The organism is Chitinivorax tropicus (assembly GCF_014202905.1).
Lineage (GTDB): Bacteria > Pseudomonadota > Gammaproteobacteria > Burkholderiales > SCOH01 > Chitinivorax > Chitinivorax tropicus.
On the sequence record NZ_JACHHY010000023.1, the window covers coordinates 1 to 57,671 of the forward strand.

A 57,671-nucleotide genomic window follows, 5' to 3' on the forward strand; every position below is an offset into this window, starting at 1 on the left:
CAACTGCAGCCCTGGGCGGAGGAATCCTTGCCGATTTTGAAGCACCTGCAGATTTCGCCGTTTATTGAAGAAGCGTTCCGGCTGATACCCAAGATCGAGACAGCTTCAAGCGTAGAAATAAAAGCCAGGAATCAACTTAAGCATCTGATGGCCATCGCCAAGCATGAGCAGGGCGTGGTGCTACAGCCCCTGATTTACGAGCAGGCGGATTTCAAGCGGGCTCTGGCCACCATGCGCAGCTGGCCGATCCGCTGGATCTCGCCCAAGCAACAGATTGTGTTCACCAATCATTGTGAAACGGATGACCCTAGGCTGAAGTCAGAAGCGCCAGAGGATATGATTGTGGAGGATTACAGAAGTCGCATGTATTGGATCGGCGAGGCGGCAAAACAATTTCATGGGCTGATGCAAAGGAGAACTGCTTTCATGGAAATCCAGTTGAGCGCCATTGCCGACTGGGCCTTGGCCAAAGCCCGAGAGGATCTCGAATGAAAGCCGTGAGTTACCAGGCGCTGATAGCCTGCCTGCTGCTGACCTTAACGCTGATTGGCTGTACCGACCCGAGTCAAACTGAACCTGCCCATAAAGACAAACAGCCTATGAACACCTCAACCAATGCAAATACGCCTGTTTCAATATCCCTGTTTGAACCTGTCACCAGCTGGCAGGCTAAATTTCCCAAAATGCAGATAAATAAACAGCCTGCCGGGTTGAATTTTTATTCTGCTGATTTTGAGACCATGCTGAAGCACCCTGTTACGCTGCGTTTTGAATTCGGCAGGCACAGTTTCTCGATTCCTGCAGTGCTGGGTGTAATGGGGACGGAAGATATAGACTTTCCGACAGAGCATATCGCTGACTTACTGATCAGCAGCGGCTTGACCGAGGGTAAAGAAGAAATGCACGACCAAGCCCGGCAGGCATTCTTCAAGCTGCTGGATGACATCGTGAAAGCAGGGTGGAAGCCTTATTTATATACTACCTACCCCAGGCTTACGGCCAAAGAAATTCTGCGGCGGGTGATCAAAAAGGACCTTGATGCCGCGCTTAACCTTCGTCCTGAGTACAAACCTACACTGGAAGAGTGGATGCAGTTACCAGATGATATTTCTTGGAACTTTCATGCCAACCACATCAGGCTTGAAATTGCCTTGTCCCACGACATTACCAAGCGCGACCCACAAAAGCCGGGTGCCTATTTCATGTCCATCACTATCCGACCGATGACCCACGCCATGCAAGATGGCATGAAGCCGGAGGAGCGCCGCGACTGGCGGGCGGTGCAAGCAAAATTGCAGCCAAAATATCAAGCCATACGTGCCGAAGCTGAGGCCAAAGAAAAAGCCGCAGGTCACCAGATCGACACTGATTACCAAGACCCACCCATGCCCCCTGAGCACTGAAGCCCCGCATGTGGCATGGCAGCGGCTGAGCACAGCAGCCCCTGCCTGTCTGCACCGCCCAATGGGCTGGATCGGCAAAGCAGCTGATCAATTGCATGGTTTGATAAGAGGAAACCGCCTTCATGGAAGTCCAGCTTAGTGCCATTGCCGACTGGGCCTTGGCGAAGGCTTGAGAGGGTAATCATGTACGCAAAAGATCGCCAGCCAGAAGGAGCGGCTAGCTACGCTGAGGCAGACAATCAAGCGAAGCCCAACAGCTAAAGTTGCTCGAAAAGCCGACGTGAGTCGGCTTTTTTCATCCCTTGACTGCCGGGGCTGGCGGGAGCGATTTGGCTTGCAGATCCCGCACATGGGGAATCATCTTGTTCACCGCATCCAGAAAGGCGGCGGATATCACTTTCCCTTCGTTGGTGTGATTCCAGCCGGCACCGCCAGCGCCGCCTGCGGCACCGATCATCAAACCGCCCGCGCCCAGATCGGTTGCACGGGCTGAGCCCTCTGCAATGACGACTTGCTCAGTGGTTTGGGTATCCGTCAGCGACAGCACAACTTGCGCTTCTTTGAATTTGACATGCTCTGCAGCCCCCGCAAATTTGGCCAGTACGGGGATCTGCGCCAAAACGCCGCCGACGCTGCCCCCAGCATTTTTTTCCGAGAAGACCAGTGTCGGGGTCATGATGTATTGCGCCTCCAACACATGCTTGCGAGGGTTGACGGTGGTGTTGTCCCGGGTCAGCCCCTCATCCTTCAGATCCAGCTCCTGCCGCGTGCCTTTCAACCCCTGGCTGCGATCAACCACCCGGAAGCACCCACTTTGCTGCAACATCATTCTGACCAAGGGCAGTGGCGACTCTGGGATATTGCCCCGGCTGGCGGTGTAGGTGTAGCCATTGGGGTTCTCCATTACACCGATGGTGGCAATGGGTTGCGCACATTTCTCGATTCGGCGCGTTTCGCCGCTACTGCCTTTCTGCCCGGCAGCGCCAGTCACCAAGCCACCAGCGTTGCCGGTTTCGATGGCCGGTTTGTCACAGGCGCTGATGAGGCTAGTGATGAAAAGACAGGCTAACGAGATTCGTACATTCATGTCGATGGCGTCCTGTAGGTCAGTGGAAGCCGATCATGCTACCTCATGACATCTGGTTATGCGATAGAAAGCGTTAAACGGATACCCAGTAATGAATCGATACCGACTATAACTAATACATCGACTTGAATTGGGCGGACAAAGAATTGCCCTGGCAAACAAGGATACGACATGGCTGATATGGGCATGCCCGTCAAGGTGGGCCGCTATCAATTGATCCGTCTGCTGGGCAAAGGGGGGCAGGGCGCGGTCTATTTCGCACATGATCCACAGCTGCAGCGCCCCGTTGCCATCAAAACCCTGCACATGAACAAGCGAACCCCGCAAGCGATGCAGGCGCTGGTGGACGAGGCACGGATCGTCAGCCAATTACAGCATCCTCATATCGTCTGGCTGTATGACATCATCGAGCAGGACGGCCTATGGTATCTGGTCTTCGAATATGTCGAAGGGCAGACCCTGGCCCAGCTGCTCAAGACTCGCCGTCATCTCCCGCCTGAGGAGGCCGTTGCCATCGCGGTACAGATACTGGATGGCTTGGCCTTTGCCCACGGCAAAGACATCGTCCATTGCGACATCAAACCTGCCAATATCATGCTGGACACCCAACAAGTCGCGCGATTGATGGATTTTGGCATTGCCCGCGCTGCCGGCCAGGTAGCGGCCATGCCGACGGGCACGGCCAATTACATGGCACCAGAGATCATTGCCGGCCAAGCCCAGGGTAAGGCGGCAGATGTGTTTTCGATGGCCATGGTCATGTACGAAATGCTGACCGGGCGCCCCGCCGTGACTGGAGACAATATCTTCAGGATCATGCACGCCATTGGCAGCGAGCCTTTCGAGGCCCCTTCCCGGCTGGTGACAGGCATACCGGAGGCCCTGGACAACATTGTCATGCGTGGTTTGTTGAAAGACCCGACCGATCGTTTCAACAGCGCCGAGGCCATGCGCACAGCCCTGCAGGCCTATCAGAAGCCGGCCACCGCCGACGCGGTGGAAGGGGGAGGGGGGCAGGCGGGCACATTGGAATTCCTGCTCCGGCGGATTCGTCTCAAAAGTGACTTCCCTGCGTTGTCGCAAGCTATCTCAGCCATCAACAAAATCAGCAATGCAGACGAGGAAAGCCTGCATGCGTTGTCAACGGTCATCCTGAAAGACTTCTCACTCACCAACAAATTACTCCGCTTGGTGAATTCGGCAAGCTACGGCCATTTCGGCGGTACCATCAGCACCATTTCCCGTGCGGTGATCATCCTGGGCTTTGAAGTCGTCCGCAACCTGGCGATCACATTGATACTGTTCGAGCATCTGCAAAATCGCAGCCAAGCCATCCAGCTGCGGGACGAAGTGATCCGGACATTTTTCAGCGGATTAATGGCCAGAATGATTGAGCACAAGCTGGGGTCACGCCGCCATGAGGAAAGCTTCATTGGTGCCATGTTTCAGAACCTGGGGCGCCTGTTGGCAACGTTCTACCTGTTTGACGAAGCGATGGAGATCAATCGGCTGGTGAAACATGAAGGCCAGGCTGCGGAGCGCGCAGAAATGGACGTACTCGGCTTGACCTTGTCAGCGCTTGGCATGGGCATTGCACAGGCGTGGAATTTTCCGGACAAGATCATCGAATCCATGGCTACCCCACCAGACAAGCTGAAGGCACCGAAAACCGCCACCGAGCGCATGCGCGCCGTGTCTGGCCTGGCGAATCAACTGACCCTGATGGCAACGGGCGACCTGCCCGCCAATGAACGTAGTAAAGCATTGGCGGGTTTGGCAGATCGATTCTCGGCAGCGGTGCCACTGAGCAGTGGGGACATGACGCGCCTGGTGGATGAAACCATCAAGGAATTCCTACGAGAAGCCTCCATGTTCGGCATCAGCACCAATCAGAGCGAATCGCTGCGGCGGGCCAAGCAGTGGGTGGGCGGCGCAGCAGACCGGTCGGCGGAGCCGTCAGGCGCCGATGCTTTGGATGACCCGTTTGCCAGTGCAGATGTCATGGCAGATGCTGATGCTGACGACACGCAGGTGCATGATGCCAAAGCCGTCTTGTCGGCAGGGATTCAAGACATCACCAACTCACTGGTCGAGCAGTACCAATTGAATGACCTGCTGCGCATCATTCTGGAAACCATGTACCGTGGCATGGGTTTTGACCGAGTCCTGCTATGTACACGAGATGTCCGCAGCAATTCACTACCCGCCCGCATCGGCTTTGGCCAAGGGGTGGATGAGCTGCTGAAACGCTTTGTGGTTCCCATAGCCAAAACCCACGATGTGTTTCAAGTGGCATTGGAAAAACAGGCAGATATCTTTCTGGCTGATATCGAGGCCGAAAACATCCGCGACAAGATCCCCGACTGGTACCGCGCCCTGGTGCCAGCCCAAACCTTCATCCTGCTGCCGTTGGTGATCGAAAAAAAGATCCTGGGCTTGTTCTATGGCGACAAAGCCATGGCCAATCAGCTCAAGATCGCACCCCAAGAGCTGAATCTCCTCAAAACGCTACGCAACCAGGCAGTGTTGGCCATTCGACAGAAGCAGCTAGGGTGAGATCTGCTACGCTGCGCTGCACCATATTTATATGATGATCCGAATGTCGTTGTGTAATCATTGAGTGCATCGGCTGTCAAATTTCAATTTTCTTTCATGGATTTGTCACGTCTTTATGCGAATCTTTGTGGGATTCGAGGCATCGATTCTTCTTGTTGTGCGGTGCACAAAAGTGCTTGACAGCTGCTGTCGGCCACTTAGAATAGGCAATGATGCAGTGCAAAAATTTGAAGTCTTCGATTAACGAAAACAGGAAGAGGTGTAATCATGTTCATTACCCCTGAAAAGTTGGCAGAGTTACAGGAAATCAATTTCAGCAAGGCGATTCGTGTGTCCAACATCGCATTGGGCGGCATCGAGCGTCTCGTCAATCTGCAGCTTGAAGTGACCAAAAGCCTGATCGCTGAATCCAGCGAGCAAGCCAAAAGCCTGAGCAAGGTGAAAGATCTGCAAGGTCTGTCCTCACTGCATCAAGAAGCCACCAAACCATCGCTGGACAAAGCGCTGGATGTTGCAAAAAGCTTCTATGAAGCGGCGTCCGCAACACAGGCTGAGTTTGCCAAGGTCATCGAGGAAGAAGTCGTTCACACCAACAAAAGCGTTGCAGAGCTGATCGACAACCTGCAAAAGTACGCCCCCGCTGGTTCTGAAGTGGCCATCAACGCCATCAAGACCGCAGTGGCCGCTGCAGCAGCCACCTACGACAATGTCACCAAGGCCGCCCAGCGCGTCAGCAGCGATTTGACCGAAGCGGGCGTGGCTGCTGCCACATCGTCAGCCAAAGCCGTTTCTGCAGTATCTCGCAAGAAGACACCCGCGACTGCAGAAGCCTGATTGATCAGGTTGTAGCCGGTTAAGACAGCCAAGCGATCTGCTTGGCTGTTTTTATTTGAAACGTCAAATGTAATGTTTTTGCTTTCAAGCGCTTATTGATGATATTGCCATAATTGGGTGGGTCAAACGTATCAAGCGAAGCATGGGGCAAATCTGGCATAATGCAGGCCATGGTTTCCGTTACCCGCCCCATCACACCTTCAAAAGATGTCCAGCCTGATCGCCAGGCCTTTTTATCGCAGCTGTCCGCACAATATGCACCAGCCGATCTGGTGCGCATGGATCAGGCGCTCGAATTGCTGACGCCACTCTTCCAGGGCATGTGTATTGCAGAGACTGGCGAGGCGCTGTTGCCTCATACACTGGGAACGGCGGCCATCACGGCCCAGCTGAAACTGGATGCAGATGCAGTCGTGGCCTCGCTGCTGTTTGCCTGGCCCGATGTGGACAGCAATTGGCGGGTGGCTTGCGAAGCGCGGTTTGGTGAAACGGTGACCAAGCTGATCGATGGCATTGGCCGGGTACGTAAGATCCAGGAGCTACAGCGTCTGGATTCCCCGGCGCTCAAGGCCGATGAGCGGCATGCCCAGGCCGAGGCGCTACGCAAGATGCTGCTGGCCATGGTGGAGGACATCCGCGCGGTGCTGATCAAATTGGCATGGCGCACGCAGACTATGCATTACCTGTCTGAGGTGGATGCCGACACGGCTCGCATGGTCGCCCGCGAAACGCTGGACGTGTTTGCACCGTTGGCGAATCGGCTGGGTGTGTGGCAGATCAAGTGGGAGCTGGAAGACCTCGCATTTCGCTACCTTGAGCCGCAGCTATACAAAAAGATTGCCAAGCTGCTGGATGAAAAGCGGCTGGATCGTGAGCAATTCATTGCCGATGTGCTGGCCACATTGCGCATTGAGCTTTCCAAGGCAGAGATCCAAGGTGAGGTGACTGGGCGGCCCAAGCATATCTACAGCATCTATAAAAAGATGCAGAAGAAACATCTCGATTTTTCAGAGGTCTATGATGTCCGCGCCGTCCGGGTGCTGGTTGAGGACATCAAGGATTGCTACACCGTGCTGGGCATCGTCCATAACCTGTGGCAGCCGATTCCAGGTGAATTCGACGACTATATTGCCCAGCCCAAGGGTAATTTCTATCGATCGCTGCATACCGCTGTTGTCGGTCCCAATGACAAGGCTGTCGAGGTGCAGATCCGCACCTACGACATGCACCGGCATGCCGAGCTGGGCGTGGCAGCGCATTGGCGCTACAAAGAAGGTGGCAAGCAAGATCCCAAGTACGAAGAGAAGATAGCCTGGCTGCGGCAGATTCTGGAATGGCGAGATGATGTCAGTGACGTGAGTGACCTGGCCCATCAATTCCGCACCGAGCTGTTTCAGGACAGCGTCTATGTCTTGACGCCACAGGGCAAAGTGGTGGCCTTGCCCAAAGGATCGACACCGGTTGATTTTGCCTACCATGTCCACACCGACCTGGGGCACCGCTGCCGTGGGGCCAAGGTCGATGGCAAGATCGTACCGCTGGATACCTCACTGGACAACGGGCAGCGCATCGAGATCCTGGCGGCCAAGCAAGGTGGCCCGAGTGTGGACTGGTTGCATCGCGGCTTTTTGAAAAGCCCACGGGCCATGCAGAAGGTGCGTGCTTGGATTCGCGCCCAGCATACTGACATTGCCATCCACGAAGGCCGCCTGGTATTCGAGCGCGAGGTCGCCCGGCAGGGCATCACCCAGCCCAAGCTGGAGCAGATCGCTGAGAAGCTGGGCTATGCGTCGGTTGACGAGTTCTATAAGGCATTGGGCCATGACGAAATCACGCTGCGCCAGCTGGCAGCGGCGTTGCACCAGGCAGAGTCGCCCGTTGTGGCGGAGCCTGAGCCCGCGCAGTTGGTGCGGCAATCACGCGCTTCCCGCCATAGCCAGGGGGTGTTGATTGTCGGTGTGGACAAGTTGATGACGCAGCTGTCCAAGTGCTGTAAACCTGTGCCGCCCGACGATATCGTCGGATTCGTCACGCGTGGCCGTGGGATCAGCATCCATCGCAGCCAATGCCTGACGCTGAAACGGCTGTCGGCCCACGCGCCCGAGCGGCTGATCGAGGCCAGCTGGGGGCATCGTCAGGACACAGTGTTCCCAGTTGAAATCGAGGTGGAAGCACACGACCGGCAGAGCCTGTTGCGCGATATTTCAGATGCCATCATGCGTGACAAAGTGAATATCACTGCTGCCAATACCTTGTCCAAGGATCATCGCGCCTTCATGCGTTTTACCGTTGAAATCCGCGATGGCGAGCAGCTACGGCGGATCACCACCTTGATCCGTGATGTGCCGGGTGTCATCGAAGTGACCCGCCGCTGACAGTGCCGTAGCTGACTGGGTCGAAGGCTTAGCCTTGATCGCCTGGGCTCCTATGTCCACTATCTACGGGATGTCACGCGGCATGCGGTGCTGTGCCGATATGATCCGATACAGGTGAGGACGCGGCGTGGATCGAACCTTCCGATGGGTTGGCCATTTCCAGCAAGATGCGCTATACCGAAAGTGGGAAGTGGATTTCTTGGCTGTAGCCTGAGCTGACAAGCAATGGTGGTGCCGCGAGCGTCTGATTGGCCATCCCCAAGATGAGGAGGGTGTTGCATGAATATCAATGGTTTGAAGAGCTTCAATGCGTCGATGTCACAGACTTTGACGCAAGTGACCAGCCAGATCTTCAGTGATGTGCGAAGCGGTGCGGACCGCGTAGACAGCAAAAAGCAGCAAATTGCCGATGCAAGCCTGCAACGCCTGCAAGATCAGGCTGCACGTGCCGAGCAGCGCGCCAGGATCGACATATACGTTTGAATTTGTTTCAGCTGAACGCATCTTGCCCGACGGGCAAGATGCGTTTTTCATTGCATGGCTGGATTGGCGGGCACGCCACCCCGACTGGGGTGTGAGATGGTTGGGCCGTTGCCTGCCACCCAGCGTAGGGCCTTTCAAGTGGCCTGCAGGTGGCTGAAGGGAACGAAGCTGACCAGCTCGCCAGCCTTGATGGCCCGCCCAGCGGGAACGTCCACCAGCCCATCTGCCCACGCACATGAGGTCAATACCCCAGAGCCCTGATGCGCAAACAGGGTGGCCTCGGGTGCGCCGGTCATCGAGGCTGTCAGTCGGGCGCGCAAGAACTCGCGGCGCTTATCTGGCTTGGGCCAGTCAAAGCCTGCTGTGACCTTGAGCGGCGCGGGTAGAACTTGGCTGGCGCCCTGGCAGGTCAGGATGAAAGGCCGCACGAACAGCAGAAAGGTGACGAAGGCCGACACGGGATTGCCGGGCAGCCCAATGAACGGAGTGGTGCCGACTTTGCCCATGGCCAATGGCTTGCCAGGCTTCATGGCGATACGCCACAGATTCAGGCTGCCTGTCGCCTCGATGGCGGCTTTGACGTGATCTTCCTCACCGACCGATACGCCACCGCAGCTCAATATCAGATCGGCTTCGGTAGCTGCACGTTGCAGGGCATCCTGGGTGGCGCGCAGGTTGTCGGGAATATTGCCTTGGTCCAATACCTCGCAACCCAGATTGGCCAGCAGGCTGGTCAAGACATAGCGGTTGGAGTTATAGATCTGGCCAGGGCCGAGCGGGCTGCCTGGATCGACCAGCTCGTCGCCGGTTGACAGGATGGCGACTTTCAGCGCACGCCTGATTGGCAGTGTAGCCAGCCCGACCGATGCCGCCAGGCCTAGCTGGGCGGCACCCAGCCGGCTGCCAGCAGGCAGGATCACGCTGCCCTGGGCAATGTCTTCCCCTTTGCGGCGAATATGTTGCCCCAGTTTGACGGGCTGCGTGACGCGGATCATTTCGCCATCACTGATGGTGTCTTCCTGCATTACCACTGCATCGCAACCGGGAGGAATGGGCGCACCGGTGAAGATGCGTGCAACGGTGCCGCTCTGCAGCGGCTGCCCGACAGTGCCGGCAGGAATGCGTTGGCTGACCGGTAGCGCACTTTGTGGGTCCGCCGCCAGATCGGTCACGTTGACGGCATAGCCATCCATGGCACTGTTGTCATGAGGGGGGACATCCAGCGGCGAGATCTGATCGATGGCCAGGATGTGTTGATGGGCCTGGGTCAGTGGCACATCGACGATCTGGGTGGTGATGGTGGCCTGGGCCAGCACCTGGGCCAGCGCCTCATCGACGGTCAGCGGGGTGGGGTGAGTCATGTTTGAATCCAATCCAAAATAAATTGTGCGATCTCGTCGGCGCGGTTCAGGTCAAGCCTTGGCAGCGGGGCGTCAATCCATTGATCACAGGCAATGGCAACGATATCAGGGTCATCTGGGTGCAGCATGGCTTTGCCCAGCGCGGGTCGATGCACCTCCAGCTTGGGTATCGGCTCACGCTTGAAACCCTCGACCAGGACCAGATCGCAAGGGGAGAGGCGGGCGAGCAGATCGGTCAGCGAAGGGGAGGGCTGATCACGCAGCTCATGCAACAAAGCCCATCGTTGGCCGCCTGCCAGCAGCACCTCGTGTGCGCCAGCCTGGCGATGGCGCCAGCTGTCTTTCCCTGGTTGATCCAGCTCAAAATCGTGGTGAGTATGTTTGATCAGCGAAACCCGCAGCCCTTTTGTGGTCAAGTGGGGCAGGACTTGCTCGATCAGCGTGGTTTTACCGCTGCCAGACCAGCCTGCAAAGCCAAAGGTCTTCATTATTCCTGGCCTTGCCTTTCGAGCATCTGCTGAATGGCATCGCACAGATCTTCGTATTCATCATGGGACAGGTGCAGGTGATCCAGCACGGCCCGGCCTATGGTGGGCCATTCCTGGTCGCGTGGCAGGTGCAGGAAGCCGTGCGAGATCTGCTCGCCCAGCTTGGCCAATGCAACCAGCGTCCGCACTTCATCGGTGATCTCGCTGCTGGGTTCGGTGAAGACCGTGCCGTCGTGGTGCGTCAGAATGGCTTGACCAATGGATTCCGGTAAAAACCAGCAGCGCGCGACCAGATAACCGATCACTGCGTGGTGGGTGCCATGGCGATCCATTTCGATGGTGGTGAAGGGCTTGTTGCGCGAGGCATAGGCCAGATCCAGGGTGTCCTGATAGTCCTTGAAACGGGCCAGCAACAGGGGGATGCCGCAGTTCTGGAACAGGCCGAAGGTATAGGCTTGGTCACGAACTGGCAGGTTCAATTGCACGGCCAGGAATGCGGTGACTTGTGCATCGAGGGTTGCCATGTCCCAGAACCGCTCGACATGGTAATGGCCATCGCACTTGAGCGCATTGCGCAAAGCCAGATCGGAGGCCAGGCGGATGGCATTGCGCACACCCAGCAGGATCACCGCGTGCGGAACCGATGAGACGCGCTGCGGCAGGCCGAAGAAAGGTGAATTGACGGTTTTCAGCATGGCGGCGGACAAGCTGACGTCCTGGCTGATGAGTGCCGCGATGTCGCTGGGCTCCGGATCCCCTCCCTGCTGGGCTTCTTGCAATGCCAGCATGATGGTTGGGCGGGGGGGAATGACGATGCCGCGCAGTAATTGATCAGAATCTTGTGTGGTGATTTGCATGACAGGCTCAACAAACGTGCTCATATGAATTTTAACTCATAAATCCCGTCTGAACCTTGAAGACGGCGCAATCCGTATTGCGCCGCATCAACTGCAATGCCGTCACTTGTCGGCGGGTGCCTTGGCGGGTTTCAGGCGGATGACGCCTATGATGATCAGCCCCATACCAGCCATCTGCCACCAGGATAGCGATTCCCCAAGCCACCACCAGGCAAACAGAATCGTCAAGGCCGGGCCGAGTGCGCCAATGGCAGCCGCGTCGGACGTGCCCATGCGGCGGATGGCCTGGGCGAGCGCCCAGATCGGCAGTACGGTCGAGAACATCGCCATGGCTGTCGCATAGCCCCAGATCTGGATCGGCAAGGCAGCTGGCTGCGTATTGGCATCGGTAATGGCCCAATGGGCCAAGACCATCAGGCAGGATGCCGTGCCCGACAACCCGGTCAACTGCATCGGGCCCAACACGCCAACGACTTTGCCGGTGCCAACGTAATAAATCGCGTAGGTCACGGCACTGGCAAAAACCCATGCGCCCCCTAGCCAGACTGATTCCTGCGAGCCCAGTTGCAGGTCGTGCCCGAATGCAATGGCCAACCCCAGATAACACAAGCCAATGGCTTGCCAGGCGCGGTTGCTGGGGGGCTTGCGCATCAGCACGGCCTGGATCAACAGCACCATGGTCGGGTAGAGGTAAAGGATCAGGCGTTCCAGCCCGGCGGTGATATGGCGCAAGCCCTCGAAATCGAACAGACTGGACAAGTAATAACCCAAGCAGCCCAAGGCCACCACCTGCCCAAGCCGCGAGGCGGTCAGCGGCACGGGTTTTTGTTGTGCACCCAGGCGGGCCATCCACGCGAAGAAGGGCAGGGCGATGGCCATGCGCATGGCGAGCAGGGTCGTGGCACTCACTGGCGCAGTCTGGTAGGCGAGCTTGACGAAGATGGCTTTCATCGAAAAGCCAAATGCAGCCAAAATGGCCCAGCTATAACCATCAATCTTTTTTAACATGGCAAGGGGTTTGTGTTCATATTGAGTGGTGGAGCTGCCATTTCTGTGGCAGGTATGCATTGCATAGAAATGCATATAGCTATGTGCAAACCCAAGAGACTAGTCGAAAAAAAGAGGGGATTCAATGGCAAGCCTCGGGTGGCCACCGATCTGGCAACGACCCGAGAGCGTGCGCCCCGGCTGGTCAGGGGCTTATTTGGCCAGCTTGGTCTTGAGTTGGCCGGAGAGTTTGTCCAGCACATCGGGCACCAGGGTTTCGGTGAATCCAAACAGAAATGACCAGACACCCAGGCGAGCCAGTTGATTGCCGCCCTTGCACGCAGCGGTGGATTGCCCATCTGGCAGGCCACTGCAGGATAGGAGATCGATGCAGGGTAGCAGCGAGTCGATGACTTTCTGACCGAGCAGCGTGTTCAGCAGCCCGCTATTCAAAAACAGCATGCCGATCAGGGAAAATATGCCGCCCAATACGACGCTGGTGAAGACGGAATCACGTGCATAGGCCAGCTCGGCCATTTCCCCGATGTGCAAGGGGCTGGTTGCATCGGCGGCCAGCTTGCCTTGTTGCGCTCGGCGCAACACACTGGCGTAGGCGCCGACCATGCCCAGCGCCACTACCCAGCAGGTCATGACTGTGCCGACGCAGCCCCAGGCGTGTTGGACAATTGTGCCCAGTGTCAATAATACCGACAGGCTGCATGCCAGTCGGGCACCCAGGCTGATACGGACGGCCCGTATCCAGCGTTGCTGCATCAGGCTTTTCGATAGCCGCCATTGTCGCTCGCGGGTCATCTCCCGCGACCATGCCAGCAATTTCACCTTATAGCCGGCCATGACTTGTTCACGTTGTGCTGGTGTGACCTCTGCGCTGAAGCTGGGCCGGGCGGGGATTGCCAGTTGATTCACGCCCAGGCCCGACAGCATCTGTGCCCGCAATTCGAGTTGATCCAAGGTCAGGGCGCTGAGCAGGTTCTGTTCCATCTGAAAAATCTGCCGCCAGCGAAGATCCTGTTTGTCATGTACCGCATGGGTAAATGCCTCACAATCCTCTAGAACGCGGGCATCGGTATCGCGGGGCAGGTTGCCAATCTCAGCAATCAGCAAATCAATGCATAACTGTTTGATGGTGGCAGAGCGCATGATCGGTTTTGAGTTGAACATCATTCATCTCCCGCTGGCGGTGCGGTTGCCCTGTTGATCAGGGGCGGTTGACCGGCGCGTAGGCTGTTGCTGTAGTTCCAGGTTCACTGATTACCAGTGATGCCTGCATCCTGTCTGTAACGGAGGGGTGGACATCGATGTGCTTGGGAAAGCACCGTGGCATACGAGGCTTGATCGACCAAGGTGCATGAATCCAAGGTTGGTGTGCAACGCCCGTCTGCGCTGCAGTTGGTGTCTGTGGCACAGCACGGGCAAGGTGTAAGCCACATGGCAGAAGCGCCTGTTGCATCCAGTCCAGCGCAATGTCTGACAGCTCACTTTCGTGATCGCTGGTCGGGTAGCCACCCCCCACGTCGGCATGGGCACCGGGGAACAGCATCTGGGTGATGCCGGTACGCTGATCCCACAGCGTGGGGGAGAAATCGGGCCGCATCTCATCCAGCGAAATGGCGTGCAAACCCATGACCACCTTGGGGTTGAGCGCCGTATCCGCAAAGCGGAACATATCCAACCGTTGCTGGGTCTCGTCATCATAGGTTGGGATACCCAACGACCCGACCGTATCCCAGACGGCAACGGCCTGAATATGATCCACCGGCGTGTAATCGCGGTCGGATGGCGGCTTGGTGAAGTTGAGTGGAATCTCACGGATCAAATCCGACAGCTTGCTGAGCAGGTTGCCATCTGCATCTTGCCGGCCTTGGCGATAGTCACGCCAAGTCTGAATGCCCAACTGATAAACCCGCTTTTTGTCAGGGTCGCATGCCAGGGGCTGGCTCAGCAGGCCCTTGCTGCAGATCAGTCCCGCCAGGGCGCGGGCCGTGTAAGCCCCTCTGCTGAACCCGGTGATGTAGATGTGATCACCCGGCTCATAATGCCTTGAGATGAAGGTATAGCCACGCACAATGCGGCAGATGGTGCCTACTCCCAACCCGCCGCCAAATATCTGGATGAACAGGTTGCTGGAATCCCCCACGCCATGTAGATACTTGGCCACTTGGAGGGGGTGCCCATCCTGCATGGCATATTTCTCCTGCTCGTCTGCACTGCATGCTGATTGAGCAACCTCCCCCGCCAGGTTGTTGAACAGCTTATAGACATTGGTGGGGTCTGCGATCTGATCATTGTTTTCATCTTGCTGCGGGCCATTCCAGGTTCCGTCGGCACAAAAAACAATATTCTTGGACATGTCAATGACTCCTTTTTGCCATGTAAAACGCTGATCAGCGGGACGATGAAGTGGAAAAGCGCAGAGGGGATTCCAGTTTGCTGCTCAGGGTGTTTTGGCGGATTGATCTAACCGGATATGCAGAGATTGGGTGGTCAGGAAGCTGTATCAGCAGAGCTGAGTTCGGCAAATGGCCTGTCATCATCTATAAGCAAAATGTAGGCCGGAAGGGGCGATTCGCGCGCGGAGCTGGGATGGATGGGCTGGCGGGGTGCGCCAGGAAATATTTTTATGTTATTTGTATATTTTAATTTATTGTATATTTGGATATAAGTAATTAATTATTTATTCATTTTATGTAAAATTTCTCGACATTGAGCCGGTTGAAAACATTAGCAGCCACACCGCTGCGATCGCCCTGGCGTCAATGCACCGGTCACCAGCTGGATCAATCAAGTGGGTTCCCATGCCAGGTTGCCGGGCTGACAAGCAGTTGCCCTAAGCCAGCGCCCGCAGCATGCCCAGCCAATGGGTTCGTTTCTGTTCATAAGGCAACCTGAATGCAGGGCTGGAGGAAGGCAGCGTCAGCATGTCGATACCCAATGTGGCAATCGCTTGGGCTTGCTTGGCGGCGGTTTTGCCATTGAAGGCAATCAACCGTAGCGCTGGGAGCTGGCGGATCAGTGAGGTGAGATCGTTGTGTCGCTCAGCACGGATCTGGCTGTCCAGACTGCCATCTCGATGTGCATCAGCGATTACGTCCCATAAGGCGATGCGATGCTTGATCAGCAGATCCAGACGTTGTGGATAACTCAATTCCACCAGCGGTTGCTGTAGGAGATCACCCAGCAAGCGCCAGAATTGATTGCGCGGGTGTGCATAGTACTGGGCCGCATCCAGCGAGGCATCACCAGGCAGGCTGCCCAGGATCAGTAACCGGGCATCAGCCTGAAAAATGGGCGGGAAGCTGGGCTTGCGTTGCATGCAATCAGTTACGACGCGCTTTGACCATGGAAATCAATCGCTCGAACAGATTGACATCCTGTTCGTTCTTCAGCAGCGCACCGGCAAGCGGTGGAACAACAAGGCTGGCATCCTGGCTTTTCAACGCATCGGGGGGAATGTCCTCTGCCATCAACAGTTTCAGCCAATCCAGCAGCTCTGATGTGGAAGGTTTCTTCTTGATGCCTGGCAGCTCGCGGATAGCAAAGAACAGCTCCAGTGCTTCTTTCAGCAGATCTTGTTTCAGGTGGGGGTAATGCACCGAAACAATCTGTTGCATGGTGGGTTTGTCGGGAAAGCGGATGTAGTGGAAGAAACAGCGACGCAAAAAGGCATCGGGCAGCTCTTTTTCATTGTTTGAGGTGATGATGATGATCGGGCGGGTTCTGGCTGATACCGTCTGGCGGGTTTCGTAGACGTAGAATTCCATGCGATCCAGCTCGCGCAGCAGGTCGTTGGGAAATTCAATGTCCGCTTTGTCGATCTCATCGATCAGCAGCACGGCTTGCTGGTCATGTTCAAAGGCTTCCCACAACTTGCCTTTGACGATGTAGTTGCCAATGTCCTTGACCCGCTCATCACCCAGTTGTGAGTCGCGCAGGCGGGATACCGCGTCATACTCATAAAGCCCTTGCTGGGCTTTGGTGGTGGATTTGATATGCCACTGGATCAGCGGCAGCCCCAGTGCTGCTGCGACTTCTTCCGCCAGCATGGTCTTGCCGGTACCCGGTTCGCCTTTGATCAACAACGGGCGTTGTAGTGTCATGGCGGCATTGACGGCCATCATCAGGTCTGGCGTTGCCACATAGGAGTTGGTGCCGGTAAATCGAGTCATGGTCAGTGAGTCTGGAGAGGTCAAACAAGCGCTCGATTGTAGCGCACGTGGTTGGCTGCTCAAAGCAATGTGATTGGCTTGCAAGCAGATGCGATGCCGGGTTGGGGGAGCGAGGAAATAGATCGCTATTTCCCCGTGGGTTGGGTGCGGCTTGGCCGGTGTGGGTGTGTTATTCGCCCGCAAAGGCGGTTTCGAGGTCTTCCAGCGTCAGATGCCAATGATCCAGCATGTGGGTGAAAATGGCCATTTCCACCTCGCTGAAGTCCGCATCGGCCTTGGAGAGATCCAGCACCATGGCGCAAAGCAACAGGCGTTTCTTGGGCTCGTCAATGGTATCCAGCAGCTCGTCGATACGCGCCCGGTCAACCAGATGGATGGTGCCATCTTGTTCTGCAGATGCCTCCAGCTCGTCACAGTATTGGTGTAGCACCTCAATGAACTGCTTGCGCGACAGACCGATGATGTCGTAAAGCTTCAGTTTTTCAAGGAGCTCAAGTTCACGATCATCCATATTGCCATCGGCCATCATCAGCATCGCGAGGATGCGAGCCATTGCTTCCGGGCTGTTTTGGGGTAAAGGGGTCATGCTGTTTCGCCTCTGGATTGGGAAAGTCTACTCAGGAATGCAGCCGGGATATCCACAGGTCTGCGTGCCGCATAATCAAAAAATACTACGTTGGTCTTGGCTTTTGCGACTTCCTTGCCTGATTTGAGTTCAGTCAGGCCATAAAAGAAATCGCAGCCATATCGATTGAAATCATCCAGCGCCAGCTTGATCGCCAGTTCGTCTCCATAAAAGGCTTCGGCCCGGTAGACCACGGCGGCATCTGCCAGAATGATGCCATGGCCTTCCACATTCAGTTCGGTATAGCCCAAATGAGCCAGGAACTGTACGCGCGCTTCGTGGATCAAGCTGAGCACGGCATCATTGCCTAGATGGCCACCGTAGTTGATATCGCCGATGCGAAGTCGGATACGGGTTTCGAAATCGACATGTGCCGGTAGTTCAAGTTTGATACGAGCCATGAAACGGGTGATGAAACGAACGGATGAGCCCAGTGTATTAGTTGCCCTTCCATTTTTCAACCGGCAACGCCCGATATGATGAGGTTTGATCGGCATCAGGGAAAGCAATCCGGCAATTGCATCCGGGTTCGCTTCGCAGGTATGCTGACTTGATAGGCAGGGTGAGGTGCGCGACCTGTCCTCCACAGACATGCAAGGAGGTGACATGTATCAACGTATTCTGGTTCCGGTGGATGATAGTGAAACGTCACATCGTGCCTTGGATGAGGCCATCAAGTTCGCCCAGGACCAGCGCGCGAAGGTGCGCTTGATCAGCGTGGTGGATCTGGCCCAGTTCAGCTGGGGTGGAACAGAGTTTCTGGATACGGCTGATCTCCAGGCCTCATTGCGAGATGCGGGGCGTAAAACGCTGCAGGAGGCACAGGCCCGCCTCAAGGCCTTGGCGGTCGAGGCGGAGACACAACTTGTCGAGACCTGGGGGGGGAGGGTGGCCAACCTGATCGTGCAGGAGGCGGCCAGCTGGCAGGCTGATATTATTGTCATGGGCACCCATGGCTGGAGCGGCTTGGATCACCTGATTCTCGGCAGTGTAGCAGAGGGTGTGGTGCGCATCAGCGATGTACCGATTCTGATGATCCGATCGCGGCGATAGTGGTTTTGAAACATCTGAACAATTAGAAAAGAAATCTGTGAGTCAGCAGCCTGTGGTTTTGAGCATCACCCGCCATGATCGTGACGTGGCCGGGTTGACCTATGTGTATCCCGTGGTGTCCCGTCGTGCCGGTGGCGTGTCGATAGGGATCAACCTGAATCCGAACAACGCCTGCAACTGGCGTTGCCTGTATTGCCAAGTGCCCGATTTGAAGCGAGGCGGGGCGCCGGACATTGATCTGGTCTTGCTGGAGCACGAGCTGAGAGCATTCATCGAATATGTGATGAACGGCGATTTCATGGCCACCCAAGTCCCGCCCGAGGCGCGCCGGCTGAATGATATTGCGTTGTCCGGAAATGGTGAGCCGACAAGCGCCAGTTGTTTCCATGAGGTGATTCAGTTGATTGGCCGTGTGATGCGGGATTTTGATCTGCTCGGCAAAATCAAGGTGGTGCTGATCACAAATGGCAGCTTGATGAATCGAACGCTGGTGCGGGAGGGATTGGCCAATATGCGGGCATTGGGCGGGGAGGTGTGGTTCAAGGTGGATCGTGGGACGGCTGCGCAGATGAGCCTGATCAATCAAGTGAATGCCATGCCAGAGCGCGTGCTTCGTCATCTGCGCCAGGCGGCGTTGTCCTGTCCGACATGGGTGCAGACCTGCATGTTTAAACTGGATGGATTGCCACCAGATGATCAGGAGATCGAAGCCTATCTGGCACTGTTGAGGCAGGCGCGGGATGGCGGGGTGGCGCTAGGTGGTGTGCTGCTGTATGGCATTGCTCGCCAATCCACCCAGCCCGAGGCAGCTCGGCTGTCGCCATGTGATGCGGACTGGATGCAGATGCTGGCGGATAAAATTGCAGAGTTGGGGTTGCAGGTCAAACTCAGCATCTAGATGCTGGCATCTTTCGGCTGGGTTGATATCGCATGGCTTGATCCGGTCGTATTATTCTCCGTTTGGAGATATACCTGCCGAATAGCAGAAGATCACATTCTTTCATGCGAAAATTCGAAATAGATCATAAATGACGCTTAAAACAAAATAGCCGACTCTCGTCGGCTATTTTGTTTCATGGTTGCGCAAAGAAAGATCAGTTGTTTTCTTCTGCGGCAACGGGCTGCTGATTTTCGCGCGCTTTCACAGCTTTTTTCAGGCTCTTGTACAGATCTGGATGTGTTTCGCGCAGATAATCGATGATATCGAAATCTTCTTTTCTGACCTTGGTCAGATCCAGTTGCTCAACATGCACCAAGCGCAGCAATTCACGTACGGGTTTCGGCATGTTGCGGCCACTCTCATAACGAGAGCCACCGCTCTGTGTGACGCCGATCTTCGTCCAGAATTCTTGTTGATTCAGCCCGAGTTTGCGGCGTATTTCACGCGGGTTGACGATTTTTTCAAAGAGTTTCATGGTTAGGCCCAATCCTGTTGATCCAAGTATGAGGAAAACTAGCCACAGCTTCCCAAAAATTGCCAGATCGGTTTGTTTTGGGTGACATCCAGCAGCTGCCAATGCGGGCAAGCACTCCGATCTGCCATGTGCCTGCCTGAATGTCCCTTTATTGTCATATGATAATATGGCATGCTAGTTGATTCAAGCACTTCTATGCAGATTCCATAAACCAATGGCCATGCCGTAACCAACTGTTACGTATTCTAAATAAAGCCGGGGAATGCGGCAATTTCAATATGAAAAGTTAATTGTCTGCCAGAAAAGACAGGCGCGCAAAATATGCGGTTGGGCTATGCCATTTTTCGAATGCTATTGTTTACAGGGGGTTAATGTGGCCTGTTCAACACGCATCCCTGTGCTATCTGTTGTATTTTTACAACGCATGCTGCCTCGGTTAGCACGGCGAGCAATATGAGGGAGGGTGGCGAGCCTGACCCCCGGCACTTGCAATGAATGGCTGTGGCTGCTTCCTTCCGGACCTGACCAGATTCACCACTTTGCAATGCGGGGAGGCCCGCCATTGAAAATTCGCTGAGGGTGATGCGTCGCACAACGAGGGGCGGATTATGCCAGAGCCCATGTCTTGGCACAATAGCTTTCCCGTAACTTCATATGTTTTTGGTTCGGAATGGGGGATGGCCTAGTGTGGGTGCGATTGGGCTTCATGTGTGTTCAGTGGAAAATAAAAAGGCGAATCGTATGATTCGCCTTTTGCCAGGATTCAACGCTGTCCGATATCAGGGAAGCAGGTGTTGAATGCCGTCGCGTTCTTCAAGCAGCTCAGCCAGTGTGAAGTCCATGCGCTCGCGGGAGAATGCATCGACTTCCAAGCCTTCTACGCGCTTGTATTCGCCGTTTTCGCAAATGACGGGCACGCCGTACATGATGCCTTCAGGGATGCCATAGGAGCCATCCGACGGAATGCCCATGGTCACCCACTTGCCGTTGGAGCCGAGTACCCAGTCGCGAATGTGGTCAATCGCTGCATTGGCTGCGGATGCGGCTGAGGACAGGCCGCGTGCCTCGATGATGGCCGCGCCGCGCTTGCCCACCTTGGGGATGAATGTATCCTTGTTCCAGGCGGCATCATTGATCTTGGCTTGCAGGGATTCGCCCTTGACTGTGGCAAAGCGATAGTCGGGATACATGGTAGGGCTGTGGTTGCCCCAGACGATCAGATTTTCGATGTCAGCAACGGCAACATTGGCTTTTGCCGCGAGTTGCGACAATGCGCGGTTGTGGTCGAGACGCAGCATGGCGGTGAAATTCTTGGCCGGCAGATCGGGTGCGCTCTTCATGGCGATATAGGCGTTGGTGTTGGCGGGGTTGCCTACAACCAGTACCTTGACATCGCGACTGGCAACGTCATTCAGCGCCTTGCCTTGCTCGGTGAAGATCTTGGCGTTTTCCTGCAGCAGATCTTTGCGTTCCATGCCGGGGCCGCGCGGGCGGGCGCCAACGAGCAGGGCGATGTCCACGTCTTTGAAGCCGGCGCGTGGGTTGTCGAATGCTTCCATGCCGACGAGCAGCGGGAATGCGCAGTCCTCCAGCTCCATCATGACGCCCTTCAGGGCTTGTTGGGCTTTTTCAACGGGCACTTCAACGAGTTGCAGAATCACCGGCTGATCTTTGCCCAGCATTTCGCCGCTGGCGATACGGAACAACAGGCTGTAGCCGATCTGGCCGGCGGCGCCGGTGACGGCAACACGGATTGGACGCTTCATGTTCACTCCTGAAATAACGAGATGACAACGTGAGGTTGTGCGGTAGTCCTGCGCGGCAGTCTTGGCTGGATCGGCGCAAGCATGTTCGATGGATAGCACGAAATGCTCTGATCGGCCAGCTGCCATTGCGGAGATCTGCGTCGCAAAGCGGCGAGCTTTGCGGTGCTGAATCGGGCAAAGTCTAACATAAAGGAAAACCCGCACACACTCAAAATGTTGCGTTGCGGTGTGTTGTTTGTCTTGTATCTTATATAAGACTTGTGTAGACGTTAAATATGGGTAATGGTAAAAAGCATACGATATGAAATCGAGCATGCCACGGCGGTTGCCACTCTATCAGCAGATCAAGGGTTTATTGATTGAGGCCTTGGAGTCCGGAGAGTGGCTGCATGATGATGTGTTGCCAAGTGAGTTTGAACTGGCGGATCGCTTCGGCGTCAGTCAGGGAACAGTCAGAAAAGCATTGGATGCGCTGGTTGGCGAGCGGGTTCTGTACCGTCGGCAGGGTAAGGGCACCTTTGTATCGCCTTACCAGGATGAGTGGGAGCGCACGGGCTTTGTCGTGCCTGGTTTTGGTGGCCGGGTGTTGATCGAGCCAGTATTGCCTGAATTGCTGACCTGTATGCGTGCCAATGCCAGTGAAGAGGTGGCGGCGGCGCTGAGATTGCGTCGTGGTGCATCGGTGATCTTTGTGAAGCGGCTGATGCGACTGAATGGCCAGGTCATGGCGATGGATGATGTGGTGCTGCCTGCTGAGCTGTTCGATGGTTTGGATAGCCGGAAGATCCGCCAGGTGGGTGGGGCGCTGTATGAACTTTATCATCGCGTGTTCGGTGTGCGGGTTGTGCGTACCACTGAGCAGATCCGGGCTGAGCCTGCTGCTGCGGATGAGGCGCGCTTGATGGGGGTGGAGCGTGGCACGCCGTTGCTGTGTGTCACCCGGGTGGCGTATGCGGCGGAGCAGCGCCCGGTCGAGTGGCGGCGCAGCTGGATGTGTACGGATAAATATGCTTATGGAAGCGAGAGTTAGTGGCTTTCGTTGATGCGACGCATCAAATATTGGCACGCTTCGGGTGAATGGGGATGGTGTTTTTTGCTAAACTTGCATAGTTTGGCCCTCATGCAAGCTGTGTTGTCAGAATGCCCACAAGGAATATCGGGCGATGTGGTTCGTGTCAGGGTTGGCGACGACGCGGTGCTGTTGCGGCGCCGTCGTTACTTAAAAAGCGGGAAGCTCGGTTCGCATCTTGCGTGCCGTTGAAAAGGGAATCAACGATGCAAAAACAAAGACCCAAGCACCTCGATCTGCCGAAGATCAGGCTGCCCATCCCGGGGATCGTGTCGATTTTGCACCGCATCAGTGGTGCCGCGATGTTCCTCGCCATTCCATTCATCATCTGTCTGCTGCAGGGCTCGCTCAGCTCTGCAGCGCAATTTGAAGCTTACAAGGCTGTGGTCGCACATCCTTTGATCAAGATCATATTGCTTGGCTTGTTGTGGGCCTTCATGCATCACGCCTGTGCTGGCGTGCGTTTCCTGATGCTGGATATGCACAAGGGGACAGAATTGCACACGGCACGGAATACCGCCAAGGCAGTCATCGTCGTCAGCCTGCTGCTGACGGTCATTGTGGGAGGCCTGCTATGGTAAATCGAGTGGTCGTCGGGGCGCATTATGGCCTGAAAGATTGGTTGGCGCAGCGCATCACCGCTGCATTGATGTTGGCTTACGTGGTGGTGCTGGTTGCGTTGTTGTTCTGCGCCAGCGGCCAGGGCTATGAGGGCTGGAAGGCCTTGTTCCAGCAGACCTGGGTGCGTGTGTTCAGCACCGTCACCATGATTGCGCTGCTCTACCATGCCTGGGTGGGCGTGCGTGACATCTGGATGGACTATGTCAAGCCCGTCTCCGTCCGCCTGACACTGCATGTGTTGACGATTTTGTGGCTGGTAGGCTGTTTCGTGTATTCCGTTAAAGTTCTGTGGGGTGTGTAATGACCGTCGCTATTCGTCAATTTGATGCTGTCATCGTTGGCGGTGGTGGTGCGGGTCTGCGTGCCGCACTGCAGCTGTCGGAAGCCGGTCTGAAGACCGTTGTTCTTTCCAAGGTGTTTCCAACCCGTTCCCACACCGTTGCCGCGCAAGGTGGTATTTCTGCAGCGCTTGGTAATGTGCAGGAGGATAAGTGGGAATGGCATATGTACGACACCGTCAAGGGTTCGGACTGGCTGGGCGACCAGGATGCCATCGAGTTCATGACGCGCAATGCCATTGATGCGGTCATCGAGCTGGAGCATTTCGGCATGCCGTTTGACCGCGTTGATTCGGGCCGTATCTACCAGCGCCCGTTTGGCGGTCATACGGCCAATTTCGGCAAAACCCCTGTGCAACGCGCCTGTGCGGCGGCTGACCGGACGGGGCATGCCATGCTGCACACCTTGTACCAGCGCAACGTGCGTGCGAAGACGCAGTTCTTTGTCGAGTGGATGGCGCTGGACCTGATCCGAGACAGCGAAGGCGATGTGGTTGGGGTGACTGCGCTCGAAATGGAAACCGGCGAGATCATGATTCTCCACGCCAAGGCCGTGCTGTTCGCAACCGGTGGTGCGGGCCGGATCTTTGCGGCGTCCACCAATGCATTCATCAACACCGGCGATGGCCTGGGCATGTGCGCACGCGCGGGCATCCCGCTGGAAGACATGGAGTTCTGGCAATTCCACCCGACCGGCGTGGCAGGTGCGGGGGTGTTGATCACCGAGGGCGTGCGTGGTGAGGGCGGTATTTTGCTGAACTCGAATGGCGAACGTTTCATGGAGCGCTATGCGCCCAATCTGAAGGATCTGGCGCCGCGTGACTTCGTTTCACGTTGCATGCAGCTGGAAGTGCTGGAAGGCCGTGGTTGTGGCAAGGAAAAAGATCACGTACTGCTGAAACTGGATCACCTGGGTCCGGACATCATCAAACAGCGCCTGCCATCGATTCGCGAGATCGCCATCAAATTTGCTGGTGTCGATCCGATCAAAGAGCCGATTCCAGTCATTCCGACCTGCCACTACCAGATGGGCGGCATCCCCACCAATTACCTGGGCGAGGTCATCGTGCCCAAGGACGGCGACCCTGAAGTCCGTGTCAATGGTTTCTACGCGGCTGGCGAGTGCGCATGTGCATCGGTTCACGGTGCAAACCGACTGGGTACCAACTCGTTGCTCGATCTGGTGGTGTTCGGTAAATCGGCGGGTAACAGCATGGTCGATTTCATCCGCAAGGAACGCACCGTGCACAAGCCGTTGCCTGCCAACGCAGCTGATTTCAGCTTGTCTCGCGTGGCTCGGGTGGACTCCCAGACCGGCGGCGAAGAAGTCTCAGTCGTGCGTACCGAGATGCAGAAGGTGGTGCAGGCGCGTGCTGGGGTGTTCCGCACCGACCAGAACCTGGCGCTGGGTGTGACCGAGATCAAGCAGGTTGCCGAGCGTGCCAAGCGCACTCAGATCAAGGACAAGAGCAAGGTATTCAACACGGCTCGTGTCGAAGCGCTGGAGCTGGAAAACCTGATCGAAGTGGCCGTGGCGACGCTGGTATCCGCTGAGGCACGTAAGGAATCGCGCGGTGCGCATGCGCATGACGATTACCCGGATCGTGATGATGCCAACTGGACCAAGCACACGCTGTATTACGCCGCAGATCGCAGCCTGACTTACAAGCCGGTTCATAACCAGCCGCTGACGGTGGAGCACATTCCGCCCATCAAACGTACGTTCTAATCGGGTCGGAAGGATAGCAAGATGAAAGTCAAATTCAGCATTTATCGTTACAACCCAGATGTCGATGCCAAGCCCTATATGCAGGACTATGACGTCGAGCTGGAGCCTTCCGACAAGAAGCTGCTGGACGCGTTGATGCGTCTCAAGAACGTGGACGATACCCTGAGCTTCCGCCGTTCATGTCGTGAGGGCGTGTGCGGTTCGGACGCCATGAACATCAATGGCAAAAATGGCCTGGCTTGTATCACCGATGTGGCGACCCTCAAGCAGCCCATCGAGTTGCGCCCGCTGCCTGGGATGCCGGTCGTCCGCGATCTGATCGTGGATATGACCCAGTTCTTCAATCAATACCATTCGATCAAACCTTACGTTCAGAATGATGAGCCAGCGCCGCAGCGCGAGCGTCTGCAGTCGCCGCAAGACCGCAAGGAGCTGGATGGCCTGTACGAGTGTATTCTGTGTGCATGCTGTTCGACCTCGTGCCCATCGTTCTGGTGGAATCCTGACAAATTCGTCGGCCCTGCCGGGTTGCTGGCGGCCTATCGCTTCATTGCCGATACGCGCGACCGTGCAACCAGTGAGCGGCTGGACAATCTGGAAGATCCATATCGTCTGTTCCGTTGCCATACCATCATGAACTGCGTGGACGTCTGCCCGAAAGAGCTGAACCCGACACGTGCGATCGGCAAGATCAAAGAGCTGATGGTCAAACGTGCAGTGTAGACAGGCCAACCGATGAGTGATCTCGATCGTATCCGTTGGCGTTCGCGGCGGGGCCTGCTTGAGCTGGATCTGATGCTGGAGAAATTCCTCGCCCAGTGGCTGGACAAGCTGTCCCCAGAGGAACTGGAATCCTATAAGGATCTCTTATTCCTGCCGGACAACGATTTATTGGATCTGGCAAATGGTATTGCCGACCACCCGGACGAACATATCCAGGCGATTCTTCAGAAGATCCGGGATTGCTGACGTCGAACAGTCAGGTGCCGGCTGCAGACCGGCACTATAACTAACCATACACCCCGACTATCGGGCCGAATGGCCCGGATGACAGGACTCTCTCTTAGGAGCTTTCCAGATGGAAAACCGTAAAATCACGCTGAGCTACAACGACGGCCAAGGCAATCAGGAATTCCCGGTGCTGCCAGGCACACTGGGGCCAGATGTTGTGGATATCCGCACTTTCTCCAAGACTGGGATGTTCACTTTTGACCCTGGTTTCCTGGCGACCGCTGCTTGCGAATCCAAGATCACTTTCATCGATGGTGATCTGGGTCAGCTGTACTACCGTGGTTACCCGATCGAGCAGCTGGCTGAGCACAGCGACTACCTGGAATCATGCTATCTTTTGTTGAATGGCGAGCTGCCGACAGCCCAGCAGAAGAGTGATTTTGATTACATGGTGTTGCGCCACACCATGCTGCATGACCAGATCCACAACTTCTTCCGTGGTTTCCGCCGCGATGCCCACCCGATGGCTGTGATGGTAGGGGTCGTGGGTGCCTTGTCCGCGTTCTATCATGATTCGCTGGACATCAACGACCCGCATCACCGCGAAGTATCAGCTTTCCGCTTGATCGCCAAGGTGCCGACCATTGCAGCTCAAGCTTACCGTTACAGCAAAGGCTTGCCGTTCTCCTATCCGAAGGCCGGCCTGAGCTACGCGGAAAACTTCCTGCACATGATGTTCTCGACACCGGTTGCCGAGTACAAGGTCAACCCAGTGTTGGCCAAGGCATTGGATCGCATCTTCATCCTGCACGCTGATCACGAGCAAAACGCCTCCACCTCGACCGTGCGTCTGGCTGGCTCGTCTGGCGCCAACCCATTTGCATGTATCGCAGCGGGCATTGCCTGCCTGTGGGGCCCGTCACACGGTGGCGCGAACGAAGCCGTGTTGAAGATGTTGGACGAAATCGGTTCGGTCGAGAACGTGCCAGCCTTCATGGAAGGCGTGAAGAACAAGACCCATAAGCTGATGGGCTTTGGTCACCGTGTATACAAGAACATGGACCCACGCGCCAAGATCATGAAGCAGACTTGCGACGAGGTGCTGAACGAGTTGGGCCTGCACAACGATCCGAAATTCAAGCTGGCCATGGAGCTGGAAAAGATCGCGCTGGAAGACCCGTACTTCATCGAGCGCAAGCTGTACCCGAACGTCGATTTCTACTCCGGCATCGTCCTGTCCGCCATCGGCATCCCGGTTGCGATGTTCACGCCGATCTTTGCATTGGCTCGCACGGTAGGCTGGATTGCACACTGGACCGAGATGATTGCCGACCCTGGCATGAAGATTGGCCGTCCTCGCCAGCTCTACACCGGTGCACAGCGCCGCGATTACGTGCAGGTTGACGCACGCCGATAATACCTGTTGTGGGGGTGGCCAAGGCCACCCCCAGCAGCATATGTCGTGAAGAGATGTCTTGTTTCAGATGAAGACGGGGCAGGCATCTCGGCCTCAGCATCAACGTGGATCGTTGGAGGAGGACATGTCGCTGTTTGTCGAAATAACCACTGATAAGCCTGTAAGGGGGCACACCGCCATGATGAAAACCATGATGAGCAATTCCTACCTGTTCGGGGGGAATGCACCATTTGTCGAAGAGCTGTATGAGTTATATCTGGCAGACCCTGGGGCCGTCACACCGGAATGGCGTGATTATTTCGACAAGCTGCAACAACTGCCCGGCGCTACCGATCGCGATATTCCACACCTGCCGATCCAGCAGTCTTTTGTCCAGCTGACCAAGACCCCGCGTTTTGCGTCCCAGCAAAGCGTAGCCTCGCAACAGGCAGCCACGCAGAAGCAGCTGCAAGTGTTGCGCCTGATCAGTGCCTACCGGATACTGGGTAACCGCCACGCCACACTCGATCCGCTCCGTCGCTCCGACACTGCTGCGATTCCTGAGCTGGACCCGGCCACCCACGGCCTGACTGCAGAAGACATGGCAGTGACCTTCGCCAGTGGCACGCTGCATGGTATTGCCAAGCAGGCGCCGCTGTCCGAGATCGTCAATGCATTGAAACAGACCTACTGCGGTAGCATTGGCCTGGAATACATGCACATCATCAATTCCGAGCAGAAGTACTGGATACAGGAACGCTTCGAGAGCGTCCGTTCCCGCCCGGAATTCGCACCCAGCAAGAAAAAGCGCGTGTTGAACAAGATCACTGCGGCTGAAACGCTGGAAAAATACCTGCACACCAAATACGTCGGCCAGAAGCGTTTCTCGCTGGAGGGCGGCGAGAGCATGATCGCTGCGATGGATGAGCTGATCCAGCGCTCAGGGGAGAAGGGTGTACAGGAGATGGTGGTCGGCATGGCCCACCGTGGCCGCCTGAACGTGCTGGTCAACACGCTGGGCAAGCTGCCGCGTGATCTGTTCTCCGAATTCGAAGGCAAATACAACGATGAGCTGGCCTCGGGCGATGTGAAATACCACATGGGCTTCTCCAGCGACATCCCGACACCGGGCGGCCCGATTCACGTCTCGCTGGCATTCAACCCCTCACACCTGGAGATCGTCAATCCTGTGGTGGAAGGCTCCGTGCGTGCGCGCCAGCAACGGCGTGGTGATCGCACGGGTGACCAGGTTCTGCCGGTGTTGTTGCATGGTGATGCAGCGTTTGCCGGTCAGGGCGTGGTCATGGAGACCCTGGCGTTGTCGCAGACCCGGGGCTATGGCACCGGTGGTACCGTTCACTTCATCATCAACAACCAGATCGGTTTCACGACCTCTGATCCGCGTGACAGCCGCTCTACGCTTTACTGTACCGACATCGCGAAGATGGTCGATGCACCGATCTTCCATGTGAATGGCGACGACCCGGAAGCCGTGGTATTCGTGGTGCAGGCTGCGCTCGATTTCCGCCAGCAATTCCACAAGGATGTCGTAATCGACATGGTGTGCTTCCGTAAGCTGGGCCATAACGAAGCGGATGATCCATTCGTGACCCAGCCGATGATGTACAAGAAAATCCAGAAGCACCCTGGTACCCGCAAGCTGTACGCGGACAAGCTGGTCAATGAGGGCATCATCAAGAGTGATGAGCCCGATAACATGATCAAGGCCTATCGCGATGCATTGGACCGTGGTGAACATGTTGAGCAGACCACCCTGTCTGACTATCAGCGCAGTTTCGCCATCGACTTCAGCGCCTTCAAGGGCACGCACTGGGCGCACCCGGTTGATACCACCGTGCCTGCGGCAGATCTGAAGCGTTTGGCTGAAAAGGTCACCTCCATCCCTGAGGGGTTCAAATTACACCCCGGCGTGGAAAAGAATGTCATCGAGGCGCGTCGTAAGATGGGCCGTGGCGAGGCGCAGCTGGACTTCGGCATGGCCGAGACCCTGGCCTATGCGTCCTTGCTGGAGAGCGGCTATGGCGTGCGTCTGTCCGGTCAGGATTGTGGCCGTGGCACCTTCACGCACCGTCATGCGGTATTGCATGACCAGAATCGCGAGCGCTGGGACCAAGGCGTCTATGTGCCATTGCGCAATCTGTCCGACAAGCAAGCCAATTTCCTGGTCATCGACTCCATTTTGTCCGAAGAGGCAGTGTTGGGCTTTGAATACGGTTATGCCTCTGCCGAGCCGAACGAATTGGTGATCTGGGAAGCGCAATTTGGCGATTTTGCCAACGGTGCCCAGGTGGTCATCGACCAGTTCATCAGCTCTGGCGAAACCAAGTGGGGCCGTTACTGTGGCCTGGTGATGAGCCTGCCGCACGGTTACGATGGCCAAGGGCCCGAGCACTCATCCTGCCGCGTCGAGCGTTACCTGCAGCTGTGTGCTGAGCACAATATGCAGGTGGTGATGCCGACGACTGCAGCACAGTGGTTCCACGTATTGCGCCGTCAGATGATGCGCGCTTATCGTAAGCCGCTGATCGTGCCGTTGTCCAAGCGTCTGCTGAAAGCCAAGGAAGCGATGTCCGACCTGTCCGAGCTGAGCGGTGGCGCATTCCGCCCTGTGATCGGTGAAGTCGATGCCGCCATCGATGCCAAGAAGGTCAAGCGCGTCGTGGTGTGCTCCGGTCAGGTCTATTACGATCTGGTCAATGCCCGCAAGGAGCGCAAGGTCAGTGATGTGGCTATCGTCCGTCTGGAGCAGCTGTACCCCTTCCCGACCGAGATTTTTGCAGAGGAATTGGCCAAATTCACCGCTGCCAAGGAAGTGGTGTGGGTTCAGGAAGAGCCACGCAATCAAGGTGCTTGGCTGTCGATCCGTCACCGCCTGGAAGCGGCGCTGGGCTCGAAACAGACTCTGACTTTCGCGGGTCGTCCTTCCAGCGCGTCGCCTGCCGTGGGTTACATGAGCAAGCACGTCGCCCAGCTGAAGGCCTTCCTCGAAGAAGCGATTGTCATCAAGAAGTGATCCACCAAGTGTTGAGGCGGGCAGCCTGCCAGGGCTGCCTGCGACAAGAAACAAGAATCGGAGAAAACGATGCTGATTGAAGTGAAAGTTCCGCAATTGCCGGAGTCCGTCGCTGAGGCTGTGCTGGTCGCTTGGCACAAAAAGGAAGGCGAATATGTTGAGCGTGATGAAAACCTGATCGATCTGGAAACCGACAAGGTCGTGCTCGAATTGCCGGCTCCGCAAGCGGGTGTGTTGGTGAAGATCATCAAACAAGGTGGTGACACCGCAATCAGCAATGAAATCATTGCGCAGATCGACACCGAAGCCAAGGCTGGCGCCGTTGCCCCAGCGGCAGCGCCCAAGGCGGCAGAAGCGCCGGCAGCCGGCGCGGCAGTGATGCCTGCGGCCCGTAAGCTGGCTGACGAAAACAACGTTGACACCGGCAAGGTGGAAGGCACAGGCCGTGGTGGCCGCGTGACCAAGGAAGATGTCTCCGCCGCCATCAGCGCGCCCAAGGCTGCACCACAAGCCGCAGCCAAGGCCGCTGCTGCGCCGTTGCCCGCCGCGCCTGCGGTGGCCATGGCACTGGGCGACCGCCCTGAGCAACGCGTGCCGATGTCACGCCTGCGTGCACGCGTGGCTGAGCGCCTGGTTCAGTCGCAACAGACCAACGCCATCCTGACCACGTTCAATGAAGTGAACATGGCACCGGTCATGGAGCTGCGTGGCAGGTACAAAGACCGCTTCGAAAAAGAGCATGGCATCAAGCTCGGCTTCATGGGCTTCTTTGTCAAGGCAGCGGTGCATGCCTTGAAGAAGTATCCGATCGTCAATGCATCGGTTGATGGCAACGACATCGTTTACCACGGCTATTTCGATATCGGCGTGGCTGTGGGCAGCCCGCGTGGTCTGGTAGTGCCCATCATCCGTAACGCGGACCAGCTGAGCCTGGCTGAAATCGAAAAACAGATCGCGGATTTCGGCAAGCGTGCGCAAGAAGGCAAGCTGGGGATTGAAGAGCTGACTGGTGGCACCTACACCATCTCCAATGGCGGCACCTTTGGTTCGATGATGTCCACCCCGATCATCAACCCCCCGCAATCGGCCATTCTGGGTATGCATGCAACCAAGGAACGTGCCGTGGTGGAAAACGGACAAGTCGTCGTTCGCCCAATGATGTACCTGGCTCAATCCTACGACCACCGCATCATCGATGGACGTGAAGCGGTATTGAGCCTGGTGGCGATCAAGGAAGCGATCGAAGACCCAGCCCGTCTGTTGCTGGATCTGTAACAGCGGTATCATCCGGGCCGACGTTTGCACCTCATGGGTGGCGACGTCGGCCAATCCATTGATACAGCGTACATTGCATCTGGCAGCATGCCGGATGCCAGTTCGACATATTAGGAATGATCCATGTCCAAATCATTTGACGTCGTGGTAATTGGTGCCGGCCCAGGCGGCTATGTGGCGGCGATCCGTGCAGCGCAGCTGGGTTTCTCGGTGGCGTGCATCGATGAAAACAAGAATGCCGATGGCAAACCTGCCTTGGGCGGTACCTGCCTCAACGTCGGTTGCATCCCATCCAAGGCATTGCTGGAGTCCTCCGAGCAATTCCACAAGATCCAGCATGAAGCTGCCATTCACGGCATCAGCGTGACCGGTGCCAAGGTCGATGTGGCCAAGATGCTGGAGCGCAAGCAGAAGATCGTCAATCAGTTCACTACGGGTATCGGGCTGTTGTTCAAAAAGAACAAGGTCACCAGCCTGCACGGCCACGGCAAGATCCTCAAGCGCGAAAATGAGAAGTGGCTGGTTGAGGTGGGTGGTGATGCGTCCGAGGTGGTTGAAGCCAAGCATGTCATCATCGCTACCGGCTCGACCCCGCGTTATATCCCTGGCATCGAAGTCGATAACGTCGATGTGTTGGATAACGTCGGCGCCTTGTCATTGTCCGCAGTGCCCAAGCGCCTGGGTGTGATTGGCGCAGGGGTGATCGGCCTGGAGATGGGCAGTGTCTGGAAGCGCCTGGGCGCAGAAGTGACAGTGCTTGAAGCCATGCCTTCATTCCTGGCGGCGGCGGATGAAGAAGTGTCCAAGCTGGCGTTACGCTTGTTCACCAAAGAGCAGGGCCTGAATATCCAGACCGGCGTCAAGATTACCGAAACCAAGAAGGTCAAGAAGGTCATTCAGATCAAATACACCGACAGCGCTGGCGCCGAACAGCTGTTGGAAGTGGACAAATTGATCGTGGCAGTAGGTCGTGTGCCCAATACCAACGGCATCGCTGCGCCTGAGGTTGGCCTGCGCATCGACCAGCGCGGCTTTGTTGAAGTGGATGACCATTGCCATGCCGGTCTGCCCGGAATCTGGGCAATCGGTGATGTGGTACGTGGCCCGATGCTGGCGCACAAGGCCTCGGAGGAGGGCGTGGCGGTTGCCGAGCGTATTGCTGGGCAGAAGCCTCATCTCGACTTCAACTGCATTCCATGGGTGATCTACACCGCGCCGGAAATCGCCTGGGTCGGCAAGACCGAGCAACAGTTGAAAGCCGAAGGGGTTGCCTACAAGAAAGGCAGCTTCCCGTTCGCCGCAAATGGCCGTGCGCACAGCCTCAATGCCGCGCAGGGCTTCGTCAAGATGCTGGCGGATGCCAACACGGATCGCATTCTGGGCGTCCACATCATTGGGCCGATGGCCGGTGAGTTGATCTCAGAAGCAGTCGTGGCCATGGAATTCCATGCCAGCAGCGAAGATATCGCCCGCATCGTCCATGCTCACCCGAGCCTGGCCGAAGTCATGCACGAAGCGGCACTGGGTTGCGACAAGCGCGCCATCCACAACTAAATACATGCCCGGGGGCCAAGCGCCCCGGGCTGAATCCTCACTCCTTCCAAGAAAAGGATTAAGCAATGAACCTGCACGAGTATCAAGCGAAGGAACTGCTGGCCAAATATGGCTTGCCGGTTCAACAGGGCATTCTGGCCAACACGCCGGAAGAGGCCGCCAATGCCTTCCGTGGGCTGGCTGGCAAATTTGCCGTCATCAAGGCGCAAGTCCATGCCGGTGGCCGTGGCAAAGCAGGTGGTGTGAAAGTGGTCAAGTCCGCTGATGAGGCGGCAGAAGTGGCCAAAAACCTGCTGGGCACCCGTCTGGTGACCTATCAGACAGACGCCAATGGCCAACCCGTTCACAGCGTGCTGGTTTGCGAAGACATGTACCCCGTTCAGCGTGAGCTGTATCTGGGTGCCGTGGTGGATCGCTCCACCCGCCGCGTGACCTTCATGGCATCCACCGAAGGCGGCGTGGAAATTGAGGAAGTGGCACACAACACTCCGGAAAAGATCCTGAAAGTGACCGTTGATCCGCTGGTGGGCCTGCTGCCGTTCCAGGCGCGTGAGGTGGGTTTCCAGCTGGGCTTGAACGATGAACAGATCAAGCAATTCACCAAACTGATGATGGGCGCTTACAAGGCATTCGTCGAAAACGACTTTGCCCTGTTCGAAATCAACCCCTTGGCGATTCGTGGCGATGGCAGCCTGTGCTGCGTCGATGCCAAGATCGGCATCGATTCCAACGCCATGTTCCGTCAGCCTGCACTGGCTGCAGCACGCGACAAGTCGCAAGAGAACGAACGCGAACTGAAGGCTTCCGAATTCGACCTGAACTACGTCGCACTGGAAGGCAATATCGGCTGCATGGTGAATGGCGCTGGCCTGGCCATGGCCACCATGGACATCATCAAGTTGTACGGCGGCCAGCCTGCCAACTTCCTGGATGTTGGCGGTGGCGCGACCAAAGAGCGCGTGATCGAAGCGTTCAAGCTGATTCTGGCTGATCCGTCCGTTCAGGGCGTGCTGATCAACATCTTCGGCGGAATCGTGCGTTGCGACATGATCGCCGAGGCCATCATCGCTGCCGTCAAGGAAGTGAATGTGACCGTGCCAGTGGTGGTTCGTCTGGAAGGCAACAACGCCGAGCTGGGCGCGAAGATCCTGTCCGACTCCGGCCTGACGCTGATTCCTGCGCAAGGCCTGGCAGATGCCGCGCAGAAGATCGTTGCTGCCGTCAAAGCAGCTTAATCCACCAGCACACTAGGAGTTCGAAATGAGCGTATTGGTCAATAAAGATACGAAAGTGCTGGTGCAAGGTTTCACCGGCAAAAATGGCACGTTCCACTCGGAACAGGCGCTGGCCTATGGCACCAAGGTCGTTGGTGGCGTGACACCGGGCAAGGGTGGCACAACCCACCTGAACCTGCCCGTGTTCAACACCATGAAGGAAGCCGTGCGTGAAACCCAAGCCGATGCATCGGTGATCTACGTACCAGCACCGTTCGTGCTGGATTCGATCATTGAAGCGGTTGATGCTGGCGTGAAGCTGATCGTGACCATCACCGAAGGCGTACCGACTCTGGATATGCTGAAGGTGAAGCGTTATGTCGAGGCCAGCGGTTCCCGCCTGATCGGCCCGAACTGCCCAGGCATCATCACCCCAGGTGAGTGCAAGATCGGCATCATGCCTGGCCACATCCACAAACCTGGCCGCATTGGTATCGTATCGCGCTCCGGCACCCTGACCTATGAGGCGGTTGCACAGACCACCGCTGCAGGCCTGGGCCAATCCACATGTATCGGTATCGGTGGTGACCCGATTCCCGGCACCAGCCACATCGATGCACTGAAGCTGTTCCAGGACGATCCGCAGACCGAAGCCATCATCATGATCGGTGAAATTGGTGGCACCGCCGAGGAAGAAGCGGCTGAATACGCCAAGGCACACGTCACCAAGCCGATCGTAGGCTATATCGCTGGTGTGACCGCGCCGAAGGGCAAGCGTATGGGCCATGCTGGTGCGATCATCTCCGGCGGCAAGGGGACAGCGGAAGAGAAGTTTGCGGCCTTTGAAAAGGCCGGTATTGCTTACACCCGCAGCCCAGCCGAGCTTGGTTCGACCATGGTCAAACTGCTGCAGGAAAAAGGCATGCTGTAAGCCTGTGCGTCATAGCCTGTCATCAGGTTGACGCTCGAAATGCCCAAGGCAGAACGATGCCAGTCAGCTCAAGCTGACTGGCATTTTCTTTTGGTGCATTCCTGAAAACATGTTGCTTGTCATGTTAAGCAGGCGGCGGTTTTCAATGAAAAACACATCGGATAGTCTTGGCAGGCCAGTGTAAATGACCTTCCTGGTTTTGACGGGCTGGGGTAAAAAGGGGAGAAGATTCCCCCCTTTCATCTGCCATGGTCTGGGTACCGTTGGTGTGGTTTGGGTGACCCTTCCTGCTGGCTGTTGTGCAAATCTTGATCGATTTGCCTGGGGGCGTGGACAGGGGGCCTTCCCAATTCAGGTGGTTTCGTCTCGGATGTCTGACGTAGGGCCATTGACCTTGACTGAGGCGATACCGGTTTCTCGGCTGGCTTCGGTCGTGTAGTTTTCGCTTCGCCCGATGATCTCACCATTGCCAGCTTTCAAAACAAAGGAGTAGGGCTGCGCTGCCGTCGATTGCTTGCGCTGGTAACGGCCATCGTCGGGGCTGTTGATTTGGCAGGAGGCAATGCCTTTCAGTGCGCCTTGTTTGCTGGCGTAGTTCTCGCTTGTCAGGATGACGTGGTTGTTGTCGGCACGGAGTACGAAGTGGTATGGCTGAGCGGCGTTGGATTGCTTGATGATGTAGTGGCCCGGCATTTAAAACTCCTCGTCTGAAAAGTGAAAGCAGCTGACCCGCCCCTGATAGGAGGCATGGCAGAAGATCTTTCCTGGTTGGGAAAATTCAAGAGGTAGGAGGAAAATTTTTCAGCGAATGGGCTGCGTCCGGACAGTCTGCCTCGATGATCGCCGTGGTGCTTGAGCCCAGACGGGCCAAGCGTTGGGGCTCTGGCGTGGGTGTGGGGTGATGTTATCTGCTCTGGGCGGCGAAAAGATTGCCTGGGGAAAGGGAGAGGTCCGAAAGGCAATAAAAAAGCCGCGATTTATCGCGGCTTTTTGAAATCTTGGTGCCCAGGAGAGGACTCGAACCTCCACGGAGTTACCCGCTAGTACCTGAAACTAGTGCGTCTACCAATTCCGCCACCTGGGCATTTCAGGGTTTTCATTATACAGTCAAACAGTGCACATCAAACAAGCATCTTGTGTTGGTGCCCAGGAGAGGACTCGAACCTCCACGGAGTTACCCGCTAGTACCTGAAACTAGTGCGTCTACCAATTCCGCCACCTGGGCCTGTATAATCTCTTTTGCGCAACGCATTGTTACTGCAGTGCGGCTCAAGAGACTGCGCATTATATAGAGGACTTTCGATTTGTCAAACAAAAAAAGCAAGAAAACAGAAAAAATTAGCCAATCGGCCTTAAAAGGTAAGAAAAACAAGCACAAGAAAAACAGCCTGAGGCTTGCAGATCCTTTCCTTGCGCGCGAAAAAGCGAATTATCCCAACCCGCTCCCTAGCCGTGAATTCATCATCCAGCTACTGACCGATAAAGGTGTGCCTGTCTATGCGGACAGCCTGGCAGATTGGCTGGATATCCTGCCTGATGAGCTCCCCTTGTTTGAGCGCCGCCTGCGCGCCATGGAGCGTGATGGCGAAATCATGTTGAATCGCAAAGGTGCGATCTGTATTCCCGAGAAGCTCGATTTGATCAAGGGGCGGGTGCAGGGGCATAAAGATGGTTATGGTTTCCTGATTCCGGACGATGGCAGCGAAGACTTGTTTCTTGGCCCCAAGGAAATGCATAAGGTATTGCATGGTGACCGGGTATTGGTCAAAGAAGTCGGTAAGGATTTCAAAGGCCGTCGCGAGGGGCGGATCGTTGAGGTGATCGAGCGTCGTCATACCAGATTGGTGGGGCGGTTGTTCAATCAACGCGGTGTGTTGTTCGTGGTGGCGGAGGACAAGCGCATCAGCCAGGATATTCTGGTGGCGCCGCAGGATGTAGGGGAGGCTCAGTCTGGGCAGGTGGTGATGGTGGAGCTGATTGCCCAGCCGGACAAATATGCCCAGCCGCAGGGGCGGGTGGTCGAGATTCTGGGTAATTATGGTGATGCGGGGATGGAGATCGAGATTGCATTGCGCAAACATGATCTGCCATTCGAGTTTTCACCTGAGGCCGAGGCGCAGGCCAAGAAGACGCCCAAAAAAGTACGGAAGCTGGACTGGAAGCCAGAGGAGGGGCTCAAGCGGGAGGATCTGCGCGAGCTGCCGCTGGTGACCATTGATGGTGAGACGGCGCGTGATTTTGATGATGCTGTCTACTGTGAGCCTGCTGGTAAGGGATGGCGGCTGGTGGTGGCGATTGCGGACGTCAGCTATTACGTGCGCCCAGGTGATGCTTTGGATACCACCTCGCGCGAGCGCGGCAATTCCGTCTACTTCCCACGGCGGGTGATTCCGATGCTGCCTGAGCAATTGTCGAATGGCATTTGTTCGTTGAATCCAGATGTCGAGCGTATGTGCATGGTGTGTGACATGAATATTTCGGCTCGGGGCGAGATCAAGCAATACCGGTTTTTTCCGGCGGTGATGCACTCCAAGGCGCGGTTGACCTACACCAAGGTGTGGGACATGCTGAGCGAGCCCGGTAGCCCCTTGCGTGAAGAATATGCGGCTGTGCTGCCGCATGTCGAGCATCTGTACAAATTGTTCCAGATCTTGTTGGCTGCGCGTCATCGGCGGGGCGCGATTGATTTTGAAACGGTCGAGACGCAGATGATCTTCAATGATCAGGGCAAGATCGATCGTATTGTGCCGGTCACCCGCAATGATGCGCATCGTCTGATCGAGGAGTGCATGCTGGCGGCCAATGTGTGCGCCTCTGACTTTCTGCAGCAGCATGAGCATCCGGCGTTATACCGCATCCACGAGGGCCCCACGCAGGAGAAGCTGGAGAATCTGCGTTCCTTCCTGAAGGAGTTTGCGCTGACCTTGCCAGGCGGGGAAGATCCGCATGCCAAGGATTACGCGCAATTGCTGGAGAAGGTGAAGCAGCGGCCCGAGGCGGCGCTGTTGCAGACAGCCATGCTGCGATCATTGCAGCAAGCGGTGTACAGCCCGGACAATGTCGGCCACTTTGGCCTGGCCTATGACGGCTATACACATTTCACCTCCCCGATCCGCCGGTATCCTGACTTGTTGGTGCATCGCGCCATCAAGGCGGTGCTGCGTAAGGATGCCTACAAACCTGGCGGCAAGTGGGCAGAGCTGGGGCAGCATTGCTCGATGACGGAGCGTCGTGCAGATGAGGCAACACGCGATGTCGAAAACTGGCTGAAATGTTTCTACATGAAAGACCGGGTGGGTGAATGCTTTACCGGTACCGTGAGTGCAGCCACCAGCTTTGGGATCTTCGTGTTGCTGGACGAGGTGTATGTTGAGGGTCTGGTGCACATCTCTGAGCTGGGCAGTGACTATTTCCGTTTCGATCAGGCCCTGCATTGTCTGATCGGTGAGCGAACCGGCGAGCGCTATCGGCTGGGGGATCGTGTACGGATCAAGGTCGTCCGTGTGGATCTGGAGACCAGCAAGATCGATTTTGTGCTGGTCGATGCTGAGCCGGAGGCTGAAGCGGCACCCTCTGTGGAGGCGGCAGCCAAGCCTGCCCGGGTGCGGAAAAGTAGGAAAGCCGCTTCTTGACCATGGTGTGATGGCCAGGGGCCGCTGCTGAGCGGTGTTCTAATGAGCGAGTGCCACGTGAGCTGTGGCCTCGCTTTTTTATTTGCCTGATTCATACACAGTTGGCGTGGGCGGCTATGTGGAGGGCTTGTGGATGAGTGGCTTAAATCCTTGTCTGGAAGCGGGTTTCCGGTGCTGCCTAATTTTTCGGCATTGGCCGGTTGTGTGATGGCAAGGTGCTATGAGCGGGTTTCATACACAGTTTGGGTGGAGTGTGGTGTGGGTGGGCTGTGGATAGCGGTGCCAGGCCACTGAGTAGACTGCGCTTTTCTGCTTTGCTCAAAAGGTGGGCAGCGGCTGAAAATGCCGTGCAGGGCTGATCTGGCATGATTCACAGCTTGCGTGGAGGGTGGTGTGGGTGGGCTGTGGATAGGTAGGGCAGTGCGCTGTTTTCGTGGGTGAAATTCGAGCTGATTAAAATTTAAGCAGTTGGGGTGGATGGTGTGATGAGGTCGGTATGTCCTGTGATATCCAATCTCCATGCGGGTTGCCGTGTGGGAAACCCACATCTTGGGTGGAGGGTGTTGTGAGAACACTGTGGAAAACCATGCTAAGCCGCTGAGTGGAATCGTAAAAAGCGGGCTGCCTAAAATTTGTGCAGGCGCGAGAGTCGCCCAGATGGCGGGCTGTTGCTGTTCAGCAGCAGGTCTTTCATTCACAATTGGCGTTGACGGCCCTGTGAAAGGCGTGTGGATAAGCCACCTATCTTGTTTTGCCATCAGGGCTTTTTGACTGCTGATCAAAAAATGAGCGGATGTACCTATATGCATGTGGTTGATTCATCTTCGGCCTCAACCGGTCTGCCTTTGTTTGAATGCTGCCACCGTGCGTTGGTCGAGGCTGATGTGCCACGAAAGATCGAGCAGGTTCAGGCGCTGTGGGCGGCATGGCAGGCTGGGCAGTGCGTGTTGGATTGGCAAACGGAGGCGGTGCCTATGCCAGTACCGGGCAGGCCGGCCAAGCCGGTGCTGGTTGACCCACAGCAGGTGCCCAGGCGGCGTATTGGGACGCCAGCGGGCAAGGTGGCCTTGATCCATGCGATTGCACATATCGAATTCAATGCCATCAATCTGGCATTGGATGCAGTGTATCGGTTCCGGGGGCTGCCCTTGGATTATTACCGCGATTGGCTGCAGGTGGCGGCAGAGGAGGCCTATCACTTCCAGTTGCTCAACGACCGGTTGGCGGTGTTGGGCGCGGCCTATGGCGATGAGGCTGCCCACAATGGGCTGTGGAATATGGCGATTCAGACCGATCATGATGTGTTGGTACGTATGGCCCTGGTGCCACGGATTCTGGAGGCACGGGGGCTGGATGTGACCCCGGGCATTCAGCTACGGTTGCGACAGCATGGCGATACGGTCACGGCGGATCTGCTGGATATCATCCTGCGTGATGAAATCGGCCATGTGGCCATTGGCAATCGCTGGTATCGCCATGTCTGTGACGAGCGTGGGCTTGACCCGGTCGAGACATTCAAGCGGCTGTACCATGAGCATGGCTCACCGATGATTGCGGCATCGATGAATCGGTCGGCACGTAAGCAAGCTGGTTTTGACGAGGTGGAACTGGCGTTGCTGGCATCCCTGAGCATCGAGCCCCCACCCGCAACGCCGAAAGCGCTCGGTCAGGCTGGCCTGCGCTGAAGCATGAAGATTCCCTATCTTGTATCAATAGATCAACCATGGAGTGTCATGAATAAACGATCCATCCCCCGATGGTGCCGTACCGTGTTGGCTGCGTGGGCCTGCACTGGCGCAACTTGGGCTTATGCGTCACAAGCACCGTTGCAGTTCGAGCCTTGTCGGATTGACGATATACCTGGCGCGGTGCAGTGCGCGAAGCTGGATGTGCCGTTGGCGGTGGGTGACCACCGCCAGGTCAGTGTGCAGATCGTGCGTCTGCCAGCGTTGACCCGCCAACCTGCGCCAGACCCGGTATTGTTGCTGGCCGGCGGGCCAGGGCAGGCGGCCAGTGCCCTGGGGCGGCTGGCCCAGGCGCTGGGGGCGGTGCGACGTGAGCGGGATCTGCTGTTGGTGGACCAGCGAGGAACAGGGCGTAGCCAGCCACTGGACTGCAAATTGCCTGCTGATGCAGATCCGCTGTCCGATTTGCTCAAGGACAAGCTTTTGCCTGATGAGGTACTGTCATGTTTTGCCTCATTACGTGAGCAAGCAGCCCATTACACCACGCACGACTATATCCGCGACCTGGAGGCGGTGCGGGCACGGTTGGGCATTGAGCAATTCAACCTGTGGGGGGGCTCGTATGGCACGCGGGTGGTGCAAGAGTATCTCCGCCTGCATCCAGAGCGGGTCCGCACAGCGGTGATGGATGGCGTGGTGTCGTCCACGACTCGGCTGACTGCTGATATCGCTGCCAACAACGATGCACGGCTACATGCTGTCGTGGTGGCCTGCCAACAGTCTTCAAGCTGCCATGCCGCCTACCCAAAATTGCAGCAGATCGTCGAACAATTGCCGCGCCAGCTACAGCAAAAGCCCATCGCGGTCGATCTGCCGCATCCGCTTACCGGTGTGCAGCTCAAGGGGCAATTCAGCGACATTAGTCTGGCGTCCACTTTGGGGGTGATGTTGTATCAACCCGAGATGCAAGCGCTGGTGCCGCGTTTGTTGTATCAGGTCAGCCAGGGTGAGGTGAGGCCGCTGCTGGCAGCCTACAGCCAGGTGATGCTAGTGCTTGGTGAGCAGATGAACGATGTCCTGTATTTTGCCGTTGCATGTGCCGAAGATGCTGAGGTGCCCACTTTGCCCGCCGCAGGCGTGTTCGTCTCTGTCCAGAAAATGGCGCGTGAGGTGTGTGCTGCCTGGGGGTTGCCTGGTAAGCCGTTGCCAGGGCCGGTCAAATCCAATGTGCCGACGCTGCTGCTGTCGGGGGGGCTTGACCCGGTCACGCCGCCACGACTCGCCAATCAAGTGGCGACAGGTTTGGCCAATCGATTACACCTGCAAGCACCGCAGTTGGGTCATGTCATCAGCCACTACCGTTGCGTGCCCAAGGTGATCCACGAGTTCATCCAAGATGCCAAGGCTGGTGCGGAGGCGAAATCCTGCGATCTGAAGCTGAGGGCTATGCCTGCGCTGCCTTTCTATGTTACTGACAAGGAGGCGCGGCCATGATCGAGGTGGTGTCGATCGGGAAGCGATTCCGGGCGCGGGATGGGCGCTGGATTCGTCGGTGGCGCGAGGTGACAGCTTTGCATGAGGTCAGTTTCACCGCGCAGCCAGGGCAGATCACCGGCTTGCTAGGCCCTAATGGTGCGGGCAAGACCACGTTGCTGCGGATCATTGCTGGCGTGCTGCAGGCTGATCAAGGGCAGATCCTGGTGGATGGGGTGGCCATTCAGCAGGATTTGCTGCGGTTGCGATCCGCCATGGGTGTGCTGGGTGATGCCAAGGGCCTGTACCAGCGGCTGACGGCGCGTGAGAACATCCGCTATTTCGGGCAGCTGCATGGTGTGCCTGCCAAGCTGCTGGCGCAGCGTATCGACCAGCTGATCGACCAATTGGGTATGGCAGGGATTGCAGACCGACCGACCGCTGGCTTTTCCCAAGGGGAGAGGATGAAGACGGCCATCGCCCGCATTCTGGTGCACGATCCACGAATCGTCTTGCTGGATGAGCCCACCAATGGGCTGGATATCCTGGCTACCCGCTCCATGCGAGATGTGATCCGTGGCTTGAAGGCTGCTGGCAAGACGGTGCTGTTTTCCAGTCATGTGATGCAAGAGGTGGGTGAATTGTGTGATGAAGTGGTGATCGTCAATCGCGGCACGGTGGCTGCTGTCGGCTCACCACAGGCGATTCTGGCGCAATCGGGTCAAGCCTCGCTGGAGGATGCGTTTGTGCATGTGCTGGGCTCTGCAGAGGGGTTGTTTACATGAGTGGTCAAATAGCAGCCATTTTCAGGAAAGAATTGCTGGACATTGTCCGCGACCGCAAGTCGTTGATGATGTTGGTCATGGTGATCTTGCTGTCCGGGCCATTGGTGCTGGGCATCCTGTTTACCATGATCAATCTGTCACTGGAGCGGCAAAGTACCATCAGCATTGCTGTGGTGAATCCGCAAGCAGCGCCTGATTTGACCGTATTTCTGAAGCGACAAGGCGTGACGGTGGACACCGCGCCGGCGGATTTCATGACGCAACAGAAGGCGGGCAAGCTGCCGATTGTGTTGGAGATCCCGCCTGACTTCGCGGCCCTATTTGCTACCGGGCAGCCCGCACCGATCCGGTTGATAGCCGATTACTCTGACCATGGGAACAGCAGTCGTTTGATGACGCTGCAACAGCTGTTGAACCAGTACCAACAGCAAGTCACCACCGCGCGCATGGTGTTGCAGGGGGTGTCCCCGGCGTTGGCATGGCCGATTGTGATCCAGCAGATCGACCTGGCCACCCCACAGCAGAGTGGCTCCGGGATATTGTCAGTGTTGGCGTTCTATGCACTATATGGCCTGTTTTTCTGCGCCATGGGGGCCGCATTGGACGCCACCGCTGGCGAGCGTGAGCGGTTGTCGCTGGAGCCCCTGCTCGGGAACCCGATCCGACCGCTGCAGATCGCCATCGGCAAATGGTTGGCGGTGGGCACGGTCAATGTGGTGGTTGCCTGCGCATCCCTGCTGGGTTATATGATTACCTTGAAACTGGCACCCTTGCCCAATGTCGGCATCCCGTTCCTGTTCGATTGGCGGGAGTTCGGCGGATTCCTGCTGGTGCTGGCGCCCTTTGCATTGTTTGTGGCCGCCACCTTGCTGGCATTCGGCGCATTGGGCAAATCGGTGAAAGAGTCGCAAACGGCCATGTCGCTCGCGATTGCCGTGGTTGCGTTGCTGCCATTGCTCAATATGTTTGCCAAGGAAAAGCTGCCAGACTGGATGACCTGGGTGCCGGTGAATGGTCAGTATTACGCGCTGGAAAAGCTGTTGCGCGGCGAAATGCTGACCTTTGCCCAATGGCTGCCGCTGTATGTGGTTCCCTTGAGTGGTGCGGCGCTGATGGTCTGGCTGTTGTCCCGGCAACTGGGCTCAGAAAAACTGTTGGCCGGATAGGGGTGGAGCGCAGCCGCGGCAGATCATGAAATCTGGCTTGCAGAACCTGGGCGCGCTGATCGGTGGCTGTGATAGACTGGCAATCTTTTTTCGGTTTTTGATGAAACACGGCAAATTTGTTGCTGCATGGTGCTCGTCATGCTCCCGGCGACGGCGTGTGGCAGGCAGCTGGCAACAAGGTGGCTGCCCAGTCGGATTGGGTGGCAAGGTCTGGCCGTGTGCATCGCTTCAGGAGAGGCAGCATGTCTGGTAGTCACTTCGGTTTGTTGTTCACGGTCACCTCATTTGGCGAATCGCACGGGCCCGGCATTGGGTGCGTGGTGGATGGCTGCCCGCCAGGCCTCGCCCTGACCGAAGCGGACATCCAGGCCGAACTGGATCGCCGTAAGCCCGGTACCTCGCGCCATGTCACACAACGCAAGGAGCCGGATACCGTCGAGATCCTCTCCGGGGTGTTCGAAGGCAAGACCACCGGCACGCCGATCGCCATGTTGATCCGCAATACCGACCAGCGCAGCCAGGACTACGGCAAGATCGTCGAGACCTTCCGTCCTGGCCACGCTGATTACACCTACTGGCATAAGTATGGGACCCGTGACTATCGCGGCGGTGGGCGCTCCAGCGCACGGGAAACTGCCGTGCGCGTGGCGGCAGGGGCCATTGCCAAAAAATGGCTGCACGAACGCTATGGCGTCGTGATCCGTGGCTACATGAGCCAGTTGGGTGCCATCAAGATCCCGTTCCAGTCCTGGGATGCGGTTGCACAGAATCCGTTTTTCGCCCCCAATCTGGACATCGTCCCTGAGCTGGAAAGCTATATGGACACCATCCGCGCCGAGCGTGACTCCATCGGTGCTCGTATCGACGTGGTGGCGGAGCAGGTGCCAGTGGGCTGGGGCGAGCCGGTATTCGACCGGCTGGACGCCGACATTGCTTATGCCATGATGAGCATCAATGCCGTCAAAGGCGTTGAGATTGGTGCTGGGTTCGCCAGCGTGGCCCAGCGCGGCTCTGAACATAGTGACGAGCTGACCCCGCAGGGCTTTGCCAGCAACCACGCCGGTGGCGTGCTGGGGGGTATCTCCAGCGGGCAGGCCATCCATGTCAGCCTGGCTGTCAAGCCAACCTCCAGCATCCCACAAGAGCGCCGCTCCATCGATAAGGCGGGCAACCCTGTGGTGATGCAGACCACGGGTCGGCATGATCCTTGCGTCGGCATCCGCGCCACTCCGATCGCCGAAGCGATGCTGGCCCTGGTGCTGATGGACCATGCTTTGCGGCATCGCGCCCAATGCGGTGATGTCCGGGTCGAAACCCCGGTGATTCCTGGGCATATCGACTGAGCTGCTCTTTACCACATACCCAAACAAATGGGGCCACAAAGGCCCCATTGTCATTGATGAGTCAGCTACATCACATCAGTCTGCAGTTTCGTGCAAGGCAGTACCGGTTTGCTGGTTGAATCGGCGATAACCGCTGGAGGCGCTCAGTACATATACTTCCGTGGTGTTGGTGCCGGTCATGGACTTCTTCACTGCCATGATGTCACCATTGGCCAGTACATTGAAGACAAAATTGCTGCCTGTTTCATGTAGTGCGGTACCAGTCTGCAATTTGAATCTTCTATAGTTGGAGCCGGCATCCAGAATATGCACCTCTGTTGATCCTGTGCCGGTCTGGCTCTTCTTGATGGCCATCACATCGCGATTGGGGAGCACCGCAAAGTCGAAATTGTCACCAGTTTCGTGTAAGGCGGTGCCTGTCTGCAAATTGAATGATCTGTAGCCTGTTCTTGCATTTAAGATGTGAATCTCTGTAGAGCGAGTACCGGTATCGCTCTTTTTGATGGCAACGATGTCAGAATTAGGCAATACCCCAAAAGCAAAATTGGTACCCGTTTCGTGCAATGCGGTTCCAGTTTGCAAATTGAATTGCTGATAACCGGACTGAGCATCTAAGATATGGATCTCTGTTGAGTTGGTTCCGGTTCGCGTCTTTTTAATCGCAACCAGATCGCGATCCAGCAGGGCACCAAATTCAAAATAGGTGCTGGCAACCATTGGAGCGGCTTTTACTGCGGATTCTGAATGGTTGGCATCTGCGGCAAATACAGTCTGACCAACAGAGAAGGCTAATGCAATGGATAGTAGCAGAGTTTTCATTTGATACTCCTGGTATTTTTGGAGAGAAAAAATAATTCTTTTTTTGCTTTAATTTGGTGCGATTGAATGTTGTATTTATTTAAAATCACCACCAAATACATGGTTTATTGTAAATGTGGGTATATTAAAAATATATAATTGTGCTATTTGGTTATTACGCTGATTTTGAAGGTGTGATGAAGGTTGGTCGCCTCTCATTAGCCAGGAAAGAAGCTCAGGGTCTGCATGGCCGTGGAGCGGATGGATCTGTATAGGTACGGATCTGATCTGGCCGGCTGGTACCTACAGAGTGGGAGCTACCAGGTTGAAGTCCGAACTCCCACACATGATCAGCTCCTATGTCATCACAAAGGTGGTGAGCCAACGGTAGTGCCTTTAGCCTGCGCAATCGTCTGGGGTGGAGTACCTAACGGGCTATCTCTACTTTGACATCCCGGCTTGTGCTACGACCGTGGTCGTCCACCGCCAATAGTCCGTACCACCCACCTTGTTCGGGTCGCCAGGGCAGGGCTTGGCCGACAGGGGCTTTGCCGATGAAGCTTTGATTGGCAAACCAGTAGAGTTCCTTTACGCCCGCCGCAGTGGTGGCCTGCAAGGCAATGCGTTGCTCTGCTTGCTGTTGGCTGAGTTTGTAGGTGACGTTGGTCAGGGGGGATGTGATACGGGGCGGGTCGCCTTCTTCGTTGGCCAGGGGAGTGTCGCATTGTGCTGGGCGAGGTGGGGTGCGGCGGGGGATGCCGGCTTCGCGAAAGAGTTTGAGCATGTCCGAGGACCAGAACTCGAATACCTCCAGATGGGTGGTGGCAGGATCGAATGGGGGGCAGGCAGGACGCCCGCTACGATTGTCGATGGCTACTGGGCGATGGAGAGTGCTGACGCGGATGGGCGACTTGCCAGGGATGAACCAGGTGCTTGTTTTGTTGGGACACCAGGCGTTGGGTAGATCTCCGCTGGCTGTGCAGACGGTGACCTGCTTGATGCCTGCCGGCGGGGCCCAGCCGGTAAAAGGTGACGCTTGCTCAGCGAGATTCAGGGCGTCGGTGATGCGATGGAACAAGGGGGCGGCCAGGTCGATGCCGACAAAGGCTGGGTTGCCTTCTCCATTGAAATTGCCAAGCCAGACTGCCAGCACATAAGGCCCGGCGACGCCGACTGTCCATGCATCCCGAAACCCCCAGGAGGTGCCGGTCTTCCAGGCGATGGGCCAGTGATGGCGACTGTCCAGTACTGCGCCGTCTGGTCTGGGGTTGGCGCTCAGCATATCGAGTGTCAGGTAGGCGGCCTGGGGGGATAGCAAGCTGGGGCTGTGCTGTGGGCGAGTCTGTGATGTCAGATAACGCAATGGTTTCAATTCACCATGATTGGCGAGCATGGTGTAGAGGCCGGCCAATTCCTCCATCGTGATTTCACCGCCGCCCAGTACCAGTGCCAAGCCATAGTGCTGTTCGCTTTTCAGTTGGGTGATGCCTGCGCTGCGTAGAAAGTCATACAGGCTGGGGCGTTTGAGCTGCGAAGCCACCCACACGGCAGGGATGTTCCGACTGCGGATCAGGGCGTCTTTGGCGCTGATCGGACCCATGAAACGGCCATCGAAATTCTCAGGGGAAAATGGCCCGAAGGCGCTTGGGGTGTCGCGCAGCATGGTCATCGGGTGGAGGATGCCTTGATCCAGGCCCATGCCGAAGATGAATGGCTTGAGTGCCGAACCGGGCGAGCGTTTGGCCTGGGTGCCATTCACCTGCCCATCGATGGCCGCATTGAAGTAGTTGGCAGAGCCGATCATGGCGCGGACGCCCTGATCACGAGTATCAATCAGCAAGGCTGCTGCATTGTGCACGCCCTGGCTGGCCTTTTCCTGCAGATACCCAGCAATCTGCCGTTCCATCAAACGCTGCAGGCGGTGCTCCAGTGTGGTCTGTATCGGGCCTGTCAGCCCAGGTTGATCCAGCAACAAGCTATCGACAAAATGCGGTGCCAGGAAAGGCAGGGATGACAGAGGGCGCAATGGCAATGGTTGCCGGGCCAGCTGGCGCTCGGCTTCGCCCAACGGCCAGCGTGCTGGCCAGCGGGAGAGCACCCGCAAACGTGCCTTCTGCAGACGTGGAGCACCCAGTAGCCGATCTGCCCGCAGATTGGGATGCTGTGGAATCACGGCCAAGGTGATCGCTTCTGGCAGGCTGAGCTTGTCAGGTGTTTTGCCAAAGTATGTCAGGCTGGCCGCGCCCACGCCTTGTAAGTTGCGCCCATAGGGGACGAGATTCAGATAGGCTTCCAAGATGTCATGTTTGCTGTAACGGGCCTCCAGCCACAACGCCAAGCCGATCTGTTTGAGCTTGCCCGCTGGGTTGCGGGTGTTGAGCTGATGGATCATCCGTACCAGCTGCATGCTCAACGTCGAGCCCCCCTGGCGATCTTCCTGAGCATAGGTACGAAATGCGCCGCGCAGTATCGACACTGGATTGACGCCAGGGTGCCAGTCGAACCAACGATCCTCCTGAACCTTGACTGCCTCGATCATGCGGGGCGAGATCTGCTCCAACGGTGTCCACAGCCTGTATTGCTGATCGGCAGCCAATGTCAGCCGTAACAGCTCGCCGTCATGTGACCAGATGGCTGCGGATTCCGGCGCAAAGCTGCGCAGCGGCTCGTGCGGCCAAAGCCGCAGTATGGCCAGGGCGAAGAGCAACCCAGCCAACATTCGAAGAAAGCGTTTCAGCAACATGGTTCAGATAGTGGGTGCGCAAGCCCGCTCAGGAGTGGGTCAAGACGCTGGATTCGGGGAATTCGGGTTGTCATGCACCGTGACCTGGCCATTTACCGGGTATCGCGCCAGTCGCGCCTCGGCCTTAGTCCAGCTGTAGCCCTGCTTGGGATGGGTGATGCGGTTTTCCAGATGGCTTCGGTCATGGGTGGAGTGATGGTGGCGGACATTAGCCCAAAACGTTTCGTCAGCCGGGCCCGGGCTACCCACAGCGCGTTGTGTGCTGCCGATCAGCCCTGGTGGGACGGAAGGCCATGGGCTGCTGGCCTTCCGCGCTTTGTGCCGGACATGGAAACTGGATGACACACTCATGCTGAGGAGGGTAGCGGCCACATGCGTGAGTGTGTTGTCCATGCTCAGGGCTTCACGATTTCCAGTTTGCCGACGGTGCCACGGGCGACCGTGCTACGGTCATACATGCCTTCCGCAAACGGAGCAGGGGTGCGGAATACCCCGGCATTGGTGGCGCGCACCTTGTAGACAAATGTGCCGACCTCTTTACCTGCCATGCCGTACAGCACCAACCGATCTTCGCGTAGGTCGGCAAAATCGGGCACCCAGTTGGATTTGTCCGGTACGCCAATCGGCAAGGTGGGCGCGGTCTGCTCCGCCGGCGTGTCCTGTTGCATGGCCTCGACGGGTTGACGTAGCTCGATCACCGCTTCGACACCGCCAGGAAGCAGGTCAACCACGGCGACTTGTGGCACTTGATCGCGCTGGGTGGCCCGCAGGGTCAATTTGACCAGGAATTCTTCACCCACTTTCACTTTGGACAATGCCTTGCCATTCAAGTCAGTGTACTCGCGTGCAATCTCTATCCCTTCACGCAATTCAGCCGCCACTTTTCGGTCGAACCCAGACTCATTCACCGCAAAATAACCGGCCAGATTGCCCTCTTTGCCAAATTTCACTTTGGCGGCAGAGAGGGAGAGCGCGGCTTTCGGTAGGCTCCCCGCAGGCAGACTCAGCGCCTGCTCGCTGCCATCACGGGCAATTTCGCTGATCGATAGTTTCACGCCTTGCGCTTGTGCCAGTGCCGCATAGGCATCCAAACCCAGCATCAGGTAGGCAGATGACAGCGAGTTGAATTGATTACTGCTCATCACTTTGCCCATGTTATCCAGCACCGCTTGCGGCGTCTTGATGGCCCGCCCTGGGAAGTGTCGTGACAACAAGTACAGCAATTGCGCATCATGTACCAGATTGTCGTAATACACCCCGTCGCCATTCCGCTTGCGTTTCTCTGACCAGATCACACCTTTCAACGCCTGCTCGGCCAATTTGTCCTGTTTCAATAACTGATAGCTGGCGGCCATGTAGGCGGCGGTCAGTTCTTGCGTCCAGGCGGGCGCAAAGCGGGCATCCAGCTCTTGTTGCAGACCTGCCAACATCCCGCTGGTCACAATCCCCTGGCGGGTCAGCAGATAGATGCCATAGGCACGCAGCCGTGCGCTGGCTAGGTCTTCTCCCCCCGCATTGATGAGATTCTGCAGCCACATGTTGGCGTTATCCAACATGCCAGCAGGCAAAGCTGTGCCGCGCTCCTTGGCCTCGATCAGGAAATGCACTGCATAGGCTGAGGCAAACGGCTCGATGCGAACCGATGAGGACCATAGACCAAATGCGCCTTGGTCATTCTGACGGCTGCCCAACACCTGCAAGGCTGATTTGATGCTGTCCTTGCCTGCAATCCTGCCCAGCTCTGGGCGGCCCGCGAACACCAAGGCGGGCATGGCCTTGCTGACCAATTGCTCGGTGCAGGAGTAGGGGTAGCTGTCGAGATAGGCGACCAAGCCTTGTGACCAGGCAAGGGGCAGTACCGACACTGTGGCATCCACCTTGCGGTATTCGGGGTACAGGTCACGTGTCAAAGTCTGCGTGGTGCTACTGCCATCAAACCGGCCAAAGGACAGCTGGGTGCGGAAAGGCACCGCTGGCCGCACGCTGACACTCTCTGTCATACGCGCTGATTTGTCACCGATGGTGGCGATGAATTCCAGATTGCCGGCCCCCAGCGTTTCAGTGGCGCGTAGCTTGAATTCGGCCACCCCTTCTTTCAGGTACGCCGCCTGCAAGCTGGTTTTGCTTTCGCCCACCACTGCCAGCTCCTTGCCACCTTTCAATGCCACCGTGATCGGTCCACTGCTGCCCTTGGCATTGTTATAGACCCCGACGCTGACAGTGAATTCATCCCCCGGTGCCACCATGGCGGGTACGTTAGGGGTCAGGATCAGATCGCCTCGCACCTCCGTCGCGCCCTCATGTACTCCAATGGCTTGCGGGGTGACGGCAACCGCCATCAGCCGCAACTTGCCATTGAAGTAATCCGGCACCCGCCAGCTCAGCTCGGTGCCCTGGCTGCTGGTATCGACAATGCCCGACCAATATACCGCTGGCGCTTTACGCTTGCGGTTGAATGGGTTGAGATGCTTGGCGAAACCGCCATCTGCATCGCCACCGGGAGCCGCAGCCTGCATCAGGCGTTGGAACTCCGGCAGGATCAGGTCGAGGATTTGCGACGTGTTGACCTCCAACGCCCGTTTCTGGAAGAAATACCCCAGCGGGTTCGGTGTTTTGTAGCGTGCCACCTGCAAGATGCCCTCATCTACCGCGAACACCACCACTCTGGCGGGCTCGGCAGTCTTCACCTTCATCTTCAGATTCTGCCCTGGTTTCACCAGTGATGGCGCATCCACACGTACCGCTTCTGTCCGCCTTTTCAGGCTGACTGCGAATGGCGCTACGCCGTATGAAAGCGGGCTCATGAAGATTTCTTCACTGCCGGGGTCGCGCACGAACTGCACATTGATGTAGCCGTTGCCTTCAAAATCCTTTGGCAGCGTGATCTGCTGCACCGAGCTGGTGGTGGTGGTCTTGAACCAGACATGGTGGTAGACCTTGTCACGCTCGATAGTGATCAGCCCTGACCCGACATAGGGCGCACGGATGCTGATATCGATGGTTTCGCCCGCCTCGAATTCGGTTTTGTTGAGCTTGAGCTGCAATTCAGCGTTGCGATCCAGCGAGCGGCTGACATTCGCCTCACCCACGACGCTGTATTCGATGCGGTTCAGCACATCACCCGTGGCACTGCGCAACACCAGCATGTAGTCGCCGGGCTCGCCGGTTGGCAATGCAAACTCAGTGCCACCTGCCTCGATCTTGACCGCCTTGGTGTCGCGCACCACATCTTTGCGGCGCGACACATATTTATAGATACCACTGTCCTGCTTGGTCAGCACCGATACATATCTGCGCTGGACCCAATCCAGCTTCAAGTCACCGACCGCAATCGACTGCAGTTTCCGATCAATCGCCAGCCAGCGGCTGCTGCGCGCAGCGCCTCGATTGATGTAGCCAAGGTCGCCATCCGCCTTGACCCCCACCAGATAGTTGGCGCTGGATACCAATACAGCGGTTTGCGACGCGACATTGCGCCCCCCTTCTGCCTCAAACACCCGCGCCAGGAAACTCAGCCGATATGTCGCGGCACCAAAACGCTGCAGATCGAGTGGTAACTCCGCTTCACCCTGCGCGTTGGTGGTGGTGGCCGGCAATTTGTCCTGCACGCCCTCTGACAGCAGGCTGGTATCGTAGAAAGCATAGTCACGGTACTTGGCGAAGGCCGGCAGCACGGGGCTTAGGCTGATCTCACTCTCGACCCGGCGGCCCTCGGCTGGCGCACCGAACAGATGCATCGCTTTGACCTGCGCCTTGACATCTTGCGGCGCCAGCCAGCCCTCGACAGGCCCGTCGGACAATTTCGCGGTCACCCGCATGCGATCAGGCTCAAAATCGCGGACCTTGACCGACACGCTGCCAATCTGGCTATCACGAGCGCCGTTTTTCACCAGATACAAGCCAACCGTGTATTCACCAGTGGGCGAGGTTTCGGTGGTTGACCACGAGAAGCTGTCGAATCCGCCTTTCCCTATCTTGATGGACTCACGGAATACCGTTGCACCGCGTGGGTCGGTCACCTCTGCCTGCAAGGGGATGCCTTCCAAGCCATTACGCCAATCAGCAGTACGCACGATCGAGCCGATATTCACCTTTTCACCAGGGCGATAGATACCACGATCAGAGAACAGATAGGCAGTCAGCTGATCTGCCTTGCTGGCATTGGATGCGCCGCCGATGTCAAAGCGCGACAGATTGAGCATGCGATCCGACCTGCCCATTGGCAGGAAGGACATGTCTCCCTCTTTCTGCACCACATACATAATGGGAGCTTTTTCACGTAACAACTTGCTGATATTGGGCAGACGGGCATGGCCGGTTGCATCGGTAGTCTGGGTTTCCGTGGCCTGGCCGTTGCGCCCGACCACATCTATCCGTGCGCCCGCAACAGGTTGGCCGGTCTGGATGGACTGGACAAACACATCCTGACTGCCATCGGTAGCGCGTTTGACGATCACGCCCAGATCCGTCAACAGAATCAACCGCGCATCGCTGACTTCACCGGTTTCACCTTCGTAGCCCCCTTCACCTTCACCCGCGTCGCCTTCCTCTCCCTGGTCAGCTTCTTCAGTTGGTTGCTGCGCTTTACCCTTGCCTTTCAGCTTGATCAGGAATAAACCACGCTTGATGCCAGCCTTGTCGGTCAGGTAGGGGGTCAGATCAATGCTATCGTAAACGGGTTTGCCGGGGTCGCGGGCATCCAGGCTGCGGTCTTCGGTATAGCGCTCGACCAAGCGATCCATTTCATAGTCAGCCAGATCAGGCTGGGTGAACAGATTGCCGCCATGTTGCACCAGATGGTGCAACTGGTTCGGGAGGAAACGACCGACCTCGATATTCACGGTTTCCAACCCACGGGCCATGAAGCCGACCTTCTTTTCACCCGCCAATGACAACAATGATCCCTGTCCCATCACCTTCAGGGCCTGGGGATAGGGCTCGACCTGCACGATGAAATCGTGAATGCCACCGGATTGATATCCCCCAAATGCCTGTACCCCTTTATCGATCTGCACATAGATAAAGCGGCCCACCGGCGCCTTGAACTTATAGCTGTGCAGTGCATTGTTCTCCTCCGCGCCTGGCACCTGGGTGATTGCCAATACACTGGATTTGGCCAATTCATTTTTGCCAACCCCACCCTGATCTGCCCAATGGTAAGGCTCACTGTCGCTACGCTCAGCCGCCTTCTGATCCGGGTGGAATTTCGGTAACAACCACGCCTTCACCTTGCCCACCAGCGCCTTATCCGTCACCGGCATGCTGCTTTCAAACAACAATACCTGCTCAGGCTCAAATCGCTCGTTGTCCACCAAGGTCATGCTGCCATTGCTGAAGCGCAGGCTATTGCGCCCAGGAATCTTGATGGAAGCGCTGATCTCGGCTTGTGTCTCATTTCCGCCCCGCATCGCTACAATGCCTTTGTCGAGCGTCAACGTCATCGAGGTATCATCACGAGGAATGGCCAGCGCAGCCGAGTGGATATAGGCATTCAAATGCGGCTTGTCATAGGTGACCGTATAGCGGGTGGAATCCCCGCTCAACCCCAGAAAGGTTGCCCCCATCGCCATGTCCAGCTTGATGCGCTTCTCGAATTTTGCGGTATCGACCGGATGCGAAAAGTGCACCGTGGCTACCAGCTTCTTTTGGCCAGGATCAACCGGGTCTTGATAAAACTCCGCGCTGCTGATCTTGGTTTCAAACGCCGCAGTATCGAATTCAAAATGGTACTCATCCAGCTTGGTCTGGGGAGAAAACACCCCCTTTTTGTCGAACTTGACCTCAAAAGTCTCGCCAACCGGCCAATCACCTGTGGGCTGGAATACCAGCTTTTTGTCCCCATCCCATGTCCAATTGCCCGCCAATTGCGGATTCAGGCTTATCCCAGCCTTGACTGGCCTCCCCACCTCTTTGATCGGCGCAACCGACTCGGAAAACTCCACGACCAAAGGTTTGGTGATCCATTTGCCGTCCTCCAGCACAGTCAGCGGTGGTGCTTTGACCTCATAGGTCGTCATCTGTGGCTTGGGCAGATGCCACCACCACCAGAGCCCCCAGCCGCCACCGCCCAGCAAGGCCAATAGCAGCCCGCCATAGGCAGCCCCTTTTTTAGGATTGGCTCCCACCCACAGCCCAAGGCGCGACAGCAACGCCCCCAGCGACAACAACCAACTGGGTGCCTGCCAATGCAGATCTCCCACAACCAGTCGAGCCAGCCAGCCCAACACGACAAAAATCAACGAAATGAAAGACCACAAAAAGAGGAATGGAGTCAGCAATGGACGCAAGGACATGGGCGATACGCCTGATCGTAGTAAGTTAGGAATGACATGCAAATTATAGATATGTTGACGTGATACTTGTGGCCAAACGGAAATAAAATTCCTGCCAACCCACAGCAGACGCACAGGATACACACCTTGTCACATATGCTGGCAAGAACATTCATCGAGCATCAACGCACATTCATCTAATTTACCAGCATGCACGCGATAGATGTGCTGTGCGTGAAGTTTGTGTGAAATACCCGATCAATGTACAGGATTGCAGCAGGACAACATTGCGGCATGGAGCCACATCGAAGTAACGGCAAGGAAGAGCTCGTCAATATGGGGCTTGTTCCGGGCAGTACCGGCAGTGTTTGTAAGGCTAGCGAAGTGGCCCGATACCCTACGAAAACGAGATCGTGCTACCACAGGCACGCCTGCAGAAGTTGAATGTTTTTGGCTGAGGCATAGTGATCCAGTTCAGCTTGTATGTGCTGGTCATATCGGAAGCGACTTGCACAAATAACTAGGCAATCAACTATCAGCAGGTAGCGCCGTTACCCTTTGTGATGCGCCCCAAGCCAACTACCCGTAATCAACCCAGCCAACGACGAATAGATAATGATGGACAGGGAGGTTTCCCAATGGGGCTTGAGCACAAAAATGCAGACGGCCCACGACAGCACGGCAAACAGCAGGCACCCGCCCACGCCCAGCCCGATGATCCGCAACACCTTCACTTCCAATCCTCCAGCGCCAGGCAGTTGGTATAAAGCCCGGTATCACTGCCCCCTGCTTTCACCAGCTCTTCAATAAATGCGGCGCAGTTGTGCGGTAGCACACCCCATAACCAGTCTTTGCTGGCCAGCTCGTCAAACTTGCGCTGCATGGCTTCGGGCTTGGTGATCTTGATCGATTTGCGCTGCAGTTCCGTTTTGCGACTCTCTTTCAGGTAGCGCCGATAACCCGCCTCATCCATGTAATACGGGCGGTCATTGCCATCACCGGCAATATGGAAGTAGTGCCCACCCACACCCCCTGCATTCAGGATGGCATGCCCGCAAGGATTCGGAAACGTGCCACTAACCACGATGACTTGCGAATGGGTCCAGGGAACAGTTTCGAGAAACACTGATAGAGATTGATACCTTCGTACGCCATGACAAACGATTCCCACGCAAAAAAGCACAAGGATATGCAAATGTCACATCATGACGCAACTAGATGCGGCAGGCGGCAACTAGCCTTGACCAGCCCCCAGCGCGCGGGATCGTGACCCCGCCACGCCCGCGCGCTAAAGGGGTGGCTTTTTATGCAGCTGCATGATTGCCGGGAAAGACCGCCAGCTATGGCGCTTCAAGCGATTTGTCAGCCTGTGTAAACCTTGCGTTTTGATGCAGTCTAGACATGCAGTCACGCAGGATGGCATGGGCAGAAGTGCTTCGCTCGCTCAAGCCGTAGGGGGTGTTCAAAAAATGGTAACCGAGGTAGCCGCCCTGAGAAAAACTATCTAAGCTGCTGATTTGTAATAAGGATAGTGGTTACCTCTAAAAGGTAACTAGAGGTAACCCAAAAGGTAACCGGATGCTAAGTCATTGAAAATAAACAGGCTGAAAAATCTATCAAGTTACTCTTATAAAAGGTAACCGGTTACCTTTTGGTTATCTTAAAGTTACCTTTTTAGAATTTTTATAACTTGTTGAAGTTAAATGAATATGTTGTGTTTTTTGAGGTCGGTTACCTTGGTTACCATTTATTTGGCCCCCCACCGACTTGGAAAAATCTCCGCGCATGGTGGGCGCACGTGTGTGTGTATTGCATTTGTGATTCATATGTATTGCTGACAGAAGGGGCTGAGCTTGGCACTAGAAAGGGGGATAGGCTTTGGCGCGTTGACTTACAGTGTTTCGGTTGGTGATTGAAAGTAGTGGGCGGCGGTGATGCCCAAAAAACCAGCGGGAAGGAAAGTGAGGCGGGGACTTGCTGGGAGTTTGACAGTTGCTCTAACTGTCCAAAAAAGAACAGGGATTAGCGTTTCTGCTAACCCCTTGATTCTTAATGGTGCCGATGAGGTGAATCGAACACCCGACCTACTGATTACGAATCAGTTGCTCTACCAACTGAGCTACATCGGCTTAAAGGAAGGCGCGATTATAGGAGGACTCTGGCGGGTTCGCAAGATGCTTGCGGC

At 56.5% G+C, this 57,671-nt stretch carries 46 protein-coding genes, 3 tRNA genes and 1 other RNA gene; 26 read left to right on the plus strand and 24 right to left on the minus strand.

What is annotated here, in order from left to right:
• Both HNQ59_RS16030 and HNQ59_RS16035 read left to right on the plus strand, forming a co-directional pair.
• On the plus strand, positions 1–492 hold a 492-nt coding region (locus HNQ59_RS16030), incomplete at its 5' end, for a DUF2515 family protein (RefSeq protein WP_425491401.1).
• Positions 489–1,403, plus strand: a complete 915-nt coding sequence (locus tag HNQ59_RS16035) for a hypothetical protein (protein ID WP_184041412.1) — start codon at positions 489–491, stop codon at positions 1,401–1,403. The genes HNQ59_RS16030 and HNQ59_RS16035, both read left to right, overlap by 4 nt.
• A gap of 295 nt (positions 1,404–1,698) precedes the next feature.
• Here the strand turns inward: HNQ59_RS16035 and HNQ59_RS16040 are convergent, their stop codons facing one another.
• Positions 1,699–2,490, minus strand: a complete 792-nt coding sequence (locus HNQ59_RS16040) for a CsgG/HfaB family protein (RefSeq protein ID WP_184041413.1) — start codon at positions 2,488–2,490, stop codon at positions 1,699–1,701.
• Positions 2,491–2,661: 171 nt separating this feature from the next.
• Between HNQ59_RS16040 and HNQ59_RS16045 the strand changes: the two genes are divergently transcribed.
• The 4 genes from HNQ59_RS16045 (at position 2,662) to HNQ59_RS16060 (ending at position 8,738) form a co-directional block, all read left to right on the plus strand.
• The gene (locus HNQ59_RS16045; protein ID WP_184041414.1) at positions 2,662–5,046 is read left to right on the plus strand and encodes a serine/threonine protein kinase; all 2,385 of its coding nucleotides are present in this window, start codon (positions 2,662–2,664) and stop codon (positions 5,044–5,046) included.
• 267 nt (positions 5,047–5,313) lie between these two features.
• Positions 5,314–5,880, plus strand: coding sequence for a phasin family protein (locus HNQ59_RS16050; protein ID WP_184041415.1), 567 nt, complete (start codon positions 5,314–5,316; stop codon positions 5,878–5,880).
• A gap of 170 nt (positions 5,881–6,050) precedes the next feature.
• The gene (locus tag HNQ59_RS16055) at positions 6,051–8,255 is read left to right on the plus strand and encodes a RelA/SpoT family protein (protein WP_184041416.1); all 2,205 of its coding nucleotides are present in this window, start codon (positions 6,051–6,053) and stop codon (positions 8,253–8,255) included.
• Between the two features lie 279 nt (positions 8,256–8,534).
• Complete coding sequence (locus HNQ59_RS16060; RefSeq protein WP_184041417.1) at positions 8,535–8,738, plus strand: hypothetical protein; 204 nt, start codon at positions 8,535–8,537, stop codon at positions 8,736–8,738.
• A 134-nt stretch (positions 8,739–8,872) separates the two neighbouring features.
• Here HNQ59_RS16060 and HNQ59_RS16065 read toward each other — a convergent pair whose 3' ends face one another.
• The 10 genes from HNQ59_RS16065 to HNQ59_RS16110 all read right to left on the minus strand — a co-directional run bounded on the left by HNQ59_RS16065 (position 8,873) and on the right by HNQ59_RS16110 (position 17,644).
• Entirely contained in the window at positions 8,873–10,099 is a 1,227-nt protein-coding gene (locus HNQ59_RS16065; protein WP_184041418.1) for a molybdopterin molybdotransferase MoeA, read from the minus strand.
• A complete protein-coding gene (gene mobB / locus HNQ59_RS16070) occupies positions 10,096–10,587 on the minus strand; it encodes a molybdopterin-guanine dinucleotide biosynthesis protein B (protein ID WP_184041419.1) in 492 nt (163 codons plus the stop codon). Before mobB ends, HNQ59_RS16065 begins: the two co-directional genes overlap by 4 nt.
• Positions 10,587–11,468, minus strand: a complete 882-nt coding sequence (locus HNQ59_RS16075; protein WP_184041420.1) for an HDOD domain-containing protein — start codon at positions 11,466–11,468, stop codon at positions 10,587–10,589. The genes mobB and HNQ59_RS16075 overlap by 1 nt, the downstream gene beginning before the upstream one ends.
• A gap of 78 nt (positions 11,469–11,546) precedes the next feature.
• Positions 11,547–12,452 (minus strand): DMT family transporter, encoded by a 906-nt coding sequence (locus tag HNQ59_RS16080; protein WP_184041421.1) that lies wholly within the window; start codon positions 12,450–12,452, stop codon positions 11,547–11,549.
• A 192-nt stretch (positions 12,453–12,644) separates the two neighbouring features.
• Complete coding sequence (locus HNQ59_RS16085; protein ID WP_221320271.1) at positions 12,645–13,616, minus strand: hypothetical protein; 972 nt, start codon at positions 13,614–13,616, stop codon at positions 12,645–12,647.
• Positions 13,617–13,650: 34 nt separating this feature from the next.
• Positions 13,651–14,802 (minus strand): DUF2235 domain-containing protein, encoded by a 1,152-nt coding sequence (locus tag HNQ59_RS16090; RefSeq protein WP_184041423.1) that lies wholly within the window; start codon positions 14,800–14,802, stop codon positions 13,651–13,653.
• Positions 14,803–15,279: 477 nt separating this feature from the next.
• Positions 15,280–15,765, minus strand: a complete 486-nt coding sequence (locus tag HNQ59_RS16095; RefSeq protein WP_184041424.1) for a DNA-deoxyinosine glycosylase — start codon at positions 15,763–15,765, stop codon at positions 15,280–15,282.
• Positions 15,766–15,769: 4 nt separating this feature from the next.
• Positions 15,770–16,618, minus strand: coding sequence for an AAA family ATPase (locus HNQ59_RS16100; protein ID WP_184041425.1), 849 nt, complete (start codon positions 16,616–16,618; stop codon positions 15,770–15,772).
• Positions 16,619–16,787: 169 nt separating this feature from the next.
• Positions 16,788–17,204: a hypothetical protein gene (locus HNQ59_RS16105; RefSeq protein ID WP_184041426.1), complete on the minus strand. Its 417-nt coding sequence runs from the start codon at positions 17,202–17,204 to the stop codon at positions 16,788–16,790.
• A complete protein-coding gene (locus HNQ59_RS16110; protein WP_184041427.1) occupies positions 17,201–17,644 on the minus strand; it encodes an acyl-CoA thioesterase in 444 nt (147 codons plus the stop codon). Before HNQ59_RS16110 ends, HNQ59_RS16105 begins: the two co-directional genes overlap by 4 nt.
• A 205-nt stretch (positions 17,645–17,849) precedes the next feature.
• On the opposite strand from HNQ59_RS16110, the gene HNQ59_RS16115 reads away from it, so the two are divergent.
• Both HNQ59_RS16115 and HNQ59_RS16120 read left to right on the plus strand, forming a co-directional pair.
• A complete protein-coding gene (locus tag HNQ59_RS16115; protein ID WP_184041428.1) occupies positions 17,850–18,296 on the plus strand; it encodes a universal stress protein in 447 nt (148 codons plus the stop codon).
• 37 nt (positions 18,297–18,333) lie between these two features.
• Positions 18,334–19,194 carry a radical SAM protein gene (locus HNQ59_RS16120; protein WP_343074303.1) on the plus strand — a complete coding sequence of 287 codons (861 nt, stop codon included), beginning with the start codon at positions 18,334–18,336 and terminating at the stop codon, positions 19,192–19,194.
• Positions 19,195–19,390: 196 nt separating this feature from the next.
• Here HNQ59_RS16120 and HNQ59_RS16125 read toward each other — a convergent pair whose 3' ends face one another.
• From HNQ59_RS16125 to HNQ59_RS16135, 3 genes are all read right to left on the minus strand, one after another.
• On the minus strand, positions 19,391–19,711 hold the full coding sequence (locus HNQ59_RS16125; protein WP_184041456.1) for a helix-turn-helix domain-containing protein: 321 nt from the start codon (positions 19,709–19,711) through the stop codon (positions 19,391–19,393).
• Between the two features lie 462 nt (positions 19,712–20,173).
• An RNA gene (gene ffs, locus HNQ59_RS16130) (signal recognition particle sRNA small type) lies at positions 20,174–20,272 on the minus strand.
• Between the two features lie 218 nt (positions 20,273–20,490).
• A complete protein-coding gene (locus HNQ59_RS16135; RefSeq protein ID WP_184041429.1) occupies positions 20,491–21,477 on the minus strand; it encodes a malate dehydrogenase in 987 nt (328 codons plus the stop codon).
• A gap of 313 nt (positions 21,478–21,790) precedes the next feature.
• On the opposite strand from HNQ59_RS16135, the gene HNQ59_RS16140 reads away from it, so the two are divergent.
• The 12 genes from HNQ59_RS16140 (at position 21,791) to sucD (ending at position 35,589) form a co-directional block, all read left to right on the plus strand.
• Positions 21,791–22,507 carry a GntR family transcriptional regulator gene (locus tag HNQ59_RS16140; protein ID WP_184041430.1) on the plus strand — a complete coding sequence of 239 codons (717 nt, stop codon included), beginning with the start codon at positions 21,791–21,793 and terminating at the stop codon, positions 22,505–22,507.
• Positions 22,508–22,752: 245 nt separating this feature from the next.
• A complete protein-coding gene (sdhC, locus tag HNQ59_RS16145) occupies positions 22,753–23,127 on the plus strand; it encodes a succinate dehydrogenase, cytochrome b556 subunit (RefSeq protein ID WP_184041431.1) in 375 nt (124 codons plus the stop codon).
• Positions 23,121–23,468 (plus strand): succinate dehydrogenase, hydrophobic membrane anchor protein, encoded by a 348-nt coding sequence (sdhD, locus tag HNQ59_RS16150; protein WP_184041432.1) that lies wholly within the window; start codon positions 23,121–23,123, stop codon positions 23,466–23,468. Before sdhC ends, sdhD begins: the two co-directional genes overlap by 7 nt.
• Positions 23,468–25,234: a succinate dehydrogenase flavoprotein subunit gene (gene sdhA, locus HNQ59_RS16155; protein WP_184041433.1), complete on the plus strand. Its 1,767-nt coding sequence runs from the start codon at positions 23,468–23,470 to the stop codon at positions 25,232–25,234. Before sdhD ends, sdhA begins: the two co-directional genes overlap by 1 nt.
• Before the next feature lie 21 nt (positions 25,235–25,255).
• Entirely contained in the window at positions 25,256–25,957 is a 702-nt protein-coding gene (locus HNQ59_RS16160) for a succinate dehydrogenase iron-sulfur subunit (RefSeq protein ID WP_184041434.1), read from the plus strand.
• 12 nt (positions 25,958–25,969) lie between these two features.
• Complete coding sequence (locus HNQ59_RS16165; protein WP_184041435.1) at positions 25,970–26,203, plus strand: FAD assembly factor SdhE; 234 nt, start codon at positions 25,970–25,972, stop codon at positions 26,201–26,203.
• A 109-nt stretch (positions 26,204–26,312) separates the two neighbouring features.
• Complete coding sequence (gene gltA / locus HNQ59_RS16170; RefSeq protein WP_184041436.1) at positions 26,313–27,602, plus strand: citrate synthase; 1,290 nt, start codon at positions 26,313–26,315, stop codon at positions 27,600–27,602.
• 178 nt (positions 27,603–27,780) lie between these two features.
• Positions 27,781–30,615, plus strand: coding sequence for a 2-oxoglutarate dehydrogenase E1 component (locus HNQ59_RS16175; RefSeq protein WP_184041457.1), 2,835 nt, complete (start codon positions 27,781–27,783; stop codon positions 30,613–30,615).
• Positions 30,616–30,684: 69 nt separating this feature from the next.
• The gene (gene odhB / locus HNQ59_RS16180) at positions 30,685–31,890 is read left to right on the plus strand and encodes a 2-oxoglutarate dehydrogenase complex dihydrolipoyllysine-residue succinyltransferase (protein WP_184041437.1); all 1,206 of its coding nucleotides are present in this window, start codon (positions 30,685–30,687) and stop codon (positions 31,888–31,890) included.
• Positions 31,891–32,013: 123 nt separating this feature from the next.
• Positions 32,014–33,444, plus strand: coding sequence for a dihydrolipoyl dehydrogenase (gene lpdA, locus HNQ59_RS16185; RefSeq protein WP_184041438.1), 1,431 nt, complete (start codon positions 32,014–32,016; stop codon positions 33,442–33,444).
• Between the two features lie 65 nt (positions 33,445–33,509).
• A complete protein-coding gene (gene sucC / locus HNQ59_RS16190; RefSeq protein WP_184041439.1) occupies positions 33,510–34,679 on the plus strand; it encodes an ADP-forming succinate--CoA ligase subunit beta in 1,170 nt (389 codons plus the stop codon).
• Between the two features lie 25 nt (positions 34,680–34,704).
• Entirely contained in the window at positions 34,705–35,589 is an 885-nt protein-coding gene (gene sucD, locus HNQ59_RS16195; RefSeq protein ID WP_184041440.1) for a succinate--CoA ligase subunit alpha, read from the plus strand.
• 351 nt (positions 35,590–35,940) lie between these two features.
• On the opposite strand, the gene HNQ59_RS16200 is transcribed toward sucD, so the two are convergent.
• From HNQ59_RS16200 to HNQ59_RS16210, 3 genes are all read right to left on the minus strand, one after another.
• Positions 35,941–36,282: a YegP family protein gene (locus tag HNQ59_RS16200; RefSeq protein ID WP_184041441.1), complete on the minus strand. Its 342-nt coding sequence runs from the start codon at positions 36,280–36,282 to the stop codon at positions 35,941–35,943.
• A 306-nt stretch (positions 36,283–36,588) separates the two neighbouring features.
• Positions 36,589–36,673, minus strand: a tRNA-Leu gene (locus tag HNQ59_RS16205).
• Between the two features lie 56 nt (positions 36,674–36,729).
• Positions 36,730–36,814, minus strand: a tRNA-Leu gene (locus tag HNQ59_RS16210).
• 112 nt (positions 36,815–36,926) lie between these two features.
• Between HNQ59_RS16210 and rnr the strand changes: the two genes are divergently transcribed.
• From rnr to aroC, 6 genes are all read left to right on the plus strand, one after another.
• The gene (gene rnr, locus HNQ59_RS16215; RefSeq protein WP_184041458.1) at positions 36,927–39,221 is read left to right on the plus strand and encodes a ribonuclease R; all 2,295 of its coding nucleotides are present in this window, start codon (positions 36,927–36,929) and stop codon (positions 39,219–39,221) included.
• Between the two features lie 884 nt (positions 39,222–40,105).
• On the plus strand, positions 40,106–40,906 hold the full coding sequence (locus HNQ59_RS16220) for a ferritin-like domain-containing protein (protein WP_343074304.1): 801 nt from the start codon (positions 40,106–40,108) through the stop codon (positions 40,904–40,906).
• A 48-nt stretch (positions 40,907–40,954) separates the two neighbouring features.
• On the plus strand, positions 40,955–42,400 hold the full coding sequence (locus HNQ59_RS16225; RefSeq protein ID WP_184041443.1) for an alpha/beta hydrolase: 1,446 nt from the start codon (positions 40,955–40,957) through the stop codon (positions 42,398–42,400).
• Positions 42,397–43,164 (plus strand): ABC transporter ATP-binding protein, encoded by a 768-nt coding sequence (locus HNQ59_RS16230; protein WP_184041444.1) that lies wholly within the window; start codon positions 42,397–42,399, stop codon positions 43,162–43,164. Before HNQ59_RS16225 ends, HNQ59_RS16230 begins: the two co-directional genes overlap by 4 nt.
• Entirely contained in the window at positions 43,161–44,330 is a 1,170-nt protein-coding gene (locus HNQ59_RS16235) for an ABC transporter permease (RefSeq protein WP_184041445.1), read from the plus strand. Before HNQ59_RS16230 ends, HNQ59_RS16235 begins: the two co-directional genes overlap by 4 nt.
• Positions 44,331–44,572: 242 nt before the next feature.
• Positions 44,573–45,673: a chorismate synthase gene (gene aroC, locus HNQ59_RS16240; protein WP_184041446.1), complete on the plus strand. Its 1,101-nt coding sequence runs from the start codon at positions 44,573–44,575 to the stop codon at positions 45,671–45,673.
• 75 nt (positions 45,674–45,748) lie between these two features.
• Here the strand turns inward: aroC and HNQ59_RS16245 are convergent, their stop codons facing one another.
• From HNQ59_RS16245 to HNQ59_RS16275, 7 genes are all read right to left on the minus strand, one after another.
• Entirely contained in the window at positions 45,749–46,492 is a 744-nt protein-coding gene (locus HNQ59_RS16245) for a hypothetical protein (RefSeq protein WP_184041447.1), read from the minus strand.
• Between the two features lie 406 nt (positions 46,493–46,898).
• Positions 46,899–49,214 (minus strand): penicillin-binding protein 1C, encoded by a 2,316-nt coding sequence (gene pbpC, locus HNQ59_RS16250; RefSeq protein ID WP_184041448.1) that lies wholly within the window; start codon positions 49,212–49,214, stop codon positions 46,899–46,901.
• Between the two features lie 39 nt (positions 49,215–49,253).
• On the minus strand, positions 49,254–49,607 hold the full coding sequence (locus HNQ59_RS16255) for a hypothetical protein (protein ID WP_184041449.1): 354 nt from the start codon (positions 49,605–49,607) through the stop codon (positions 49,254–49,256).
• A gap of 2 nt (positions 49,608–49,609) precedes the next feature.
• Positions 49,610–55,507 (minus strand): alpha-2-macroglobulin family protein, encoded by a 5,898-nt coding sequence (locus HNQ59_RS16260; protein ID WP_184041450.1) that lies wholly within the window; start codon positions 55,505–55,507, stop codon positions 49,610–49,612.
• Between the two features lie 530 nt (positions 55,508–56,037).
• A complete protein-coding gene (locus HNQ59_RS16265) occupies positions 56,038–56,214 on the minus strand; it encodes a hypothetical protein (protein ID WP_184041451.1) in 177 nt (58 codons plus the stop codon).
• A gap of 2 nt (positions 56,215–56,216) precedes the next feature.
• On the minus strand, positions 56,217–56,612 hold the full coding sequence (locus tag HNQ59_RS16270) for a hypothetical protein (protein WP_184041452.1): 396 nt from the start codon (positions 56,610–56,612) through the stop codon (positions 56,217–56,219).
• 927 nt (positions 56,613–57,539) lie between these two features.
• A tRNA-Thr gene (locus tag HNQ59_RS16275) sits at positions 57,540–57,615 on the minus strand.
• Positions 57,616–57,671: the final 56 nt, after the last annotated feature.

Coding starts and splice junctions, on each gene's coding strand:
- HNQ59_RS16255 (WP_184041449.1), bottom strand. CDS start 49,607: ATGGACAACACACTCACGCATGTGGCCGCTACCCTCCTCAGCATGAGT.
- HNQ59_RS16075 (WP_184041420.1), bottom strand. CDS start 11,468: ATGAGCACGTTTGTTGAGCCTGTCATGCAAATCACCACACAAGATTCT.
- HNQ59_RS16100 (WP_184041425.1), bottom strand. CDS start 16,618: ATGACTCGATTTACCGGCACCAACTCCTATGTGGCAACGCCAGACCTG.
- aroC (WP_184041446.1), top strand. CDS start 44,573: ATGTCTGGTAGTCACTTCGGTTTGTTGTTCACGGTCACCTCATTTGGC.
- HNQ59_RS16095 (WP_184041424.1), bottom strand. CDS start 15,765: ATGCAACGCAAGCCCAGCTTCCCGCCCATTTTTCAGGCTGATGCCCGG.
- HNQ59_RS16160 (WP_184041434.1), top strand. CDS start 25,256: ATGAAAGTCAAATTCAGCATTTATCGTTACAACCCAGATGTCGATGCC.
- HNQ59_RS16110 (WP_184041427.1), bottom strand. CDS start 17,644: ATGGCTCGTATCAAACTTGAACTACCGGCACATGTCGATTTCGAAACC.
- HNQ59_RS16165 (WP_184041435.1), top strand. CDS start 25,970: ATGAGTGATCTCGATCGTATCCGTTGGCGTTCGCGGCGGGGCCTGCTT.
- HNQ59_RS16040 (WP_184041413.1), bottom strand. CDS start 2,490: ATGAATGTACGAATCTCGTTAGCCTGTCTTTTCATCACTAGCCTCATC.
- HNQ59_RS16060 (WP_184041417.1), top strand. CDS start 8,535: ATGAATATCAATGGTTTGAAGAGCTTCAATGCGTCGATGTCACAGACT.
- HNQ59_RS16035 (WP_184041412.1), top strand. CDS start 489: ATGAAAGCCGTGAGTTACCAGGCGCTGATAGCCTGCCTGCTGCTGACC.
- sucD (WP_184041440.1), top strand. CDS start 34,705: ATGAGCGTATTGGTCAATAAAGATACGAAAGTGCTGGTGCAAGGTTTC.
- HNQ59_RS16115 (WP_184041428.1), top strand. CDS start 17,850: ATGTATCAACGTATTCTGGTTCCGGTGGATGATAGTGAAACGTCACAT.
- sdhC (WP_184041431.1), top strand. CDS start 22,753: ATGCAAAAACAAAGACCCAAGCACCTCGATCTGCCGAAGATCAGGCTG.
- HNQ59_RS16140 (WP_184041430.1), top strand. CDS start 21,791: ATGCCACGGCGGTTGCCACTCTATCAGCAGATCAAGGGTTTATTGATT.
- sdhA (WP_184041433.1), top strand. CDS start 23,468: ATGACCGTCGCTATTCGTCAATTTGATGCTGTCATCGTTGGCGGTGGT.
- HNQ59_RS16065 (WP_184041418.1), bottom strand. CDS start 10,099: ATGACTCACCCCACCCCGCTGACCGTCGATGAGGCGCTGGCCCAGGTG.
- HNQ59_RS16235 (WP_184041445.1), top strand. CDS start 43,161: ATGAGTGGTCAAATAGCAGCCATTTTCAGGAAAGAATTGCTGGACATT.
- lpdA (WP_184041438.1), top strand. CDS start 32,014: ATGTCCAAATCATTTGACGTCGTGGTAATTGGTGCCGGCCCAGGCGGC.
- HNQ59_RS16045 (WP_184041414.1), top strand. CDS start 2,662: ATGGCTGATATGGGCATGCCCGTCAAGGTGGGCCGCTATCAATTGATC.
- sucC (WP_184041439.1), top strand. CDS start 33,510: ATGAACCTGCACGAGTATCAAGCGAAGGAACTGCTGGCCAAATATGGC.
- HNQ59_RS16085 (WP_221320271.1), bottom strand. CDS start 13,616: ATGATGTTCAACTCAAAACCGATCATGCGCTCTGCCACCATCAAACAG.
- HNQ59_RS16125 (WP_184041456.1), bottom strand. CDS start 19,711: ATGAAACTCTTTGAAAAAATCGTCAACCCGCGTGAAATACGCCGCAAA.
- HNQ59_RS16055 (WP_184041416.1), top strand. CDS start 6,051: ATGGTTTCCGTTACCCGCCCCATCACACCTTCAAAAGATGTCCAGCCT.
- odhB (WP_184041437.1), top strand. CDS start 30,685: ATGCTGATTGAAGTGAAAGTTCCGCAATTGCCGGAGTCCGTCGCTGAG.
- HNQ59_RS16050 (WP_184041415.1), top strand. CDS start 5,314: ATGTTCATTACCCCTGAAAAGTTGGCAGAGTTACAGGAAATCAATTTC.
- sdhD (WP_184041432.1), top strand. CDS start 23,121: ATGGTAAATCGAGTGGTCGTCGGGGCGCATTATGGCCTGAAAGATTGG.
- pbpC (WP_184041448.1), bottom strand. CDS start 49,214: ATGTTGCTGAAACGCTTTCTTCGAATGTTGGCTGGGTTGCTCTTCGCC.
- HNQ59_RS16090 (WP_184041423.1), bottom strand. CDS start 14,802: ATGTCCAAGAATATTGTTTTTTGTGCCGACGGAACCTGGAATGGCCCG.
- HNQ59_RS16230 (WP_184041444.1), top strand. CDS start 42,397: ATGATCGAGGTGGTGTCGATCGGGAAGCGATTCCGGGCGCGGGATGGG.
- HNQ59_RS16225 (WP_184041443.1), top strand. CDS start 40,955: ATGAATAAACGATCCATCCCCCGATGGTGCCGTACCGTGTTGGCTGCG.
- HNQ59_RS16105 (WP_184041426.1), bottom strand. CDS start 17,204: ATGACCCCTTTACCCCAAAACAGCCCGGAAGCAATGGCTCGCATCCTC.
- gltA (WP_184041436.1), top strand. CDS start 26,313: ATGGAAAACCGTAAAATCACGCTGAGCTACAACGACGGCCAAGGCAAT.
- HNQ59_RS16245 (WP_184041447.1), bottom strand. CDS start 46,492: ATGAAAACTCTGCTACTATCCATTGCATTAGCCTTCTCTGTTGGTCAG.
- HNQ59_RS16080 (WP_184041421.1), bottom strand. CDS start 12,452: ATGTTAAAAAAGATTGATGGTTATAGCTGGGCCATTTTGGCTGCATTT.
- mobB (WP_184041419.1), bottom strand. CDS start 10,587: ATGAAGACCTTTGGCTTTGCAGGCTGGTCTGGCAGCGGTAAAACCACG.
- HNQ59_RS16135 (WP_184041429.1), bottom strand. CDS start 21,477: ATGAAGCGTCCAATCCGTGTTGCCGTCACCGGCGCCGCCGGCCAGATC.
- HNQ59_RS16260 (WP_184041450.1), bottom strand. CDS start 55,507: ATGTCCTTGCGTCCATTGCTGACTCCATTCCTCTTTTTGTGGTCTTTC.
- HNQ59_RS16175 (WP_184041457.1), top strand. CDS start 27,781: ATGATGAAAACCATGATGAGCAATTCCTACCTGTTCGGGGGGAATGCA.
- HNQ59_RS16200 (WP_184041441.1), bottom strand. CDS start 36,282: ATGCCGGGCCACTACATCATCAAGCAATCCAACGCCGCTCAGCCATAC.